The organism is Nocardioides iriomotensis, assembly GCF_004168035.1.
GTDB classification, from domain to species: domain Bacteria; phylum Actinomycetota; class Actinomycetes; order Propionibacteriales; family Nocardioidaceae; genus Nocardioides_B; species Nocardioides_B iriomotensis.
Map to the genome: position 1 here is coordinate 1 of NZ_SDPU01000035.1, position 57,671 is coordinate 57,671.

A 57,671-nucleotide genomic window follows, 5' to 3' on the forward strand; every position below is an offset into this window, starting at 1 on the left:
TCGGCCGCGCGGCGTCGGGCGTCGGCGAGGTCGGGCTCGAACCGGACCAGCGCCTCCTCGACCAGCCGGTCCAGCTGCGCCGGCCCGACCCGGTGGGCGAACGGCGCGACGTGGCGGTCGACGTACCGGGCGCCCTCAGGGGTCAGCACGAGCGTGGAGCAGGCGACCCGCCGGGCCCGCCACGCGGGCAGATCACCGGCACGGACCCGGCGCCAGGTCTGGGGGAGCCGGTGGGCCAGCTCGACCGCCTCGGCCAGCAGCGACCGGCCGGCGTCCGTGGAAATCCGGAGCGCGGCGGCCAGCTCGGCGACACAGAACTCACCGACCTCCGGCGTCCCAGAACCGCCCACTGCCACCAAGCTTTCCGGGCCCAGCGGATCCGACCACTCGTGCATCGCCGCCCAGTCGACGGCCAGCTCCAGGACCCGGCACTCCGCGCGATCCGCGGCCGCACGCTCGGCGCGGATCGCAGCCAGCACTCCAGCGAGGGAGTCCGCCTGCTCGGGTGCCGGGATCGCTGCCATGACTCATTCGATCACCGAGCACCGACAGTTTCGGAACGGTCAGAACCCTTGCTGCGCAGGCGACGGCAACAGCGGGAGCGGAGGGGTCAGTGCCCCTGCCCCGGCTCCACCAGCTCCACCAGCACGCCGCCGGCGTCCTTCGGGTGGACGAAGTTCACCCGGCTGCCGGCGGTGCCGCGCTTCGGGGCGTCGTACAGCAGTCGCAGCCCACGCGAGCGCAACACGTCCGCGACCTGCTCGACGTCGGTGACCCGGTAGGCGAGCTGCTGGAGGCCGGGGCCGCTGCGGTCGAGGAACTTGGCGATCGTCGACTCCGGGGAGAGCGGGGCGAGCAGCTGGATGCAGGAGCCGGAGTCGCCGACGGCGACCATCGCCTCGCGGACGCCCTGCTCCTCGTTGGTCTCCTCGTGCACGACGGTCATCCCGAACGCGTCGCGGTAAAAGGCCATCGCCTCGTCGAGATCGGCGACGGCGACGCCGACGTGGTCGATGGCGACGAACAGGTGCTCGGGGATCTCCACGCTCATGCCGTCATGGTGGTACGGCGGGCGGCGGGCCGCGAGGGACTGTGACTTGTTCCTCACCGCGAAGGGCGCCCGCCCCCTCCCGTGTCCCTCGTCACCGTGGGTATCGTCGGCAGCGAGTGGCCCGGCCCGTTCCCGGCGCCCCGTCTCGTCGACTCCCGCAGGAGGCTTCCATGTCCGGATCCGTCATCGTCGCCGGCGCTCGTACGCCGATCGGCCGCCTGCTCGGCGGGCTCAAGGACAAGTCCGCCGCGGAGCTCGGCGGCGTCGCGATCAAGGGCGCGCTCGACAAGGCCGGGGTGTCCGGCGACCAGGTCGACTACTTGATCATGGGCCAGGTCATCCTGGCCGGCGCCGGCCAGAACCCCGCCCGCACGGCGGGCATCGCGGCCGGCCTGCCGATGTCGATGCCCTCGATCACCATCAACAAGGTCTGCCTGTCGGGCGTCAACGCGATCGCGCTGGCCGACCAGCTGATCCGCGCCGGCGAGCACGAGATCGTCGTGGCCGGCGGCATGGAGTCGATGACCCAGGCGCCGCACTTCCTGCCGAAGTCCCGCGAGGGCTACAAGTACGGCGACGTGGCGCTCGTGGACGCGATGGCCTACGACGCCCTGTACGACCAGGCCACGCAGCAGGCGATGGGCGCGCTGACCGAGAGCTGCAACGCCGCGGGCAAGAACCTCACCCGCGAGGAGCAGGACGCGTTCGCCGCCCGCTCCCACCAGCGCGCCGCCGAGGCCTGGAAGAACGGCCTCTTCGACGACGAGGTCGTCCCGGTCGAGATCCCGCAGCGCAAGGGCGACCCGGTCGTGGTCTCGCAGGACGAGGGCGTTCGCGGCGACACCACCGTCGAGAGCCTGGGCAAGCTTCGTCCGGCGTTCTCCAGGGACGGCACCATCACCGCCGGCTCCGCGTCGCAGATCTCCGACGGCGCCTGCGCCGTCGTCGTGATGAGCAAGGCCAAGGCCGAGGAGCTCGGCCTCACCTGGATCGCCGAGATCGGCGCGCACGGCCAGGTCGCCGGCCCCGATTCGACGCTGCAGATGCAGCCCGCCAACGCGATCGCCAAGGCCTGCGCCAAGGAGGGCATCGAGCCCGCCGCCCTCGACCTGGTCGAGATCAACGAGGCGTTCGCCGCGGTCGGCATCGAGTCGGCGCGCGAGCTCGGCCTCGACGAGGACAAGGTCAACGTCAACGGCGGCGCCATCGCCCTCGGTCACCCGGTCGGCATGTCCGGGGCGCGCATCGCCCTGCACCTCGCGCTGGAGCTCAAGCGCCGCGGTGGCGGCGTCGGTGCGGCCGCCCTGTGCGGTGGCGGCGGCCAGGGCGACGCCCTGATCATCCGCGTTCCGTGACGGGAGGCCGTCGCGGCGCCGTCTCCGTCCCCGACCTCGTCGAGCGTGCGCGCAACGGCGAGGCCCGGGCGGTCGCGCGGCTGATCTCGCTGGTCGAGGACGCGTCGCCGCTGCTGCGCGAGGTGATGGCGGGGCTGGCGCCGTACACCGGCCACGCGCAGATCGTCGGCATCACCGGCTCGCCCGGCGTGGGGAAGTCGACCTCGACGAACGCGCTCGTCGCCGCGCTGCGCAAGGCCGGCAAGCGCGTCGGCGTGCTCGCGGTCGACCCGTCGTCGCCGTTCTCCGGCGGCGCGCTGCTCGGCGACCGGGTGCGGATGCAGGATCACGCGCTCGACAAGGAGGTCTACATCCGCTCGATGGCCTCGCGCGGCCACCTGGGCGGGCTCTCGTGGACGACCCCGCAGGCGCTGCGCGTGCTCGACGCGGCCGGCTGCGACGTGGTGCTGATCGAAACGGTGGGTGTCGGGCAGAGCGAGGTCGAGATCGCGGGCCTGGCCGACACGACGCTGGTGCTGCTCGCCCCCGGCATGGGCGACGGCATCCAGGCGGCCAAGGCGGGCATCCTCGAGATCGGCGACGTGTACGTCGTCAACAAGGCCGACCGCGACGGGGCCGAGCAGGTGCGGCGCGAGCTGCGCAACATGCTCGCGCTGGCCGAGCGCGACGCGGAGGCGTGGAAGCCGCCGATCGTGCTCACCGTCGCGCAGACCGGGCAGGGCGTCGACGAGGTGGTCGAGAAGATCGACGAGCACCGCGCCTGGATGGAGTCCTCCGGCGAGCTCGACCGGCGCCGGGTGCGCCGCGCCCGCGACGAGATCGAGGCGATCGCGGTGACCGCGCTGCGGTCGCGCTGGGGCGACGTCCACGAGCGCACCGAGCTCGACGCCCTCGCCGAGAAGGTCGCTTCGGGCGACAGCGACCCCTACACCGCCGCCGACTCGCTCCTCGAGACCTACACGGACTGAACCGCGGCCCCCAGCCGCAGCACGTCGTCGGGACCCGCGAGGTCGGGCAACGCGGCGAACACCGTGCCCACGCCTCGCTCCGCGAGCCGCGCGTAGCGCTCGCGGTGCTCGGCGGCCGTCCCCGCGTGGTGCGCCCTGGCGTACGTCGCCGCCGCGGTCCGGCCGCGCAGCCGCTCGACCCGTTCCCACGTGTCGTCGCGGTCGGTGCCGACGACGGGCAGGTCGAGCACGGTCACCTCAACCTCGGCGGGATCACGCCCCACGGCGGCGCAGTGCCGCCGCAGGACGGCGACCTTGTGGTCGAGGTCGGCGTCGTCGGCGGTGAGCCGGACGTTGCAGGCGTCGCCCAACCGCGCCGCGATGCGGAGCGTGCGCCGCTCGCCGCCACCGCCCACCACGACCGGGATGTCGTGGACCGGCCGCGGGTAGGAGGTCGTCTCCGGCAGCGCGACGTGCTCACCGTCGTACGCCTTGGTGCCGGCCGCCCACAGCGCCCGCATGGTCTCGATGCCGGCCTCCAGCGCGTCGAGCCGCTGCTTCGCGGGCGGGAACGCGAGGCCGAACCCGGCGTGCTCCCGCTCCCACCAGCCCGCGCCGACGCCGACGAACGCGCGGCCACCGGACAGCACGTCCAGCGTCGCCGCGGCCTTGGCGGTGATGCCGGGCGGCCGGAACGTCACCGGCGTCACCAGGGTGCCGAGCCGCAGCCGCGTGTCGAGCCCGGCCAGCATCCCGAGCGTCACCCACGGCTCGGGGATCGGCTCCCACGCGGTGCCGACCTGCGGGATCTGGATCAGGTGGTCCATCAGCGCGATCCCGGCGAAGCCGCACGCGTCCGCGGCGAGCGCGACCTCGCGCAGCCAGCCGGCCGGGTCCTCACCCCACGGGAACCGCGACACCTGCAGCACCACGCCGAACCCGGTCGGCGGCTCCGGCGTCGCGGCCGGTTCGGGAGCGGCAGGTGCCGGCGCGTCGTCGGTCAGGACGACGACGTGGTCCCAGCCCTCGCCGGCCAGCGCGTCGACCACCGACCGAGCCGTGCGCAGCTGCTGCGCCAGCACCGGCGCGGGCACCGGTCGGTCGCGGACGGCGTTGCGCTGCCGGCACAGCGCGGGCGGTACGTCGAACGCGACCACGACCGTCGGCAGGCCGTGCCGACGGCCCAGGTCGAGGTAGCCGCGGCGGCGGTCCGCGTCGAGCCCGAGCGTGTCGACCACGGTGGTCAGCCCGCGGCGCACCCGCCCGGCCACGATCTGGTCGAGCAGCGCGAACGCCTCGGTCGACGCGTCGAGGTCGTGCCGGCCGGAGCCGACCACGCCGCGCAGCGCGTCGGACGAGACCACCTCGGCGGCGCGGTAGCGCTGCTCGGCCCAGGTGGACTTGCCGGACCCGCTCGCGCCGACCAGCACCACCAGGGCGGGGTCGGGGAGGCGTTGCTCGGTCATGCCGGGGAGTGTCGCACCCGGCTCACACCTTGTCGTGGCCCTTCTCGTGGTGGTGCCGCCCGTGCGTGCGGCGGTCCTCCTTCATCCGCGCCTCGTGCACGTGCCGCGTCCCGCCGGTCAGCGCCTCCCGGACGCGCTGCTCGGTGGCCCGGAAGGCCGACCAGTACGTGTCGTCGTACTCCTCCATGATCTGGAAGGTCCACCGGTCCGTGATCACGTTGCGACCGACCAGGTCCCGCTCGATCTCGTCGGCGAGGTCGTCGTGCCCCGCGGCGCGGAGCTGCGCGACGCCTTTGCCGAGCTGGAGGTCGGCGCTGCCGGTGAGCTGGTGGAAGGAGTACAGGTGGCCGCGGGCGCGCTCGGTGGTCTCCAGCGCCTCGGTGATCTTGCCGACCGCGTCGACGGTGGCCGGGTCGCACTCGTCCGGATCGGTCATGCCGGGGGACTACCCGCCGCGTGCCTGCGGCATGCCGGGACCGGTTTCTGCTAGGAATGACTCGCAGGTCTGCCCGCGCCCGGGGATCGCGCCGTACCTGCCTGCCGCACACCACCCACTCGGGACGGAGCCGACGGATGAAGAAGATCCTGACGATCATCGCGATCCTGTTCGTGCTGTTCGTGATCGCCACGGCCCCGGGGACCGCGGCCGACAGCGTGCGCTGGGTGGCCGGCGCGATCACCTCGGTCTTCCAGGGCCTGCTGCAGATCTTCCAGAGCCTGTAGGCGAGGCGCGGATGGCCGGCCTGGGGAGCACGTTCGACCCCAAGATCCGCAAGCACCTGCTGCGTGACGAGGGCGAGGTCATCGTCGACGAGGTCCTGCACCACTGGGTCGTCTACATCGTGCCCGTGCTCGAGGCGCTGGCCGGCGTGCTCGTCTTCTACCTCTTCCTCATCGCGCCGGTGGACCTCGCCTGGTTCCCGTTCGTGGCGGCGTTCGTGATCTGGACGCACGCCGCCTACAAGGCGCTCGACGAGCACATGGACCGCTTCGTGATCACCAACATGCGGGTGTTCCGCGTGCGCGGGGTGTTCGCTCAGAAGCTCGCCACCATGCCGCTCGGCCGCATCCTCGACATCACGGTCGAGAAGTCCCTGACCGGGCGGCTGTTCGACTACGGCCACTTCGTGTTCGAGTCGGCCGCCCAGGAGCAGGGACTGCGGGACATCCGGTTCGTCGGTCGCCCCTACGACCGCGACCTGACCATCCAGCGGGTCGTCCAGCGCGCCGGTCTGCGCGGTCCCCGCGTCATCAACTGAGGTCACGACTCAGCCACATTTGCGTTCTGCCGCGGCCAGGAGTGTTGCCAACCGACACCCCTGGCAGGGAGGCTGCCCGGCGGACGTGAGGGGGAGTGCGTGGCGGAGCTGAGAGCGGACGGCGTGAAGGTCGTCGGTGCCGGTCGGACCTTGATCGACGACGTGTCGGTCACCGCGGAGTCGGGACGCATGCTCGCGCTCACCGGGTCCAGCGGCTCCGGCAAGACCACCCTGATGAGCGTCCTCGGCGGCCTGGTCCGCCCGGACGCCGGGGAGGCGTCGTACGACGGCGGCGCGGTGGGCACCCGGCACGGCGAGCCGCGCGCCGGGACGGCGCTGGTGCTGCAGACCTACGGCCTCGTGCCCACGCTGACCGCGGAGGAGAACATCGCGATCGCCCTGCGCGCCCGGGGCGCCGACCCGCGGCAGGCCGCCGAGCGCGCGGTCGCCGCCCTGGTTCGCGTCGGTGTCGGCGACCTCGCCGACCGGCTGATCTCCGAGCTGTCCGGCGGCCAGACCCAGCGGGTCGCCGTCGCCCGCGCGCTCGCGGCGGAGGCCGACGTGCTGCTCGCCGACGAGCCGACCAGCGAGCTCGACGAGACCAACCGCGACCACGTCGTCGCCGAGCTGCGCGCCGAGGCCGACCGTGGTGCCGTCGTCGTGGTCGCCACGCACGACCCCGAGGTGGCCGCGATGTGCGACGACGAGGTGCACCTCGTCGACGGCGTGCTCGCAGAGACGGTGACCTCGGGATCTCGACAGGCTCGACCGGCCGAGGGCCACGAGCACGACCTCTACCGGAGGCCCACCCCGTGAGCGCGACCCAGTCGATGCCGGCGGTGCCGCAGCGCACGGGTGTGGCCGTGCGCTGCGTGAACGTCGTGCAGATCTACACCACCGCCGGCGGGCACGACGTCGTCGCGCTGCGTGGCGTCAACCTCGACATCCGGCCCGGCGAGCAGGTCGCCCTGCTCGGCCCGTCGGGCTCCGGCAAGTCCACGCTGCTCAGCCTGTTCGGCGGCGTGCTCCGGCCGTCGGCGGGCAAGGTGATCGTCGACGGCCAGGACATCTCGCGGATCAGCGAGGCCGAGCTCGGCCGGCTGCGCTCCGGCACCGTCGCGTCGCTGCTGCAGGGCGCCGCCCGCAACCTGCTGCCGTACGCCGGGGCGGTGGAGAACATCGAGTTCGCCCGCCGGGCAGTGCCGACCGCCGTACGACGCCGGCTGCTGCCGGCCACCGAGCTGCTCGAGCGCCTCGGTCTGCGCGACCTCGCCGACCGGCCGCTCGTCGGGATGTCCGGCGGCGAGAAGCAGCGGATCGCGTTCGCGGCCGCGATCTCGTCGGGCGCCGGCCTGCTGCTCGCCGACGAGCCCACCTCGCAGCTCGCCCACGACGACCGCGACGCGATGCTCGAGCTGATCCACCTCGTCAACCGCGAGTTCGGCACCACGGTGGTGCTGGTGACCCACGACCCCGAGGTCGCCCAGCAGATGCCGCGCAGCATCACGATCCGCAACGGCCGGATCGGGTCCGAGGGCCGGCACGGGTTCGACTTCGGCGTTGTCGACGAGGACGGCACCGTGCACATCCCCGACGACCTGGCCGGCCGGTTCCCCGCGGGCATGCTCGTGCGGTTCGAGCCCACCGACGACGGCGTCCTGCTCGTGCCCGTCGACGAGCCCGGCTCCGACGACGGAGGACACGCGTGAGGATCCTGCTCGCGGGGCTGTGGTCCCGCCGTGCCATCAGCCTGGCCGCGGGCCTGGTCATCTGGATCGCGGTGACCGCCGCGGTGCTCGGCCCGATGTACGGGCGGGTCTCCGGCGAGCACCTCGTCGACACCCGGCTCGCCGCGCGGGCGCCGTACACCACCGGCCTGGCCTACTCCGTCCCCGCCACCGACGAGGTCCCGCAGGGGTCACCCGACCGGTTCACGCCGCCCGACCCGCAGACGCTCGTCGACGAGGCCGCCGCCGAGGTCGCCGCCCCGGAACGCGACCGCTTCTGGCCGACGCAGACCGGCTGGCTCCTCGACCGCGGCGGCACGATGCCGTGGGGCGACAAGACGTTCCAGGTGCCGCTCTACTGGCGCGACGGCATGTGCGACCTCGCGGACGTCGAGGGCCGGTGCCCGTCGGCGCCCCACGAGGTGCTGATGCAGGACGTGATGGCCGAGACGATGGGACTCGGGCCGGGCGACACCGTCAGCCTGACCTTCAACGACGCCTACCTGCAGAAGGTCGAGCGCGGCGGCGACGAGTTCTCCCTCGTCGAGGACGAGCGGAAGCGCACGGAGACCTACGACGTCGTCGGCACCTACTCCGTCGCCGACCCGGACTCGCCGGCGTGGTTCGACCTCTCGCGGTTCACCGGTATCGACAACCTCGTGCCGCCGCCGGCCAAGGGCGAGGCGGCGCCACCCGCGACGCCGGCCCTGCTCACCGACCCCGGTTCGATGGTGTCGCAGACCTTCCGTGGCGGCGTCGACCGGCCGGTCGACCCGGGCGCGGTCGACCTCGACACGATGGACGCGGCGCAGCGGGCCGCGGCCGGCTTCCAGGACCAGCTGCTCGAGACCAGCACCGGGGGCGAGGTCGAGCAGCTCGACCTGCAGACGCTCTTCGACGGCGTCCGTGCGGAGCGCACCCTGCTGGGACGGGTGATGCTGGCCGCGCTGGCACCGCTGGTCGTGCTGGCGCTGCTGCTGCTCTTCGCCCTGGTGTCGGCGGGTGCCGCGCTCCGCCGCCCGTACGTCGCGCTCGCCAAGCTGCGCGGGCACTCGCGCCGGCAGGTGTTCGGGTTCGCCGTGGGGGAGCCGTTCCTCGTCGTGCTGGTCGCGACCCCGCTGGCGCTCGGCACGGCAGTGCTGCTCGCGCATGCCGTCGCGCGGCTGTGGTTCACGCCGGGCATCCCGGTCGCGCTGGACGCCGCGGCCTGGCTCGCGCTCGTCCTGGTCGCGCTGTCGGCGCTGGTCGCGTCGGCCCTCGCCGCGCTCGACGTGATCCGCGAGCCGCTCTCGCGCGCGCTCGCCTCGGCCCTCACCCGCCGCTCCTCGTCGCGCGGCGCGCTCGTCCTGCGCACCGCCGTCGTCGCCGTGGCGGTCGCCGCCGTCGCTCAGCTGCTGACGTCCGACGACCAGTCCAGCCAGCTGCTCGCGCTGCTCGCCCCGATGCTGATCGCGCTCGCGGTCGCCGTCGGCGGCGCCTGGCTGCTCCGGCTGCTCAGCAACCACTGGCTTGCCCGCACGACCTACCGCAGCGGCACGCCGGCCTACCTCGCGTCCCGCCGCCTCGCGCGCCGTACCGACCTCGCGAACCTGATGATCCCGCTTCTCCTCGCCGTCTCGGTCATCGCGTTCGCGGTGTCGGCGACGGCGGTCTCCGACGACTGGCGGGTGAGCCGGGCCCGGGCCGAGGTCGGCGCCGCGCGGACGTTCCAGACCGAGGTGTCGGTCGGACGGCTGCTGCAGGTCACGCGCGACCTCGACCCCGAGGGCCGCTACCTCGCCGCCGCGGCCGTCGAGAACTCCGGCGACGACATGTCGCGCCGGATGCTCGTCGACACCACCCGGTTCGCGAACGTCGTCGCCTGGGACCCGTCCTGGTCGGACCTGAGCGCCAGCCAGGTGCAGCAGGCGCTCCGGCCGCCCCAGGACCGGATCACGTTCGAGGGCAGGCAGATCGCTGTCGACGTCACCGACGTCGAGCTGTCGTCGTCGACGCACACGCCGTCGGTGCTGTGGGTGCAGTACGTCGACGGTACCGGCGAGCAGCGCAACACCGAGCTCGGTGTGCTCGCCGACGGCCGCGGCGCCCAGCGACTCACCGCCACCCTGCGCGGGTGCGAGGAGGGCTGCACGCTCGAGGAGCTGTTCCTCAGCGGCGACAGCCTCTCCGTCCTCGACGCCGACGGCCACCTCGTGATCAGCGCCGTGTCCGTCGACGGTCGCAACGTGGACTGGGGGCTGACCCAGGAGGACGCCTGGCGGCCCGCGCGCCCGTTCCCGGTGTCGCTGGTCGACCCGCCGGTCGAGCTCACGCCCGGCCCCGACGGGCTGCGGGTCGACGTGTACCTCGGCCAGCTCCCGACCGGTGAGGACACCGCGCCGACCATGGTCGCCGGCTTCGCGCGGATCACACCGTCGACGACCCCGGACGTGCTCCCGGTCGTGGTGGCCGACGGCACCGACACGGCGTCGGCCGACCGCATCGGCGCCGGCACCGCGATCGGCTACGACGACGCGACCGTCGTCGGTGCCGGCCTCAACGGCGAGGCCGTGCCGATGCGGGTCGTGACCCGCACGCACGCGATCCCCGGTCTGGGCGCGGAGGGGTCGATGGCCGACCTGGAGACGTCGCTCGTCGAGTTCGACCCGCCGTACGGCGCCTCGATCCTGCCGCAGCTGTGGGTCGCCCCCGGCACCCCGCAGGCGCTGCTCGACGAGGTCGCGCGCGCCGGGGTGCCGCTGACGCCGCTCGGTGACTACGCCGAGGCGCTCGACGCGCTGCGCACCGACGCGTTCAGCCTCGGCCTGCGGCTGTTCCTCGTCGTCGGCGTGGCCACGCTGCTGCTCGCGATCTTCGGTGTCTTCGCCTCGGCCGTGCTGCAGTCCCGCTGGCGGTCCTACGAGGTCGCGTCGCTGCGCGTCGTCGGCGTCTCCCAGGGCACCCTGCTGCGCGCCTCGGTGCTGGAGTATGTCGCGATGCTCGGCCTCGCCGTCGTGCTCGGCGTCGCGTCCGCCTACGCCGCGGTCCGGCTGGTGCTGCCGTCGCTCAGCCTCGGCAACGCGGGGGAGTACGAGCCCACGCCGCTCTACGCCACGCACTCCCTCGTGCTGCTCGGCGTGGGCGCGGCGCTGTTCGCGGTGGCCGCGCTGATCGCGCTGCTGGTCTCGCGCCGGATCACCCGGATGGGGCGGCCGGCCACGCTGCGGTGGGCCGAGCAGGGCTGACCTCGGGTTAGGTTAGGCTGACCTAACTCAGCCCACCCGCCGTCCGAGGTCCCGTCGTGTCCGCACCCGCCGTCGCCGTGCCCGCGGTGCGCCGCGTCCCGACCCGGCTGGCGGGCCTGCTGGTCCTCGCCGGCGTGCTGGTCGCGGTCTGTGCCGCCAGCCTGGCCTGGGGCGCGCGCGACCTGGCGCCGGGCACGGTGTGGGACGCCCTGGTCGCACCGGTCGCCGGCAACAACGACCACGCCGTCGTCCGCGAGCTGCGGGTGCCGCGCACGGTCGTCGGCCTGCTCGCCGGCGTGGCGCTGGGCGTCGCCGGCGCGCTGATGCAGGGGCTCACCCGCAACCCGATCGCCGACCCGGGCCTGCTCGGGGTGAACGCCGGTTCCTCGCTGGCCGTGGTCGGCGCGATCTCCCTGCTGGGGGTCGGGTCCGCGGCCGGGTTCGTGTGGTTCGCGTTCCTCGGCGCCGCGGTCGCCGCGCTCACCGTGTACGGCGTGGCCTCGGTGGGCTGGGGCAGCGTCACGCCGGTCAAGCTCGCGCTGGTCGGAGCCGCCTTCGCGGCCGTCGCCACCTCGGCGGTCACGCTCGTGCTGCTGACCGACGAGAAGGCGCTGGCGCAGTACCGCTTCTGGCAGGTCGGCTCGCTGGTCAACCGACCGTGGTCGACGATCGCCGTGCTCGCGCCGTTCGTGCTGGCCGGGCTGCTGCTGGCCGCCGGGACCGGCCGGTTCCTGAACGCCGTCGCGCTCGGCGACGACCTGGCCCACGGCCTCGGCCAGAACGTCGTCCTCGGCCGGCTGGTCGTGCTGGCCGCCGTCGTGCTGCTGTGCGGCGCAGCCACCTCGCTCGCCGGCCCGATCGCGTTCGTCGGGCTGATGGTGCCGCACGTCGCCCGCGCCGTCGTCGGTCCCGACCACCGCTGGGTGCTGCCCTACGCCGCCCTGCTCGGCCCCGTCGTCCTGCTCGTCGCCGACGTCGTCGGCCGGCTCGTCGCGCAGCCGTCGGAGATCGAGGCCGGCCTCGTCGTCGCCGTCCTGGGCGCCCCCGTGCTCATCGCGCTGGTCCGCGGCACCAAGGCGGTCGGCTCGTGACGGTGCTGGCGCCGGAGCGCGAGGCGACCGAGCGGCTGCAGCGCGTCGCCGCGCGGCGCCGTACCCGAGGCGTGGTCGTCGGCACCGGCCTCGCGCTGGTCACCCTCGCCGTCGTCGTGGTGAACCTGTCGGTGGGCGACATGCCGATCCCGTTCCGCGACGTGCTCGCGACCTTGGTCGGCCGCGGCGACGAGACGTCCACCCTCGTGCTCGTGGAGTTCCGGCTGCCGCGGCTCGTGCTCGGCGCCCTGGTCGGCGTCGCGTTCGGTCTCGCCGGCGGGCTGTTCCAGAGCGTGCTGCACAACCCGCTCGCGAGCCCCGACATCATCGGCGTCACCCAGGGGGCGAGCGTCGGCGCGGTCGGCGCGCTGCTCTGGCTCGGCGTCGGCGGTGTCGCGGTCGCCGGCGGCGCGCTGCTGGGTGCCGCGGTCGCCGCGGTCCTCAACGTCGTGCTCGCGTGGCGCGGCGGGGTCTCCGGGCACCGCTTCGTGCTCTGCGGGATCGGGCTGGCGTTCGTCGCGAGCAGCGTGCTCGGCTACCTGCTCACCCGCAGCGACGTCCGCAACGCCCAGGACGCGCTGGTGTGGCTGAGCGGCTCCGTCGCCGGCGCGACGTGGGAGGGCAACGCCCGGCTCGCGGTGGCGCTCGCCGTCCTCGTCCCGGTCGCGCTCCTGCTCTCGTCCCGGCTGCGGATGCTCGGGCTCGGCGACGACACCGCCCGCGCCCTGGGCGTCCCCGTCACCCGCACCCGGCTCACCGCCCTCGCCCTCGGTACGGCGCTCGCGGCGGTGGCCACGGCGGCGGCCGGTCCGGTGGCGTTCGTCGCGCTGGCCTCCGCGCCCATCGCGCGGCGTCTCGTCGGCGACGGCCGGATCGCGCTGGTGCCCACCGCCCTCGTCGGCGTCGCCGTCGTCACCGCGTCCGACGTCGCCGCCCAGCACGCCCTGCCCGGCCTCGACGTACCCGTCGGCCTGGTCACCGGCCTCGTCGGCGGCGGCTACCTGATCTGGCTCCTCACCTCGTCCAGGCCCCTCACCGGAGGCAACCGATGACCCTGACCGCCGAACGCCTGCACCTCGCCTACGACAAGCGGGAGGTCGTGCACGGCATCGACCTGACCGTGCCGACCGGTGCGGTGACCGTCGTCGTCGGCGCCAACGGCTGCGGCAAGTCCACGCTCCTGCGCGGCCTCGGCCGGCTGCTGAAGCCGGCCGCGGGCCGGGTGACACTCGACGGCCGCGACGTCGCCACGGTCGGCACCCGGCGGCTCGCTGCCGAGGTCGGGCTGCTGCCGCAGCAACCGGTCGCGCCCGAGGGCATCACGGTCGCCGACCTGGTCGGGCGCGGGCGCTACCCGCACCAGGGCGCGTTCCGTCGCTGGACCGCCGACGACCGCGCTGTCGTCGCGCACGCGCTCGCCGCCACCGGCACGCACGACCTCGCCGAGCGGCGGATGGACGAGCTGTCCGGCGGCCAGCGCCAGCGCGTCTGGATCGCGATGGCGCTCGCGCAGCAGACCGGCGTGCTGCTGCTCGACGAGCCGACGACGTACCTCGACGTCGCCCACCAGGTCGAGGTCCTCGACCTGCTCGCCACCGTCAACCGGGAGCGCGGCACCACGGTCGTCATGGTGCTGCACGACCTGAACCTCGCCGCGCGTTACGCCGACCACCTCGTGGTCATGGCCGACGGTCGCGTGCTCACCGAGGGCGCGCCGGCCGACGTGCTGACCGAGGAGACCGTGCGGGCGGCGTTCGGGCTCTCCTGCGTGGTCGTGCCTGACCCGGTCACCGGCGGACCGCTCGTGGTCCCGGTGTCCGCCGCGCGCCCCGCCACTCCCAGCACTGTTTAGTTAGGTTAGGCTTGCCTAACTCGCGGCGAACCTGGGCCGCGTCCGAGTCAAGGCAGGCAGCATGACCACCCGACCCCGGTTCGTCCGCACCCTCGCCGCGGCCGGCACCGCCGCGGCGACGCTCGTGCTCGCCGCGTGCGGCAGCGGTTCGAGCGACGAGACCGACACCGCCACCGACGCCGGCTCCGGCTCTTTCGAGCCCGTCACCCTCGAGCACGCCCTCGGCGAGACCACGATCGAGGAGCGCCCCGACCGCGTCGCGACGTGGGGCTGGGGCTCCGCCGACGCCGCGATCGCCCTCGGCGTCGTCCCCGTCGCGATCCCGCGGACGGCGTACGCCGGCGACCAGGACGGCATGCTGCCCTGGAACAAGGAGGCCATCGAGGCCGCCGGCGCCGAGCCGCCGACCATGCTGACGGAGGCCGAGGAGCCGCCGTACGAGGAGTTCATCAAGGCCGACCCCGACGTCATCCTTGCCACCTACAGCGGGCTGACCCAGGAGCAGTACGACAAGCTCTCCAAGATCGCGCCGGTCGTCGCCTACCCCGACCAGCCGTGGGCGACCCCCTGGCGCGACGTGATCACCACCGCCGGCGAGGCGCTCGGGAAGACCGACGAGGCCGACCAGGTGCTCGCCGACATCGACCGGGCCGTCAGCAAGGCCGCCGACGCGCACCCGGAGTTCCAGGGCAAGACGATCGCCGCGGTCGCCGACTACGGCTCGTTCTATGTCTACCGGTCCGCCGACCCGCGCGTGCAGTTCCTCGAGGACCTCGGCTTCGAGACCGCTCCGAGCGTGGAGAAGCTCGACACCGAGGAGTCGTCGTTCTACTTCACGCTGTCGTACGAGAAGGTCGACCAGCTCGACTCCGACGTCCTGCTGTCGTACGCCGACAGCCCCCAGACGCAGAAGGCGTTCATGAACGCCGCCTCGACCACGACGCTCCCGCAGTACGACGCCGGCACGATCGCCGAGGCCACCGGCGAGGAGCTCGTCGCCTCGGTGTCCCCGCCGACCGCGCTGTCGCTCACGTGGGGCCTCGACGCCTACGTCGACCTCCTCTCCGAGGCCGCCGCCGAGGTCTCCTGACCCACCCGGCGAGAGGCCACCTCCCCACCGCGCCCGGCGGCGTGTCGTGCGGGAAGTGGCCTCTCGGCGTTCCCGCGGCCGCGACGAAATAGGGTGCCGCCATGGCGCGGAAGCTCCCCTTCGACCCCATCGACGAGGCTGCCCGGCAGTGGGGCCGGCGGTGGGAGGCGGTGCCGCAGATGCACGCGGTCACCTCGCTCATGCGCGTCCAGCAGCTGGTGCTCGCGCAGCTGGACGAGATCCTCAAGCCGCACGGCCTGACCTTCGCCCGCTACGAGGCGCTGGTGCTGCTGGTCTTCTCCCGTCAGGGCGCGCTGCCGCTCGGCAAGATGGGGGAGCGGCTGCAGGTGCACGCGACCTCGGTGACGTCGATCGTCGACCGGCTCGAGGCGGCCGGGCTCGTCGTGCGCCGCCGGCACCCGGACGACGGCCGGGCCGTGCTCGCCGCGATCACCGACGCCGGCCGCGAGGCGGTCGAGAAGGCCACCGCCGACCTGGTGGCCGCCCGCTTCGCGCTCACCTCGCTCACCGAGGACGACCTGGCCGAGCTGTCCGACCTGCTGCGGCCGGTGCGTCGCGACGCCGGCGACTTCTGAGCCTGTCCGGACGTCTCGCCGAGAGGCCACTTCGCGCACGACACGCCGCTGGGGGCGGTGGGAAACTGGCCTCTCGCGGCTTTGCCTGGCCAGAATTACTAGGACGTCCTACTATTTCTTCATGACCCCCGAGACGCCGTCCGCCGAGTCCGCCCGCGCCCGCTGGGAGGCCCGCTACGCGAAGTCGCGGGACCGCGGCCAGGTGCGCGACGTCGACTTCACCACGCTGTCCGGGATGGAGGTCGAGCCGGCCTACGGCACCGACGACTCCGAGTGGCCGGGCGAGTTCCCGTTCACCCGCGGGCTCTACCCGACCGGCTACCGCGGCCGGGCGTGGACGATCCGGCAGTTCGCCGGCTTCGGCAACGCCCAGCAGACCAACGAGCGCTACAAGATGATCCTCGGCCGGGGTGGCGGCGGGCTCAGTGTCGCGTTCGACATGCCGACGCTGATGGGCCGCGACAGCGACGACCCCAAGAGCCTCGGCGAGGTCGGCCACTGCGGCGTCGCGGTCGACTCCACCGTCGACATGGACATGCTGTTCTCCGACATCCCGCTCGGCGACGTGACCACCTCGATGACGATCAGCGGCCCCGCCGTACCCGTGTTCTGCATGTACCTCGTCGCCGCCGAGCGTCAGGGCGTCGACCTCGGCGTGCTCAACGGCACCCTGCAGACCGACATCTTCAAGGAGTACATCGCGCAGAAGGAGTGGCTCTTCGGGCCCGAGCCGCACCTGCGCCTGATCGGCGACCTGATGGAGTACTGCGCGGAGAAGATCCCGGCCTACAAGCCGCTCTCGGTGTCCGGCTACCACATCCGTGAGGCCGGCTCGACGGCCGCGCAGGAGCTGGCGTTCACGCTCGCCGACGGCTTCGGGTACGTCGAGCTGGGCCTGTCGCGCGGGCTCGACGTCGACGTGTTCGCGCCGGGCCTGTCGTTCTTCTTCGACAGCCACGTCGACTTCTTCGAGGAGATCGCCAAGTTCCGCGCCGCGCGACGCATCTGGGCGACCTGGGTGCGCGACGTCTACGGCGCGAGGACCGAGAAGGCGCAGTGGCTGCGGTTCCACACCCAGACCGCGGGCGTCTCGCTCACCGCGCAGCAGCCCTACAACAACGTCGTCCGCACCGGCATCGAGGCGCTCGCCGCGGTGCTCGGCGGCACCAACTCCCTGCACACCAACGCACTCGACGAGACGCTGGCGCTGCCGAGCGAGCAGGCCGCTGAGATCGCGCTGCGCACCCAGCAGGTGATCATGGAGGAGACCGGCGTCGTCAACGTCGCCGACCCGCTCGGCGGCTCGTGGTACGTCGAGGCGCTCACCGACAGGATCGAGGCCGAGGCCTACGCGATCTTCGACCAGATCCTCGCGCAGGGCGGCTGGAACACCACCTCCGCCACCGAGGAGGGCCGCCGCGCCCTGGCCGAGCAGGTGGCGACCAGCACCGGCGACTCCCACGGCGCGGTCTGGCCGATGACCCGCGGCATCCTGCGCGGCATCGAGGACGGCTGGTTCATGTCGGAGATCGCCGAGGCGGCCTTCCAGTACCAGGTCGCGCTCGAGAAGGGCGACAAGAGGATCGTCGGCGTCAACTGCCACGAGGAGTCGATCACCCACGAGCTCGAGATCCTGCGCGTCTCCCACGAGGTGGAGATCGATCAGGTCCGCGAGCTCACCTCGCGCCGGGGCGACCGCGACCAGGCCGCCGTCGACGCCGCCCTCGCCCGCATGCTCGAGGCGTCCCGCGGCGACGAGAACATGATCCCCGCGATGCTCGACGCCTGCCGCGCCGAGGCGACGCTCGGCGAGATCTGCGACGCCCTGCGCGCGGAGTGGGGCGAGTACCGCGAACCGGCCCGGTTCTGACCCCTCACCGCACGCTGGGCAGAATGGGCGCATGACGCAGCAGCCGTTCTCGCGCCCCGGAGCCGTCGACCTCTCCGCCCTGAAGCGCCCCGCCGCTCCCACCGGCGGGCCCGGCGGCCCTGCCGGGCCGGGCGCGCCCGCCGGCGGCAACGGCGGTACGGCGGGTGCCTACGCGATCGAGGTCGACGAGGCGTCGTTCCAGACCGTGCTCGAGGCGTCGATGAACGCCCTGGTGCTGCTGGCGTTCTACTCGCCGAGCCGGATGCCGGCGAGCGAGCAGCTCGCCGACGACCTGACCACGCTGGCCGACGAGTTCGAGGGCAAGTTCCTCCTCGGCCGCGTGGACGTCGACGCCGCGCCGCAGATCGCCCAGGCCGTGCAGATCCCGTCGGTGCCCTTCGTGGTCGCCGTCGTGCAGGGCCGCCCGGCGCCGCTCCTGCAGGACCCGGCGCCCATCGAGGACCTCCGCGCCGCGCTCACCCAGGTGATGCAGCAGCTCGCCACGCAGGGCGTCACCGGCCGGCACCAGCCGCTCGCGCAGACCGCCGCAAACGGCGAGGACGACGAGGAGGTCGTCGACCCGCGCTACGCGCCCGCGCAGGACGCCCTGGCGGCGGGCGACATCGACAGCGCCGTCGCGGAATACCAGAAGCTCGTCGACGCCAACCCCGCCGACGCCGAGGCCGCGGGCGGGCTCGCCATGGCCAAGGTGCTCCAGCGCACCGCGGGCGTCGACCTGCAGCAGGCCCGGCAGGCCGCGGCCGACCGGCCCGACGACGTCGACGCGCAGACGCTCGTGGCCGACCTCGACATGGCCGGAGGCCACGTGGAGGACGCGTTCCTGCGGCTCGTCGACCTCGTCCGCCGTACCTCCGGCGACGAGCGCGACCGGGCCCGCCAGCACCTGCTCGGCCTGTTCGCCGCGGTCGGCAACGACGACCCGCGCGTGCTCAAGGGCCGGCAGTCGCTGGCCTCCGCGCTGTTCTGACTCTTCTCACACCGGCGTGCATGCCGATGTGCGCCGAGTTTCACGTCCTGTAACGGCACGATGACCGGATCCGAAACATCGGGTTGAGAGGTTCCTTCGCGAGCGACCCCCGTCCTGGGGGTCACGTCGCGAGGAGAGCCGCATGTCGTCAGGTGTCACCCAACGGGCACAGCTCCAGACGCAACCACGGGGTGACCGGAAGGGCTGGATCGACGTCTGGGACCCGGAGAACCCGGAGTTCTGGCAGACCACCGGCCGCCGCGTCGCGCGCCGCAACCTGACCTTCTCGATCCTCGCCGAGCACCTCGGCTTCTCGGTCTGGGTGCTGTGGAGCATCGTCGCGGTCAATCTCAACACCGTCGGGTTCGCGTTCACGGAGGGCCAGCTGTTCTGGCTGGTCGCGCTGCCCAACCTGGTCGGCGCGACGCTGCGGCTGCCCTACACGTTCGCGGTGCCTCGGTTCGGCGGCCGCAACTGGACGATCGTGTCCGCGCTGCTCCTGCTGATCCCGACGACGTCGCTCGCCTGGGCCGTCAGCAACCCGGACACGTCCTTCGGCACGATGTTGTTCGTCGCCGCGCTGGCCGGCTTCGGGGGCGGCAACTTCGCCTCGTCGATGACGAACATCTCGTGGTTCTACCCAGAGAAGGAGAAGGGCTGGGCCCTCGGCCTCAACGCCGCCGGCGGCAACATCGGCGTCGCCGTCGTGCAGGCACCGTTCGTGGTCTCCGCGGTCATCACGATCGGCGCCGGCATCCACCTCGAGCGCGCCGGCCTGATGTGGATCCCGCTGATCCTGCTCGCGGCGTTCTGCGCGTGGCGGTGGATGGACAACCTCACGGTCGCGAAGACCGACTTCGCGTCCAGCGCCGCCGCGGCGCGGAAGCGGCACACCTGGGTGATGTCGTTCCTGTACATCGGCACGTTCGGCTCGTTCATCGGGTACGCCGCCGCCTTCCCGCTGCTGATCAAGGGCCAGTTCCCCGACGTCAACGTCACCGCCTACGCGTTCCTCGGTGCGCTGGTCGGCTCGCTGATCCGCCCGCTCGGCGGCCGGCTGTCCGACAAGGTCGGCGGCGCCCGCGTCACGGCGGCCGCCTTCGTGCTGATGGGCACCGGCGTGCTCGGAGTCGTGTGGAGCCTGAGCCTGCAGAGCTTCGGGCTGTTCTTCGCCAGCTTCATGGCGCTCTTCGTCGCCACCGGCGTCGGCAACGGCTCGACGTACCGGATGATCCCCGCGATCTTCCGCCACGGCGTCGACCCGGCCGACCACGTCGCCACCGCCGCCGCGAAGCGGCAGGCCGCCGCGGCCATCGGCATCATCTCCGCGATCGGCGCGTACGGCGGCTTCCTGGTCCCGCGCACCTACGGCTGGTCGACGACGGCGTTCGGTTCGATCGTCCCGGCGCTCTACGTCTACGTCGGCCTGTACGTCGTGATGCTGGCCGTGACCTGGTTCTTCTACCTGCGCCGCTCGGCGCCGCTGGCGAGCGCCGGTGTCTGACACCCACTGCCCCTACTGCGCCCTCCAGTGCGCCATGTCGTTGGCGGCCCCAGGAGGAACAGCGGGGCCGGTCGCGGTCGCGCCCCGGGAGTTCCCGACCAACCGCGGCGGGCTGTGCCAGAAGGGCTGGACCAGCCCCGAGGTGCTCACCGCGCCGGACCGTCTCACGCACCCGTGGGTGCGCGGCGACGACGGGCTGCTGCACCCGGCCACCTGGGACGAGGCGCTCGACGTCGTCGCCCGCGGGGTACGGCGGGTGCAGGACGCGCACGGCCGGGACGCCGTCGGTGTCTTCGGCGGAGGTGGCCTCACCAACGAGAAGGCCTACCAGCTCGGCAAGTTCGCCCGGGTCGCCCTGCGCACCAAGCACATCGACTACAACGGCCGGTTCTGCATGTCGTCGGCCGCGGCGGCCGGCAACCGGGCGTTCGGCGTCGACCGCGGCCTGCCGTTCCCGCTGCCCGACCTCGGCGGCGCCGGCGCCGTCCTGCTCCTCGGCAGCAACGTCGCCGACACGATGCCGCCGTTGGTGCAGCACCTCGCCGGCGTGCGCGGGCGCGGCGGCCTCGTCGTCGTCGACCCGCGACGCTCCGCCACCGCCGCACTCACCGCCGAGGGCGCGGGGCTGCACCTCCAGCCGCTGCCCGGCACCGACCAGGTGCTGCTGCTCGGGCTGCTGCACGTGCTGGTCGCCGACGACCTCGTCGACCACGCCTACCTCGCCGCCCGCACCGACGGCTGGGAGGACGTGCAGCGCAGCGTCGCCGAGTGGTGGCCCGGCCGGGTCGCCGACCGCACCGGCGTGCCCGAGGCCACGCTGCGGGCCGCGGCCCGGCTGCTCGCCGACGCGTCGCCGTCGCGCGGCGGTCGCGGTGGCTACGTCCTCACCGGCCGCGGCGTCGAGCAGCACACCGACGGCACCGACACCGTCACCGCCGCGATCAACGTCGCGCTCGCCCTCGGGCTGCCGGGGCGCACGGGCTCCGGCTACGGCTGCCTCACCGGCCAGGGCAACGGCCAGGGCGGCCGCGAGCACGGCCAGAAGTCCGACCAGCTCCCTGGCTACCGGCTGATCAGCGACCCCGCCGCGCGGGCCCACGTCGCCGGAGTCTGGGGCGTCGACCCCGACGACCTGCCCGGTCCCGGCGTCCCCGCCGTCGAGCTGCTGCACCGCCTCGGCGACGAGGTGAGGGCGCTCCTCGTGCACGGCAGCAACGTGGTCGTCAGCGCGCCCGACGCCACCGCCGTCCGGGAGCGGCTCGAGCGCCTCGACCTGCTCGTCGTCTGCGACGTCGTACCCAGCGAGACCGCACAGCTCGCCGACGTCGTCCTGCCCGTCACCCAGTGGGCCGAGGAGGACGGCACCATGACCAACCTCGAGGGCCGCGTGCTGCGCCGCCGCCGCGCCGTCGCGCCGCCGCCCGAGGTGCGCAGCGAGCTCGACGTCCTCGCCGACCTCGCCGCACTGCTCGGCAGCCCCGCCAAGCTCGACCGCGACCCCGAGACCGTGTACGACGAGCTCCGCCGGGCCAGCGCCGGCGGCCGGGCCGACTACGCCGGGATCTCCTGGGCGCGGCTCGACGCGGGGGAGGAGCTGTTCTGGCCCTGCCCGGACGAGGCGCACGCCGGGACGCCGCGGATGTTCCTCGACGGCTTCCTCACGGCCACCGGCCGCGCCACGATGACGCCGGTCCGCCCCGGCGGCCCCGACGACGACCTTCGCCCCGACGCCCCGGTCTACCTCGTCACCGGCCGGGTGCTCGCGCAGTACCAGTCCGGCGCCCAGACCCGCCGCGTGCCCGCCCTCAACCGGGTCGCGGCCGAGCCGTTCGTCGAGCTGCACCCGCACCTGGCCGGCGGCATCGGCGTCGACGACGGCGAGCTCGTCACGATCACGTCCGCGCGCGGGCGGGCCACCGCCCGCGCCCGGGTCAGCACCGCGATCCGGCCGGACACGGTGTTCATGCCCTTCCACTGGCCGGGCGAGGGCTCGGCCAACACACTCACCACCGACGCCACCGACCCGGTGTCGGGGATGCCCGAGTTCAAGGTCTGCGCGGTCTCCGTCGCGCGGGCCGAGGAGGAGGACCGATGACTGGCGGTACCGAGACGATCGTGGTGGTGGGGGCCGGCATGGTCGGGCACCGCTTCGCCGACGAGCTGGTACGGCGGGACAAGGAGGGGCGCTACGACGTGCACCTCGTCGGCGCGGAGGACTACGCGCCGTACAACCGGATCCTGCTCTCCGACGTCCTCGCCGGCCGCTGCGACCTGGCCGCGCTGGCCCTGCCCGAGCCCGATCCCGCGCGGGTGCGGCTGCACCTCGGCACGTCCGTCGTCGCGGTCGACCGGGACAGCCGCCACGTGCTCCTCACCGACGGGGTCCGGCTGCGCTACGACCACCTGGTGCTGGCCACCGGCGCCGACGCGTTCGTGCCCCCCGTGCCGGGCCTGCGCGAGAACGCCACCGTGCTGCGCACGCTCGACGACTGTCGCGACCTCGCCGCCCGCTCGCTCAACAGCCACCACGCCGTCGTCCTCGGCGGTGGCCTGCTCGGACTCGAGGCCGCCTGCGGGCTGGTCCGGCGGGGGGTGAAGGTGACCGTGCTGCACGTCGCCCGGCACCTGATGGAGACCCAGCTCGACCCGGCGCCCGCCGGTGTGCTCGCGGGCGCGCTCGACGACCTCGGCATCACCGTCCGCACGGACGCCCACGTCGTCGAGGCCCGTCGCGACGGCCTCCGGCTGGCGACCGGCGAGGTGGTCGAGGCCGACCTCGTGCTGGTCTCCTGCGGCGTCCGCGCCCGCACCGACCTCGCCGCCGACGCGGGCCTGACCGTCGACCGCGGCGTCGTGGTCGGCGACGACCTGCGCAGCCCGGACGACCCGGCCGTCACCGCGCTCGGCGACTGCGCCCAGGCTCCCGGTGGCGGCGCCGGGCTAGTGGCGCCCGGCTGGGACCAGGCCGCCCGGCTGGCGGCCGACCTGACCGGCACCGCGCCGCCCACCACCCCCGTGGGCGCCGCACCGGTACGGCTCAAGGCCGCCGGCGTCGACCTGGTCACGATGGGCACCTCCGGCGCGCAGGCCGACCCGGCCCGCGAGCGCGTCGTCACCGTCAGCGACCCGGGCGGCCGCCGCTTCGTCGAGCTCACCGTGCGCGACGCCCGCGTCACCGGCGTCACCTGCGTGGGGGCGCCGGACCTCGCGCCGTCGCTCACCGTCGCCTACGACCGCGGCACGCCGGTGCCCTCCGACCCGCTGCTGATGCTGCTGCCCGACCGCGAGTCCGACGACGGCTCGCCCGCGCTGATGCCGGGCGCCGCGAACGTCTGCCGGTGCAACGGCGTCACCAAGGGCGACATCGTGCACGCCTGGGAGGACGGCGCGTGCTCGGTCCCCGAGATCGCCGCCGCCACCCGCGCGACCACCGGCTGCGGTGGCTGCCGCAACGCCGTGTGCGGCCTCGTCGACTGGCTGCGGGAGGTCGCCGGCCCGGCGCCCGAGATCTCACACGACGCCACCGGCACCGGTGAGACACATGTTGCGGCGGCGCAACACGACGACGTCCGTGCCGAAATCTCGGCTTCCTAGCGTCCTCGCCATGACCGAGACCAGCACCCGCAAGCGCCTCGTCGTCGTCGGCGGTGGCATGGTGGCGCACCGCCTCGTCGAGGCCGTCGCCGACCGTGACACCGCCGGCGAGTGGCACGTCGACGTCTTCGCCGAGGAGTCGCGCGCACCGTACGACCGGGTCGCGCTGACCTCCTTCTTCTCCGGCCGCGACCCCGAGGACCTGCTGCTCGGCGACGGCTCGCTCTGGCGGCGCGAGGGCGTCCGGCTGCACACCAACGCGCCGGTGAAGGCGGTCGACACCGCCGCCCGGCAGGTGCACGCCCGCGGCCGCGTCTACGACTACGACGCGCTGGTCCTGGCCACCGGCTCGTCGGCGTTCGTGCCGCCGGTCGAGGGGTCGGACCTGCCCGGCTCGTTCGTCTACCGCACCGTCGACGACGTCACCGAGCTGCGCGCCTGGGTCACCGACCGCGGCGCCGAGCTCGACCGGCCGGTGCGCGGCGCGGTCGTCGGCGGTGGCCTGCTCGGCCTCGAGGCCGCCGGCGCGCTGCAGGCGATGGGCGTCGAGTCCACCGTCGTCGAGTTCGCCCCGCGGCTGATGGCGCTCCAGGTCGACGAGGGCGGCGGCGAGGCGCTGCGCCGGCTCATCGAGAAGCTCGGCATCACCGTCCGCACCTCCACCGCGACCAAGCGGATCAAGGCCGGCCGCAACGGCCGCGTCGCCCGGATGGACTTCGACGGCGGTGACCGGCTGCCCGTCGACGTGGTCGTCTTCGCCACCGGCGTGCGCCCGCGCGACGAGCTGGCCCGGGCGGCCGGGCTGCCCGTCGGCGAGCGGGGCGGCGTACGGGTCGACGAGGCCTGCGCCGTACCGGGGCACGACGACGTGTACGCCGTCGGGGAGGTGGCCTGCATCGACGGCCGGTGCTGGGGGCTCGTCGGCCCCGGCAACACCATGGCCGAGGTCGTCGTCGACCGGCTGCTCGGCGGCGGCGCGACGTTCCCCGGCGCCGACACCTCCACCAAGCTCAAGCTGCTCGGCGTCGACGTGGCGAGCTTCGGCGACGTGTTCGCGGCCCAGGCCGGCAGCCTCGAGGTCGTGCACTCCGACCCGGTCAACGGGGTCTACAAGAAGCTCGTCGTCAGCGACGACGCCCAGACCCTGCTGGGTGGCGTGCTCGTCGGCGACGCGTCGGCGTACGCCTCGCTCCGCCCGCTCGTGGGCAGCCCGCTCGGCGCCGACCCGACCGCGTGGCTGCTCCCCGAGGGCGTCGAGGGACCGCCCAGCACCGAGCTGCCCGACGCCGCCAACGTCTGCTCGTGCAACAACGTCTCGGCCGGCGCCATCCGTTGCGCCGTCACCGAGCAGGGCTGCACCGACCTCCCCGCGGTCAAGGCCTGCAGCAGGGCGGGCACGTCCTGCGGCTCCTGCCTGCCGCTGGTCAAGACGCTGATGACCAGCGAGCTGGAGAAGGCCGGCGTCGAGGTCTCCGACGCGCTGTGCGAGCACTTCGCGGTCAGCCGCGCCCAGCTGTTCGACATCGTGCGGGTCACCGGGCTGCGCACCTTCAGCGAGATCATCGCCGCGCACGGCACCGGCCGCGGCTGCGACATCTGCCGCCCGGTCGTCGCGTCGATCCTGTCCAGCCTCGGCACCGGGCACGTGCTCGACGCCGACCAGGCCCGGCTGCAGGACACCAACGACCACGTGATGGCCAACCTGCAGAAGGACGGCACCTACTCCGTCGTACCCCGCATCCCCGGCGGCGAGATCACCCCCGAGGGCCTGCTGGTGATCGGGCAGGTGGCCCAGGACTTCGGGCTCTACACCAAGATCACCGGCGGCCAGCGGATCGACCTGTTCGGCGCCCGGATGGAGCAGCTGCCCGCGATCTGGAAGCGGCTCGTCGACGCCGGCTTCGAGTCCGGCCAGGCCTACGGCAAGGCGGTCCGCACGGTGAAGTCCTGCGTCGGCTCGACCTGGTGCCGGTACGGCGTGCAGGACTCCGTCGGCCTCGCGATCGCGCTCGAGCTGCGCTACCGCGGCCTGCGCGCCCCGCACAAGATCAAGCTCGGCGTCTCCGGCTGCGCCCGCGAGTGCGCCGAGGCGCGCAGCAAGGACGTCGGCGTGATCGCCACCGAGAACGGCTGGAACCTCTACGTCGGCGGCAACGGCGGCTTCACCCCGCGGCACGCCCAGCTGTTCGCCGAGGACCTCGACACCGAGACGCTGGTCCGCACAATCGACCGCTTCCTCATGTACTACGTCCGCACCGCCGACCGCCTGCAGCGCACCGCGCCGTGGGTCGAGCAGGTCGGCATGGACGAGGTACGGCGGGTCGTCCTCGACGACAGCCTCGGGATCGCCGCGGACCTGGACGCCGCGATGGCGGCCCACGTCGACTCCTACGAGGACGAGTGGGCCGCGACGCTCGACGACCCGGAGAAGCTCGCCCACTTCGTCTCGTTCGTCAACGAGCCCGACACCGCCGACCCGTCCCTGGCCTACGTCACCGAGCGAGGCCAGCGCCGACCCGCCACCGCCGACGAGCGCCGCGAGGGCGTGCTGGTCGCCGGCCCGACCCTGGAGGTGCGCTCGTGACCCCCGTCTGCCCCCTCGACCGTCTGGTGCCCGAGCGCGGCGTCGCCGTCCTCGTGGGCGGTCACCAGGTCGCGCTGTTCCGGGTGACCGACCCGGCGACGGGGGAGGACCGCGTCCACGCGGTGTCTCACCTCGACCCGTTCAGCGGGGCGCACGTGATGGCCCGCGGTATCGTCGGCTCCTCCGGAGAGCGGGTCACCGTCGCCTCGCCCATGTACAAGCAGGTCTTCGACCTCGCCACGGGTGCGTGCCTGACCGAGCCGGACGTCCGGCTCCCGGTCTGGCCGACCCGGATCCTGGAGGGACTCGTGCACGTCGCCGACCGCCCGGCCGAGCAGCCGGTCGACCCGTCGCTCGACCCGTCCGCCGCGCTCGCGGCCGCCACGCCGTGACCGCCGTCCCGCCGGTGCTGGCCGGCTGCCGCGTGCTGGTGACGGCGCAGCGGCGGTCGGACGAGCTGGCGGGCGCCCTGATCCGGCGCGGCGCCGAGGTCGTCGTCGCGCCCACGCTCGGCGTGGTCCCGCACATCGACGAGGAGACGCTGCTCGTCCGGACCCGCGAGATCCTCGCCGACCCCGTCGACACGCTCGTGGTGACGACGGCGATCGGCTTCCGTGGCTGGCTCGACACCGCCGAGACGCACGGTCTCGCCGAGGAGCTGCTCGCGGTGCTCGACGGCGTCCGCCTGGTCGCCCGCGGCCCCAAGGCCCGCGGCGCCCTGCAGGCCGCCGGGCTGCGCGCCGACTGGGTCGCGGAGTCGGAGACCAGCGCCGAGATCGCCGACTTCCTGCTCACCGAGGGCGTCGAGGGCACCAGGATCGCCGTGCAGCACCACGGCGCCGGCGACGACGGCCTCGACGACCGGCTCACCGGCGGCGGCGCCGCGGTGGTCAACCTCGAGGTCTACCGCTGGGGACCGCCGCCCGACCCGGCCGCCGTCGAGGACGCCGTCAGGCAGCTCGCCGCCGGGCTCTTCGACGCCGTCGTCTTCACCTCCGCACCGGGCGCCTCGGCCTGGCTGCGCGAGCTGGTGCGCCTCGACGTCTCCGACACCGTCCGCGCCCTGGTCGCCGACGGCCGGCTGCGCGTCGCCGCCGTCGGCCCGGTCACGGCCGAGCCGCTCCAGGTAGCCGGGATGCGGCCCGTGGTCCCCGACCGCGGCCGGATGGGCGCGCTGGTCCGCCGCGTGATCATGGACCTCGGCGACGAGGCCCACGGCCTGCGCACCTGCGAGGGCGTGCTGCACCTGCGCGCCACGACGGCCACGCTCGACCACGTCGTGCTCCCGGTCTCGCGCGGCGGCCTGGCGGTGCTGCGCCGGCTGGCCCAGACGCCCGGCCACGTCGTCACCCGCGACACACTGCTCCAGGTGCTGCCCGGCGACTCCGACGACCCGCACACCGCAGAGGTCGCCGTCGCCCGGCTGCGCGACGCGATCGGCTCCCGCACCCTCGTCCGCACCGTCATCAAGCGCGGCTACGTCCTGGACGTGCTGCCGAGCGTGACCACGCCATGACGACGCTGGTCGCCTGCTCCCACGGCACCGCCGACCCCGCCGGCGCGGCCGCCGTGACCCGGCTCGTCGAGGCGGTACGCCGCCGCGCCGGCCTCCCCGTCGTCGAGGCGCACGTGGACGTGCACCCGCCCTACCTCGCCGACGTCGCGCCGCGGCACCGCGACGTCGTGGTCGTCCCGCTGCTGCTCGCGGCCGGGTACCACGCCCACGTCGACATCGCCCGCGTCGTCGACGACCACCCGAGTGCCGCGCAGGCCGACGCGCTCGGACCCGACCCGCGGATCACCGCGCTCCTGCTCGACCGGCTGCACGCCGCCCGGCTCCGGCCGGACGACGCGGTGGTGCTCGCCGCGGCCGGCTCGTCGGACGACGCGGCGGACGTCTCGGTCCGCCGTACCGCGGAGGCGCTGGGCGCCCACCTCGCCAGGCCCGTCACCGTCGCCTACGGCGCCGCCCGCGCGCCGCGCGTCGCCGACGAGGTCGCCCGCCTGCGCGCCGAGCAGCCGCGTCGCCGGGTCGTGCTGGCGTCGTACCTCCTCGCGACCGGTCACTTCCACCGCCGCCTGCTCGCCGCGGGCGCGGACGTGGTCACCGCGCCCCTGCTCGACGGTCCCGTGGTCGACGAGCGGCTGGTCGACGTGGTGCTCGACCGCTACGCCGTCACCGCCCGCTCTCGGTGTACGGCGGGCCGTCGCCACGCAGCGACGCGAGAGCGGCCTCGATCCGGCGGGCGGTGAAGTCGGCGGCGCGCTCGTGGACCTGCTCGAGCGTGCAGAACTCGACCGAGCGGATCTCGCGGACCTCCTTCACCACCCCGTCGAGGAGCGAGGGGTCGTGGACGCCGCCGTCGAACACCAGGCAGACCGCGTCGTCCCAGCCGCCCCACGGCGGGAGCCAGTCGGCGAGCAGCAGGGCGCCCGCCTCGATCGACAGGGAGAGCTCCTCGTCGACCTCGCGGGAGACGCCCACGCGCGGCGACTCGCCGACCTCGACGACGCCACCGGGGAGGTCCCAGTCCTGCTTGTAGGTCAGCCGGCACAGCAGCACCCGGTCGTCGGGGTCGCGCACCAGCAGCTGGCTGATCGCGCGCTTGCGCGGAAGGAACGAGTTGAGCAGCGACCGGAAGCCGTCGGGCGCGGTGACCGGCGGGTCGCTGCGCAGCCGGGCGTAGAGCACGGTGTCGTGCCGCTCGCCCTGGAGGATCTCGCGGCCGCGCATGATCCCCTCGCGGTGCAGGCCGCTGCGCGTGGCGACCCGCTTGGACGCGTCGTTGGCGTTGTTGACGTAGGCCTCGATCCGCACCAGTCCGAGCTCTTCGAAGGCCCAGTCGACCAGCACACGCACGGCGCGGACGGCGTAGCCGCGGCCGCGGTGGCCGGCGTACAGGATCCAGGAGAGCTCGCCGATCTGGTCGGACTTGGTGCGGATCTCGACGTTGCCGACGATCGCGCCCTCGGCCTCGACCAGGAAGTTCACCGTGGTCCGGCCCTCGGTCCAGCCCTTCCGCCAGCGCGTGATCGCCTCGGTCTGCTCCTCGCGTGTCGGCGTCACCGCCGGGAAGTCGAACCAGCGCTGGATCGTCTCGTCGTGCCCGGCGATCGCGGTGTCGACGTCCTCGTCACGCCACGGGCGCAGCGTGACGACCCCGTCGGTCAGTGTGGGTTGCTCCGTCACGAAGGCCCGGGGGTGAGGAAGACGGCGCCGAGCGGCGGGAGCGTGACGGTCGCGGAGGCGGGCTGCCCGTGCCAGGGGTCGTCGGTTGCCTCGACCTTGCCGAGGTTGCCGACCCCGGAGCCGGAGTAGGCCTCGCCGTCGGTGTTCAGCGCCTCGGTCCAGGCGCCGGCCGTGGGCAGGCCCAGCCGGTAGCCGTGGTGCGGGATCGCCGAGAAGTTCGCGACGCACGCGAGCTGCTCGCCGCCGGAGCCGATCCGCAGGAAGCTGAACACGTTGCTGCTCGAGTCGTTGGCGTCGATCCACTGGAAGCCCGAGCCGTCGGTGTCGAGCGACCACAGCGCGGGGGAGTCGGCGTAGAGCGCGTTGAGGTCGCGCACCAGCGAGGCGACGCCGCGGTGGTCGCTGTTGTCGAGCAGCCACCAGTCGAGCTCGCGGCTCTCGGCCCACTCGGACTCCTGGCCGAACTCCGAGCCCATGAACAGCAGCTGCTTGCCGGGGTGCGCCCACATGTAGGCCAGGAAGCAGCGCAGGTTGGCGAGCTGGCGCCACCGGTCACCGGGCATCTTGCGCAGCAGCGAGCCCTTGCCGTGCACGACCTCGTCGTGGCTGATCGGCAGCACGTAGTTCTCGGAGTAGGCGTAGACCATCGAGAACGTCATCTGGCCGTGGTGGTACTGGCGGTGCACCGGGTCGTTCTGGACGTAGCCGAGGCTGTCGTGCATCCAGCCCATGTTCCACTTGAACCCGAAGCCCAGGCCGCCCAGGTGCGTCGGCCGGGTGACGCCCGGCCAGGACGTCGACTCCTCGGCGATCGTGGTGGCGCCGGGCACGCGCTTGTAGACGGTGGCGTTCATCTCCTGCAGGAACGCGACGGCCTCGAGGTTCTCGCGGCCGCCGTAGACGTTCGGCGACCACTGGCCGGGCTCGCGGCTGTAGTCGAGGTAGAGCATCGACGCGACGCCGTCGACGCGCAGGCCGTCGGCGTGGAACTCCTCCAGCCAGAACAGCGCGTTGGCGACCAGGAAGTTGCGGACCTCCTTGCGACCGAAGTTGAAGATGTAGGAGCCCCACTCCTTGTGCCAGCCGCGCTGCGGGTTGGGGTCCTCGTAGAGCGGTGTGCCGTCGAACTCCGCGAGCGCCCACTTGTCGGTGGCGAAGTGGCCGGGCACCCAGTCGAGGATCACACCGATGTCGGCCTGGTGCAGCCGGTCGATCAGCCGGCGCAGACCGTCGGGGTCGCCCATCCGGGCGTCGACCGCGAAGTACGACGTCACGTGGTAGCCCCACGAGCCGCCGAACGGGTGCTGCATGACCGGCATCAGCTCGACGTGGGTGAAACCCATGTCCTTGACGTAGTCGACGAGGCTGTCGGCGATCTCGTCGTAGCTGTAGCCGCCGCCTCCGTGGTGCTTGCGCCACGAGTGCAGGTGCACCTCGTAGACCGACATCGGCCGCGCGTGGAAGTCGGTGCGCTCAGCGCGCGCGGTCATCCACGCGTCGTCGCCCCAGGTGTGCGACGACTCGTGCACCACCGACGACGTGGCCGGCGCGATCTCGGCCTGGAAGGCCATCGGGTCGGCCTTCTCGCGCCACTGGCCGTCGGCGCCGAGGATGACGAACTTGTACTTGGTTCCGGCTCCGACGTCCGGCACGAACAGCTCCCACACGCCGGAGACGCCGAGCTGGCGCATCGGGTGCTCGCGGCTGTCCCAGCTGTTGAAGTCGCCCTTCACCTGCACGCCCCGAGCGCTCGGCGCCCAGACCGCGAACGACGTCCCGGTGACGTCGCCGGTCGGCGACTCGTAGCGGCGCACGTGGGCGCCGAGCACGTCCCAGAGCTGCTCGTGGCGGCCCTCGTTGATCAGGTGCATGTCGACCTCGCCGAGGGTCGGCAGGTAGCGATAGGCGTCGTCGACCAGGGTCGGGTCGCCGCCTTCGTACTTCACCTCGAGGCGGTAGTCGGGCACGTCGGGGGCGTCCAGCACGCCGACCCAGACGCCACCGCGCTCGTGCTCCAGCGGCGTCCGCTCGCCCTCGCTCACGACGACGACCGACTCGGCGAGCGGCCGCAGCACGCGCACCGTCGTGGCGCCGGCGTGCGGGTGCGCGCCGAGGATGTCGTGGGGGTTGCCGTGCTCGCCCGCGACGATCTGGTCGAGGACGGACGGTTCGACGGGGTGGGTCGCGGTCTGGCTCATGGTGCCTCCTCCGCACGGGGAGCGGTGAGCCGCTCGATGGCGCCGAGCGGGATGCCGATCCAGGTCGGTCGGTTGCGGGCTTCGTAGACGGTCTCGTACACGGCCTTGTCGGCCTCGTACGCCGTCAGCAGCGCGTGCTCGTCGGCTGTCGGCGTCGGCGGGTGCTCCTCGTCGACCTCCTGGTCGGGCCGGAGCGCGGTCAGGTATCCGGCGAGGAACGCCTCCTGGTTGCGCTGTGCCCACTCGGCCGCGCGGTAGGCGATCTGGTCGCCGTCGTCGAGCTCGGCCTGCACGTCGGCCTCGACCGCGTGGGCGGCGTAGTCGAACGAGCGCAGCATGCCCGCGACGTCTCGCCAGGGGCTGTCGGGCAGCACCCGCTCGGCCAGAGGCTTGGCCGGCTCGCCCTCGAAGTCGACGATCTTCCAGCCCTTGACGGTGCGCAACGTCTGGCCCAGGTGCAGGTCGCCGTGCACCCGCTGCACCCGGACCGGGGCCGACACGGTCTCCACCGCGTCGAACGCAGCGCGCAGCGCGTCGGCGTGCGGGGCGAGCTCGGGCACGACCTCGACGGCCGCGTCGAGGCGGTCGCGCATGGCGGCCGCGAGCGACTTCTTGTCGTCGGCGTCCCACGTGCTGGTCGGGAACGCCGCGGCCAGGTCGCGGTGCACGTCGCCGACGGCGACGCCCAGTCGGTGGGACTCACCGGCGAAGTCGCCGCCGACCTCGTCGGCGTGCAGGTCGGCCTCGGCGAACAGGTCGCGGACGCTCGCCAGCGCGAGGTCCCAGCCGTCGCTCGCGGTGCGGAGGAACTGCTGGAGCATCGCGAGGTGCAGCGGCTGTCCCTCGGGACCCTCGTCGCTGCGCCCCTCGACCCAGCCGTAGAGCGCGGCGACGTGGTCGCTGCCGGCCTCGGTGAGCCTGGCGTGGATCTCGATGTCCGGGTTGTGCCCGGGCGTGATCTTGCGGAACACCTTCATCAGGCTGTCCTCGCCGAACGCCAGCGACGAGTTGCTCTGCTCGCCGGAGAACAGCGTGGAGTGGGTGGTCATGTCGAGCTCGTAGCCGGGCAGCCGGTGGAAGGTGAGCCGGTCCTGCTGGAGCCCGCTGTCGAACGCCTGCAGCCACAGGATGGTGACCTCGCGGTCGTGCATGGCGTCGTAGGCGTGCACGGGTCCGAGCTCCGGGTCCTCCCAGAGGCCGATCTGCGCGTGCTCGAGCCGTCCCTGCGGCTCGGCGTAGTAGGCGACCGGGACCTGGTAGGTCTCGCTCTGGCCGTCGGTGTACGCCAGGGTGACCAGCTCGATGCCCACGAAGGGCGTGCCGTCCTTCTCGGCAGAGCCGAGCGAGCCGATGCGGCGCACGTCGGCGACGGACGCGGAGCGCCCCTTGCCGCCGAACCAGCGGGCGGACTCGATGAACTGCTCGAGCTCGGACTTCACGGGCTGGTCGCCTCCTGGGTGGTCGTCAGCGGTTCCGGCGCAGCGGGCTGCATGTTGTCCGACTCCGACGGGGGCAGCCGGAACCAGTAGAAGCCGTACGCGCCGAGGGTCAGCAGGTAGGGCAGCTCGCCGATCTCCGGGAAGCGCACGCCGCCCAGCAGCTCGATCGGCGCGACCCCTTCGTAGCGGCGCAGGTCGAGCTCGACCGGCTGCGGGAAGCGCGAGAGGTTGTTGACGCAGAGCACGCGGTCGACGCTCCCGTCGGACGACGTGTGCTCGCGGACGTAGGACAGCACGCTGGGGTTGGAGCCGCCCAGGTCGTGGAACGCGCCGAGACCGAACGCCTCGTGCTTCTTGCGGGCGTGGATCATCCGGCGGGTCCAGTGCAGCAGGGACGACGCGTTCTCGAGCTCGGTCTCGACGTTGACACGCTGGTAGCCGAACACCGGGTCCTGGATCACCGGAAGGTGCAGCCGGCCGGGTGTCGCCACCGAGAAGCCGGCGTTGCGGTCGGCGGTCCACTGCATCGGCGTGCGCACGCCGTCGCGGTCACCGAGCCAGATGTTGTCGCCCATGCCGATCTCGTCGCCGTAGTAGAGGACCGGCGACCCCGGCAGCGACAGCAGCAGGGCGGTGAACAGCTCCATCTGGTTGATGTCGTTGTCGAGGAGGGGCGCCAGCCGGCGACGGATGCCGATGTTGGCCTTCATGCGGGGGTCCTTGGCGTACTCGCCCCACATGTAGTCGCGGTCCTCGTCGGTGACCATCTCGAGGGTCAGCTCGTCGTGGTTGCGCAGGAAGATGCCCCACTGGCACCCGTCGGGGATCGCGGGCGTCTGCTCCATGATCTCGGAGATCGGGAACCGCGACTCGCGCCGCACCCCCATGAAGATGCGCGGCATGACGGGGAAGTGGAACGCCATGTGGCACTCGTCGCCGCCCTTGTCGAAGTCGCCGAAGTACTCCACGACGTCGTCGGGCCACTGGTTGGCCTCGCACAGCAGGACCCGACCGGGGTAGTGCTCGTCGACGTAGGTCCGGACGTCCCGGAGGAAGGCGTGGGTCTCCTTGAGGTTCTCGCCGTTGGTGCCGGGCCGCTCGTAGAGGTACGGCACCGCGTCGAGGCGGAACCCGTCGATGCCCATGTCGAGCCAGAAGCTCAGCGCCTCGAACATGGCCTCGTGGACCTTGGGGTTGTCGAAGTTGAGGTCCGGCTGGTGGCTGAAGAAGCGGTGCCAGAAGTACTGCTGGCGCACCGGGTCCCAGGTCCAGTTGGACGGCTCGGTGTCGACGAAGATGATCCGCGCGTCCTGGTAGAGCTCGTCGGTGTCGGACCACACGTAGAAGTCGCCGTAGGGGCCGTCGGGGTCGGAGCGGCTGGCCTGGAACCACGGGTGCTGGTCCGAGGTGTGGTTCATGACGAAGTCGATGATCACGCGGATCCCGCGGTCGTGGGCGGCGTCGAGGAACGCGTGGAACTCGTCGACGGAGCCGCACTCGGGGAGGATGTCGGTGTAGTCGGCGACGTCGTAGCCGCCGTCACGCAGCGGCGAGGTGAAGAACGGCGGCACCCACAGGCAGTCGACGCCGAGCCAGGCCAGGTAGTCGAGCTTCTCGGTCAGGCCGACGAAGTCGCCGACCCCGTCGCCGTTGCTGTCACGGAACGACCGGACCAGGACCTCGTAGAAGACGGCGGTCTTGAACCACTCGGGCTGCGCCGCCTGGTCGAGACCGGGCTGGTCGGCCGTCGTCGGACCACTCTCGTGCTGGGTGGACATCAGGCCGGCGACCTCCGGACGGTGAGGATGTGGGCGGGCTCGTGGTACGGGTCGAGCCGGACGTAGCTGCGTTCCCACCACGTCCAGGTCTCGCCGGTGATCTCGTCGTGCGCCTGGAAGCTGTCGTGCCAGTCGAGGCCGAGAGCCGGCATGTTCAGGTGCAGCATCGTCTCGCGCGTGCCGTGCGGGTCGAGGTTGATCACGACGATGACGTGCTCGTCGGTGCCGTCCGGCCCGGGTGCGGACTTGCTGAACACGAGGATCGAGTCGTCCTCGCTGCTGTGGATCGTGACGTTGCGGAGCAGCTGTAGCGGCCGGCTCTCGCGGCGGATCTCGTTGAGCCGCGTGATGTACGGCGCCAGGGTGCGGCCGGTCGCGTCGGCCTCGTCCCAGTCGCGGATCCGGATCTGGTACTTCTCCGAGTCGAGGTACTCCTCGCTGCCGGGCTTCACCGCGACGTGCTCGAAGAGCTCGTAGCCGGCGTAGACGCCCCACGACGGCGAGCCCGTCGCCGCGAGGGCCGCGCGGATCTTGAACGCCGCCGGCCCGCCGTACTGCAGGAACGCGTGCAGGATGTCGGGCGTGTTCACGAAGAAGTTCGGGCGCATCACCGTGCTCGTCTGGTGGGCCAGCTCGGTGAGGTACTGCTCGATCTCCCACTTGGCGGTGCGCCAGGTGAAGTAGGTGTAGCTCTGGTGGAACCCGACCGTCGCCAGCGCCCGCATCATCGGCGGCTTGGTGAACGCCTCGGACAGGAACAGCACGTCGGGGTCGGTCTTGCGGACCTCGCTGATCAGCCAGCCCCAGAACTCCACCGGCTTGGTGTGCGGGTTGTCGACGCGGAAGATCCGGACGCCGTGCTTCATCCAGTGCTTCACCACGCGCAGCACCTCGCGGTAGATGCCGTCGCGGTCGTTGTCGAAGTTGACCGGGTAGATGTCCTGGTACTTCTTCGGCGGGTTCTCCGCGTAGGCGATCGTGCCGTCGGCGCGGGTGGTGAACCACTGCGGGTTGGTCGTCACCCACGGGTGGTCGGGCGCCGCCTGCAGCGCGAGGTCGAGCGCGACCTCGACGCCGAGGTCGTTGGCGCGCCGGACGAACGCGTCGAAGTCTGCGAACGTGCCGAGGTCGGGGTGGATGGCGTCGTGCCCGCCGTCCTTGGAGCCGATCGCCCACGGGGAGCCGACGTCGTCGGGGTCGGGGGTGAGCGTGTTGTTGCGGCCCTTGCGGTTCACCTCGCCGATCGGGTGGATCGGAGGGAGGTACAGGACGTCGAAGCCCATCGCGGCGACGGCGTCGAGCCGCTTGGCCGCGGTCGTGAAGTTGCCGGACACGACCTTGCCGGTCGTGTCGTCGACGTAGGCGCCCTCGCTGCGCGGGAAGAACTCGTACCAGGCCCCGTACAGCGCGCGCTCGCGGTCGACGTACACGGGGAACGGGCCGTTGGCGGTGACCAGGTCACGGAGTGGGTACGCCGCCAGCACCTCGTCGACCTGGGGGCTGGTCGCGGCCGCGAACCGCACCGGCTCGGGGCGCTTGGTGTCGCGCACCGCCTTGACGGCGTCGGCGAGCACCTTGCGCTGCGCCGCCCCGCCGCGCCTGGGCAGCGCCTCGGACGCGCGCTCGAGCAGGAGCGCACCCTCGGTGAACATCAGCTCGACGTCGATGCCGGCCGGGATCTTGATCTCGGCGTTGTGCCGCCAGGTGGCGACCGGGTCGCTCCAGGACTCGATCTCGAAGGACCACGGACCCATCGCGTCCGGCACGACCTCGGCGGTCCAGAGGTCGACCTTCTCGGGGACCTTGTGCATGCGCACGGGCGCTCTCCGCCTGCCCTTGGGGTCGATCAGCACGACGTCCGCGTTGAGGGCGTCGTGGCCCTCCCGGAAGACGTGGGCGGTGACGGGGAGGGGCTCTCCTACGGTGCCCTTGGCGGGGTAACGACCACCTTCGACGACAGGTGTGACGTCCATGACGGGGATACGTCCGACCATGGGCCGAACGTACCGCAATCGGCTGGTGGGGAAACGTTCCGGATTTCAGCCTTCCGCCACGCGGACCGGGCCTGTCGAGACCACCCCAGGCAGCCCCGACAGGCCCGGCGCCTGTCACCCGCGCGTCACTCGAACAGCTGCAGCTCCGCCGCGCGCACCGCGAGGTCGGCGTCGGAGGCCGCCGCGCAGTCGGTGTCGTTGAGCGGGTCGTTGTCCAGCTCGCCGGCGTAGCCGGCGTAACCGGTGCACTGGTTCTCCAGCGCCACGAACCGCACGTGCGTGGCCTTGGTGTCGGGGACGTCGAACTCGCGCAGGGCGAGGTTCGGCGCCACCGGCCGCGGCCGGACGCCCGGGAACGCGTTGTCCGGGCTGGTGTAGATCCGCGTCCACGCGACGTCGTCGCCGACGCAGCTGACCTCCGCGGACTGCAGGCAGACCTCGATCGCGAACTTCCGCAGCGCGGTGAAGCGCGAGCCCGAGCCCGGGTCGTCGTCGGTCGCGGCCGCCAGCGGCAGCTCGTCGCCCGATGCCTCGGCCGGACGCAGCATCGCGCTCACCCGGGCGGTGCGGACCGTGTGCGCGCCGCCGGCGAGGTCGACGACGACGTACGGGTTGGTGACGTCGACGCCGTCGGTCTCGTTGACGCCGGCCCAGTTGCTGGCCTCGGTGTCGTCGATCAGCGAGGCGGCGTTGAGGCTGCCCGGGCTGGACGCGATCACCTTGGCGCCGCTCGTGGCGGAGGCGACGTTCTGCTTGACGCTGATCGTCTTGGTCACGGTCTGCCCGGCCGACACGGTCAGCGTGCTGCGGGTGTGGCCGGTGCCGGCGCCGACGAACAGCACGTCGTAGGTGCCGGGCGCGACCTTCACGCTGCTGCCGAGCGGGGTGGCGGGCAGGGTGTCGGCGCTCGGGGTGGCGCGGGCCTCCCAGCGGCCGAGGTAGACCTTGCCGGGCGCCATGGCCGAGCCCTGCTTCGGCGCGAACGTCACGGTCGCGGACGGCGTGCCGGTCGCCTGCCAGCCCGGGGTGGGCTCGCTGTCGTCGGCGGTCGGGGTGCTCGCGTCGCTGCCCATGCCGTTGCGGGCGAAGGCCTGCCACAGCACCTTCTGGTTGGCGCCACCGAACCGCATCTGGTCGGCCGCGAGCATCGCGTCACGGGCGTCGAGCATGCTCGTCGAGCCCTGCTGGAGCAGGAAGGCGTCGAACATCAGCTGCACCCAGCGGCGGTTGCCGGGGCACTGGTCGGCCGGCAGCGGCGAGCTCGTGGCGGTGCCGCGCGCGCACCGCAGCTGGAGCGCCTTGTCGCCGTACGGGAAGGAGGAGTTCCACTTGTCCACCAGCGCCTGCCGGACGTCCCACATCGTGCCGTTCCAGATCTCGCCGTCGGCGTGGACCTCGGGACCGGTGCTGTCGAAGCCGTAGTCGGCGTAGGTCAGCGGGTTGTCGTTGATGGCGTAGTCGCGGATGCCCTCGTGCTTGTTGCCGGTGGCGTACGGCCCGACGGCCCACGGGTTGGCACCGTTGGAGTAGTCGTGGCTGAACAGGTACTCACCGGCGACCAGGTCGCCCCAGGACTCGCCCATCGCGCCGCCCTGCTCGGAGGTGATGCCCTCGTCGGGGCCGCCGATCATGCGGTTGCTGATCGCGTGGGTGTACTCGTGACCGACGATGCTCATGTCGAGACCGCCGTCGGTGCACGGGGCGTAGAACGCGCCGGCGATCGGCTGGAACAGGTACTGGTTGGTGATGCCGGGGATGCCGTCCTGCAGCGCGATCTGGTTGGCGTTGTCCCGGCCGAGGTACGACGGCGAGCCGCCGGTGAGCGCACCGGCCTGGGCGTTGCCGACCTCGGGGTCGTTCTCGCGGGTCGGGTCCGGGTTGGCGCCGAGGTTCTTCTGCTGCATGTTGTAGTTCGCCTCGGTGAAGCCCAGGAAGTACGAGTAGTCGTGCATCCGGTTGTGCGAGACGAACAGGTTCGTCACCGACGCGTCGATGTCGTTGCCGCCCGGTACGAGCTGGGACGGGTCGCACTGGCTGTTCTGCCAGGCGTCGGTGAACTCCGCGGTGTACTCGCGGGTCGGCGAGACCGGCGCCTGGAACAGGCCGCCCGGGGTCAGCGGGCTCAACCACGCCTCGTGGGTCGAGGCGGCGTTGCCGACGGTGGTGAAGGTCGGCAGGTTGGTGGTGAAGTCGTGGTCCCACGGCGAGCGCGCGGCGAGGTTCTCCAGCGAGCCGGGCGGGGTGTCGCAGCCCTCGGCGCCGGTGACGCGCCAGCAGCCCGTGACCCGGTTGGTCGGGACGTGGGTGGTGTCCTCGTTGAGCTCCGGGTTGGCCAGGAAGTACGTCCACCGCGGCAGCGGGACGCCGACCTCGGCGCCGCCCTGGTCGGAGGTGGTGACCACGCCGGCGTACGCGCCGGGGCCGACGAACGGCACGGTCGGGTCCTCGAACGGGCAGACCTGCACGTTGTAGATGCCGGCCGCCAGGGTGCCGCCGGGTGCGTAGCTGACGGTCTCGGGGCTGGCGAGCAGGTCACCGGAGGTGAGCACCTCGCCGCCGGGGCCGAGGATCTTCACGACGATGTCGTTGAGCGGGTTGGCCGCGCTCGCGACCACGTTGATCTGCTTCGTGGCGTCGTCGGTGAGCTCGAAGGGGTGCAGCGGCCCGCACTCGGTCGCGGTGATCTCGCCGTTGAACGGCACCGCGTCGGAGGACTGCTCGACCTGGTTCTCGCGGTGCAGGACGCGGCCGGTGACGGCGTCGACCATGAGCGTGTAGGCGAACGCGCTGCCGCCCTTGACGTCCACGACGTTGGTCTCGAAGACCGGCCGCACCGAGCCGTCGGCGAACGCCAGCGCCCGGAGCCGGGCGACCTGCTCCTGGGCGAAGCCCGCGACCTGGAGGCGGGTCCAGCCGGTCTTCGCGACGGTGTCGAGGACGTCGCCGGCGACCACGTCGCGCCCGACGTTCTGGGCGGCCCTGAGCCAGGCCTGGGTCGGCGTGAGCACCGCGGCGTCGGGGCTCGCGGTCGTGCGGGTCAGCGAGGAGGAGACGTAGGCGATCCTGCCGTCCGCGACGCCGACGGTGACCATGCTGCCGAGTGCGGGGGTGAGGTCCCCGAAGCGCTGGCGGAACAGCACGGCGCGGGCGGGGGAGTCGGCGAGCTTCTGGCTGTTGACCAGCTCGAGACCCGCCACCTGGGCGGCGCTGACACCCAGCAGGTCGGTGTGCGCGGCGAGCCAGGTCCGGGCCGCGGTGGCGGGGTCGCCGGCCGCCGCGCCGAGGTCGCCGGTGGGGGAGGACACCGAGGCCGGCGTCCCGAAGTCGTTCCAGCGGACCGTGACGTCCTGGGCCCGGAGCAGCGACGCGGCCGCCTTCTGGGCCGCGGTCGGCAGCACGGAGCCGCGCTCGTCGAGGTTCGACAACCCGGGGGCCGTGTCGCCCCAGGTCACGAGCTCGTCGAGCGAGGAGGGGGCGGGTGCGCCGGCACTGCTCGCGGGCAGCCCCGCCACGCCGAGGACGAGGAGCCCGGCGGTGGCGGCACCGGCGGCACGCCGCCAGCTCCGGGTCGGGGAACGGTCAGGCATGTGAGCCTCCGAGGTGAGGACGGGCGTGCGCGCCGGTAGGCGGCACGACCCCTCTAACGCCGGACTGTGAGACGGGTTACGCGACGGTAGGTAAAAGGACCCCCGGGTCCGCGCGCGGGCTGATGATCTCGGTCACGGGACAGGGTGGGTTGGACAGGACATTGGATCGTTCAAGTCGTTCTGGGCTACCGTGCTGCCCGTGAGAGCAATCCGTCGATTCACCGTTCAGCCCGTCCTGCCCGACGCGCTCGCCGCGCTGGGTGAGCTGGCCGGCAACCTGCGCTGGTCCTGGCACCCCGAGACCCAGGACGTCTTCGCCGCCGTCGACCCCGAGGCCTGGGAGGCCGCGGGGCACGACCCGGTCAAGCTGCTGGGGCACGTCGGCCAGACCCGGCTCGACGAGCTGGCCGCCGACGAGGGCTTCCTCGCCCGGCTCGGGGCCGCCCACGAGGACCTGCGCACCTACCTGACCCGCGACCGCTGGTACCAGCGGTCCGCCGCGGCGGACGCGCCCCGGTCGATCGCCTACTTCTCCCCGGAGTTCGGCATCACCGCGGTGCTGCCGCAGTACTCCGGCGGCCTCGGCATCCTGGCCGGCGACCACCTCAAGACCGCCAGCGACCTCGGCGTGCCGATCGTCGGCGTCGGCCTGCTGTACCGGCACGGCTACTTCCGCCAGTTCCTCTCCCGGGACGGCTGGCAGCAGGAGACCTACCCGGTCCTCGACCCCGACGGCCTGCCGATCGCGCCGCTGCGCGACGCCGACGGCAACGTCGCCAAGGTGACCATCGGTCTGCCCGACCACGGCACCCTCACCGCCCGCGTCTGGGTGGCCCAGGTCGGCCGGGTGCCGCTGCTGCTCCTCGACTCCGACACCGAGGAGAACAGCCCCGAGATCCGCGGCGTCACCGACCGCCTGTACGGCGGCAACAGCGAGCACCGCCTGCGCCAGGAGATGCTCCTCGGCATCGGCGGCGTCCGGGCGATCCGCGCCTACACCCAGATCACCGGCGCCCCGGCGCCCGAGGTCTTCCACACCAACGAGGGCCACGCCGGCTTCCTCGGCCTGGAGCGCATCCGCGAGCTGACCGAGACGGGGCCGCGCCTGGCCTTCGACGTGGCGCTCGAGGTGTCCCGCGCCGGCACGGTGTTCACCACGCACACCCCGGTCCCGGCCGGCATCGACCGCTTCCCGATCGACCTGGTCGCGCAATACTTCGGCGGCGACAACGCCTGCCCGGGCGTCCCGGTCGACCGGATCCTCGCGCTCGGCGCCGAGGACTACCCCGGCGGCGACTCGTCGGTGTTCAACATGGCCGTGATGGGCTTCCGCCTCGGCCAGCGCGCCAACGGCGTCTCGCAGCTGCACGGCCACGTCAGCCGCGGCATGTTCGGCGGCCTGTGGCCGGACTTCGACGAGTCCGAGCGTCCGATCAGCTCGATCACCAACGGCGTGCACGCCCCGACGTGGGTCGCGCGCGAGATCTTCGACCTGGTCAGGTCCTACGGCGGCCGTCCCGGCCCCGAGCCCGACGCCGACCACCCGTCGCAGGTGTTCGAGCTGGCCGACAAGATCTCCGGCCAGGACATCTGGCGGACCAAGCGGGCGCTGCGCGAGAAGCTCGTGCTCGACGCACGCAAGCGGCTGCGCAAGTCGTGGAAGCAGCGCGGTGCGGCCCCGGCCGAGCTGACCTGGATCGACTCCGCGCTCGACCCCGACGTGCTGACCATCGGGTTCGCCCGCCGGGTCCCGTCGTACAAGCGGCTGACGCTGATGCTGCGCGACCCGGAGCGCCTGAAGAGCCTGCTGCTCCACCCGGAGCGGCCGGTCCAGCTCGTCATCGCCGGCAAGGCGCACCCGGCCGACGAGGGCGGCAAGAAGCTGATCCAGGAGATCGTCCGGTTCGCCGACGACCACGAGGTGCGGCACCGCATCGTCTTCCTGCCCAACTACGACATCGGGATGGCGCAGCCGCTCTACCCGGGCTGCGACGTCTGGCTGAACAACCCGCTGCGCCCCTACGAGGCCTGCGGCACGTCCGGCATGAAGGCGGCGCTCAACGGCGGCCTCAACCTCTCGATCCTCGACGGCTGGTGGGACGAGTGGTACGACGGCAACAACGGCTGGGCGATCCCGTCGGCCGACGGCATCGACGACCCCGACCGTCGTGACGACATCGAGGCGAGCGCGCTTTACGACCTGATCGAGAACGAGGTCGCGCCGCGGTTCTACGACAACGACGCCGAGGGCGTGCCGTACCGCTGGATCGCGATGGTCCGCCACACCCTCAAGTCGCTCGGGCCCAAGGTGCTCGCCGACCGGATGGTGCGCGACTACGTCACCACGCTGTACGCCCCCGCGGCGGCCAGCTCGCGCACCCTCAACGGCGACTTCGCCGGCGCGGTCGAGCTCGCCGCCTGGAAGAAGCGCACCCGCGAGGCGTGGCGCGGCGTCGCGATCGACCACGTCGAGTCCAGCGGCGTCGCCGACACCCCGGCCCTCAACGAGACGCTCGAGGTGCGCGCGTTCGTGTCGCTCGGCGACCTGACGCCCGACGACGTGGACGTGCAGGTCGTGCACGGCCGGATCGGCAACGACGACAACCTCGTCGACACCCACGCCGAGTCGCTGGCGCACGCCGAGACATACGAGGGCGGCCGGCACCGCTTCGAGGGCAAGGTCCGGCTGTCGTCGACCGGCGCCTTCGGCTACACCGTCCGGGTGCTGCCGAAGAACGCCCACCTGGCCGGCCCCGCCGAGCTCGGCAAGGTGACCTACCCGCCGGCCTGACGCCGTGACGTGCGACGAGCCGGGTCCCCCACGACGGGGACCCGGCTCGTGCCGTCTGCGGGTCAGGCCTGGCGGACGACGATCAGGCTGCGCGGCTCGATCGCGATGACGCTGCCCGCCTCGACCAGCTCGCCGACCGGGTGGCCGGAGTCGGTCGACAGCACCACCTCGCCGCGGTCGACCCAGTCGTTGAGCGGCAGGGTCGCCTTGCCGGGCTCGGGGTGGGCGTTGAACCAGAGCAGGAACGACGCGTCGCGCAGCACCTCGCCGCGCGGGCCGCGGTCGCGCAGCGGGCTGCCGGAGACGAACATCCCGAACGTGTGCAGCCGGTCGTCGAACCAGTCGGCGTCGGTCATCTCGCGGCCCTCGGGGTGGATCCACGCGAGGTCCTTGGGCCCGCCGTCGACGGCGGGGGTGCCCTCGAGGAAGTGCCGCTGCCGCAGCGCCGGGTGCTCGCGCCGCAGCCGCAGGGCCGCCTTGGTGGTCTCGTAGAGGTCGAGCCACGCGTCGTCGGGCCGCCAGTCGACCCAGGACAGCTCGTTGTCCTGGCAGTAGGCGTTGTTGTTCCCGCGCTGGGTGCGGCCGCGCTCGTCGCCGGCGGTGATCATCGGGACGCCGGTCGACAGGCACAGCGTCGCCATGAGGTTCGCGGCCTGCTTGCGGCGCAGCGCGGCGACCACCTTGTCGTCGGTCTCGCCCTCGACGCCGCAGTTCCAGGACCGGTTGTTGTCGGTGCCGTCGCGGTTGTTCTCGCCGTTGGCCTCGTTGTGCTTGTGGTTGTAGGAGACGAGGTCGCGCAGCGTGAAGCCGTCGTGGGCGGTGATGAAGTTGACCGAGGCGTACGGCGACCGGCCGTCGTCGGCGTACAGGTCGCTGGAGCCGGCGAGCCGGGACGCGACGTCGCGGATGCCGCCGGACTGGGTGCGCCAGAAGTCGCGGATGGTGTCGCGGTAGCGGTCGTTCCACTCCACCCACGGCGGCGGGAACCGGCCGACCTGGTAGCCGTCCATGCTGGCGTCCCACGGCTCGGCGATCAGCTTCACGTGGCGCAGCACCGGGTCCTGGCCGATGGTCGTCAGGAACGCGCCGCGCAGGTCGATCGCGGTGCGGTCGCGGGCCAGCGCGGGGGTGAGGTCGAAGCGGAAGCCGTCGACGTGGAACTCGGTGACCCAGTAGCGCAGCGAGTCGAGGATGACCCGCAGCGCCGGGTGGTAGGTGGTGTCGACGGTGTTGCCGCACCCGGTCACGTCGAAGTAGGGGTCCCGTCCGTACTCGACGCGCTTGTAGTAGCCGTAGTCGTCGAGGCCGCGGAAGCTCAGACAGGGGCCGTCGGCGCCACCCTCGGCGGTGTGGTTGTAGACGACGTCGAGGATCACCTCGAGGCCGGCGGCGTGGAGGTTCTTCACCATCTGCTTGAACTCCGCGATCTGGTTGCCGCGGTCACCGCTGGAGGAGTAGCCGTGGTGCGGCGCGAAGTAGCCGATGGAGTTGTAGCCCCAGTAGTTGGTCAGGCCGAGGTCGGCGAGGTGGCGCTCGGGCACGATCTCGTGCACGGGCAACAGCTCGACGGTGGTGATGCCCAGGTCGCGCAGGTAGTCGACGACGGCGGGGGAGCCCAGCCCGGCGTAGGTGCCGCGCTGGTGCTCGGGCACCCGGTCGTGCAGCTCGGTGAAGCCCTTGACGTGCAGCTCGTAGACGACCGTGTCGGTCCAGCGGTGCCGCGGGCGCACCCGGTCGTCGTCGCCCCAGTCGAAGACGTCGTTGGTGACGACCGACAGCGGGACGTACTGCAGCGAGTCACGGTCGTCGCGGGTGCGCATGCGGGCCGCCCGGACCCGCTCGCCCTCGGACGGGGCGGCGTACACGTGGGCGTAGACGTCGTCGACCAGCCACGCCTCGCCGGAGATCGCGCGGGCGTAGGGGTCGATCAGCAGCTTGGCGGGGTTGAACCGGCGGCCGCGGTCGGGCTCCCAGGGGCCGTCGGCGCGGTAGCCGTAGCGCTGGCCGGGCATGACTCCGGGGAGCGCGCCGTGCCAGATGCCCAGCGTGCGCTCGGCCATCGGGTAGCGCCGTTCCACCGGTCCCTCGGGGCCGTCGTCGACCAGGCACACCTCGACCCGCGTGGCCTCCGGGGCGAACACCGCGAAGTTCGTCGACTCGGGGCCCCACGTCGCACCGAGGGGCTGGTGCTCGCCGGGCCACATGTCGGGAACGGGTTCATCCACCTGCACGCGGACAAGTGTGCCCAACGCGACGACGTCTCAGACCGTCCAGGTGGCTAGGGTTCGGTACGCCAGGACATCGGGACCAACGAAACAACGCGGAGGACGACGTGGGCGAGTTCGTGCAGCTGGAGGTCGAGGACGGCGTCGGGACGATCCGCGTCGACCGGCCGAAGATGAACGCGCTCGACGTGGCGACCCAGGAGGAGATCCGGGCGGCCGCGCACGAGGCGGCCGAGCGCGACGACGTGGCCGCCGTCGTGGTGTACGGCGGCGAGAAGCTGTTCGCCGCCGGCGCCGACGTCAAGGAGATGTCGACGATGTCGCACCGCGACATGGTCGAGCGCTCGGGCAAGCTCCAGTCCTCGATGACCGCGGTCGCCGAGATCCCCAAGCCGGTCGTCGCCGCGGTCACCGGCTACGCGCTCGGCGGCGGGTGCGAGCTGGCACTGTGCGCCGACATCCGGATCGCCGCCGACGACGCGACGCTCGGGCAGCCCGAGATCCTGCTCGGCATCATCCCCGGCGCCGGCGGGACGCAGCGGCTCTCGCGCCTGGTCGGTCCCTCGCGGGCCAAGGAGCTGATCTTCACCGGTCGGTTCGTGAAGGCCGAGGAGGCGCTGGCGATCGGCCTGGTGGACAAGGTCGTGCCCGCCGCCGACGTCTACAACGAGTCGGTCGCCTGGGCCAAGCGGTTCGTCGGCGGCGCGACCCTCGCGATGCGGGCGGCGAAGGAGGCCATCGACAAGGGCCTCGAGGTCGACCTCGCGACCGGTCTGGAGATCGAGCGGGCGCAGTTCGCGTCGCTGTTCGCGACCGAGGACCGCACCCGCGGCATGGCCTCGTTCCTCGAGAGCGGCCCGGGCAAGGCGGAGTTCGTCGGCCGCTAGGGCCAGACCCTAGGCCGTGCCCGGGGCCTCGCCCGGGCGGACGTGGCCGCTCTCGTACGCCGCCACGACCGCCTGCACGCGGTCCCGCACGCCGAGCTTGGCGAGCACGTTGGAGACATGCGTCTTCACCGTCGTCTCGCCGAGGTAGAGCTCGGCGGCGATCTCCGCGTTGGACAGCCCGCGGCCGATCAGCCGCAGCACGTCGCGCTCCCGCTCGGTCAGGCTGTCGAGCCGGGCGGAGCGCGGCACTCGCGCCGGCGCGGCGGTCGCGAACGACTCGATCACCCGCACCGTGACGGAGGGGTCGAGCAGCCCGCCGCCGGACGCGACCATGCGCACCGCGTCGACCAGGCGCTCGGGCGGGGCCACCTTCAGCAGGAACCCGCTGACACCGGCGCGCAGCGCGGCCTCGACGTACTCGTCCTCGTCGAACGTGGTCAGCACGACGACCTTCACCTCCGGCGCGGCGGCGAGCACGCGCCGGGCTCCCTCGATGCCGTCGACGCCGGGCATCCGGACGTCCATCAGGACGACGTCGGGGGAGGTCTCGGCGACCATCGCCACGGCCGCGCCGCCGTCGGCCGCCTCGCCGACGACCTCCAGGTCCGGCTCGGCGGACAGCACCATGCGCAGGCCGACGCGGACCATCGCCTCGTCGTCGACCAGGGCGACGCGGATCGTGCCGGTCATCGGTGGCTCCTGTTCGTGGGCAGGTGGGCGTGGACCTCGAAGCCGGAGCCCACCCGGCGGGTGGACAGCGTGCCACCGAACATCTGCGCGCGCTCGGTCATCCCGACGAGGCCGTGCCCGCCGGTCGTGGCGGACCCGCCGATCGTCGCCGGGACCGGTCCGCGGCCGCCGTCGTCGACGACCCGGATGTCGACCGCGTCGTGGCCGTAGTCGACGTGCACGGTGGCCGCGCCACCCGGCGCGTGCCGCAGGCAGTTGGTGAGCGCCTCCTGGACGATCCGGTACGCCGAGATGTCGAGCGCCTTGGGCAGCTCGCGCGGCTCGCCGGACACCTCCAGCCGCACGTCGAGGCCGGCGGCCCGCACGTCGTCGACGACGTCGCCGGCCCGGGCCAGCGAGGGCTGGGGCGCGGTGGGCGCCTCGTCGTACCCGGGCTCGCGGAGGATCCCGACCAGCGCGCGCAGCTCCTCGACCGTCTCGCGGCCGAGCCGCTCGAGCCCGAGCAGCACGTCGCGCTCGGTGTCGCGCCCGTCGAGCAGCGACCCGAGCTGGCGCCGGAGGCCGCCGATCTGCAGGGTCATCACGCTGACCGAGTGCGCGACCGCGTCGTGCACCTCGCGCGCGATCCGGGTGCGCTCCTCCCGCGCCGCCGCCTGGACCGAGGCCTCGCGCTGGGCGTCGAGCGCGGCAGCCATCTCGACCAGCTCCGCGCTGCGCTCCTGCTCGCGACGGACCAGCCGTCCGACCCAGCGGGCCGGGTAGAACACGGCGGGGAAGAAGACGGTGTCCCACGCGACGCCGTGCACGGCGATGTCGGTGCCGACGAACGTGAGCACCGCGACGGTCACCGCGACGAGCGACCGCCGCGCCTCGAGGGCGTACCCGGCGTACCCGGTCGCCAGCATCACCGCGATCAGGCCGGTGCCGCCCGGTCCGGGGGCGCCGAGCACCGCCGTCATCGGGTAGAAGAACGCGACACCGACCACGCCGACCGCCGGCCACCGGGCCATCGCCAGGAACCATCCCGCGAACCACCCCGCGACGAGGACGAGCAGCCCGAGGTCCTCCCGGAACTCCGGGTCGGCCACCGCCTCGACGACGCCGAGGACGCCGAGCACCGGTGCCGCGACGAGCGGGAACGCGCGGTGTCCCGTGGTGAGCCTCCTGAGCATGGGCATCACCGTAGGTGCGCGCCGCCCTCCGCGTGATCCTTCTCGAGGACCAGAGGGCAGGTGTCGCGGTTCCTCCTCGCGGAGGAGCCGGGTCGGTGCGTCGCGGCCGATGCCGGACGAGGAGCCCGAGCCGGAGAGTCGTCGACGTCAACCGAACGACTCACCAGGAGCTGCCATGAGCACGCACACCGCCCACCCCGCCCACCCCGCCGGTACGACAACGCAGGAAGGAGGTCGCGTCACGGACCCGTCCCGCCCGATGCGCTGGGCGGCCGGGATCGCGCTGCTCGCGGCGCCGCTGCTCTGGTCGGCCGGGATGGTGACGTCACCCGAGCAGGCCAGCATGGCCGACGCCGACTACGTCTCCTCGCTGGCGCGCAACCTCACCCAGACCGAGGTGTCCGCACTGTTCCTGCACTACGGCAACCTGTTCATCGGCCTCGGCATCCTCGCGGCGCCGACCCTGGTGCGCGGGCGCCGGGGGAGCCGGCTCGTGGTGGTCGGCTCGCTGCTCGCGGCGCTCGGCTTCACCAACGTGTCCGGGATGATCCTGTCGGACTGGTGGAACATGTCGATCGGCACGCTGCTGCCGATCGACCAGGCCGCCGAGGTGTTCGCGATGTTCAAGGCGTCCGACCTGCTGTGGATCTGGAACGGCACGGAGATGTTGTCCCTCGTCGGCCCGCTCCTGCTGCTGGCCGGTCTGGCCCGGTCCGGCGTCCTCGGCTGGTACACGCTCGCCCTGATGGTCGGCGGCGTCGCCGGGCTGATGTTCATCCCGGTCTCGCTGCCCTGGGCCACCGCGATCGCCGTGCTGGTGGGCTTCTCGCCGTTCGCGCTCGTCGGCCTGCGGATCGTGCAGCGGCTCCGGGTGGCCGGCTGACCGTTCGCCCGCTGGCTGCGCGTCCTCGCCGGCGCGGAGGTGTGACTGGCCACACACCTCCGCGCCGGTTCTCGTGTCATCGAGCGTCGGATATCGTGCGGGGAACTTCCGAGGAGGAGACAGACGTGGCCGACGACAAGCCGGAGCCGGAGAAGAAGGCCGAGGCGTCCAGCACGTCCACGACCACGACGTCCGACGCGGGGACGAAGACCGCTCCGACCCGGGCCGACCGGCGCCGCGGCACCGCGGCGGCCGTGAAGAAGGGGACGTCGACCGTCCGCTCCAAGCTCGCCTCGCTGCTCTGGCTGGTGGCCGTCGTGTGCGCGCTCTTCCTGGCCGTCGGCGCCCTGCTGGTCGCGCTCAAGGCCAACCAGGACAACGCCGTCGTCACGTTCATCCTCGACGGCGCGGACACCCTCGACCTCGGGGTCTTCAGCCGCGAGGACGGCATCTTCACGTTCGCCAAGGACCCCAACCAGGTGAAGTCCGCGCTCGTGAACTGGGGCCTGGCGGCCCTGGCGTTCCTGGTGGTGGGCAAGATCGTGGACCGCGTCATCCGCCCCTGACGGCCCTGCCCGTCCCTGTGACCCAACCCACCCGGGTGCCCGTTCCGGTCGTTGCTACCAGCGGGTAACCTCGGGGCCAACCCGACGTACGAGGAGGGGCCCGTTGCGGGCCGAAACGCCATGAACATTGTCGTGTGTGTGAAGTACGTGCCGGACGCGACGGCGGACCGGAAGTTCGAGGACGACAACACCGTCGACCGCGTGGGCGTCGACGGACTGCTGTCGGAGCTCGACGAATACGCCGTGGAGCAGGCACTCCAGATCAAGGACAAGCAGGCTGATGACACCGAGGTGACGGTGCTGTCGGTCGGCCCGGAGAACGCGACCGACGCGGTGCGCAAGGCGCTGCAGATGGGTGCCGACAAGGGTGTCCACGTGGTCGACGACGCGATCGCGGGCTCGGACGCGCTGGCCACCTCGCTGGTGCTCGCGGAGGCGATCAAGAAGATCCCGCACGACTTGGTCGTGTGCGGCATGGCCTCGACCGACGGCGGCATGGGTGTCGTCCCGGCGATGCTGTCCGAGCGGCTCGGGGTCCCGGGCGTGACGCTCGGCTCCGAGATCTCCGTCGAGGGCGAGACCGTGAAGATTCGTCGTGACGGTGACGCCAGCACGGACACGATCGAGGGCTCGCTGCCGCTGGTGCTGAGCGTGACCGACCAGTCCGGTGAGGCGCGCTACCCGTCGTTCAAGGGGATCATGGCCGCGAAGAAGAAGCCGGTCGAGACCTGGTCGCTGTCCGACCTGGGTGTCGACGCCGGGTCGGTGGGCGCGGGTGCGGCGTGGAGCGTGGTCGAGTCGACCGACGCCCGGCCGCCGCGCACCGCGGGCGAGATCGTGACCGACGAGGACGGCTCGGGCGCCAAGGCGCTGGTCGACTTCCTCGCGTCCAAGAAGTTCATCTGAGAAGGGTTGGAGGACAGACATGTCTGAAGTTCTGGTTCTCGTCGACGCCGTCGACGGCAAGGTGACCAAGCCGACCCTCGAGCTGCTGACGATCGCGCGCCGTCTCGGCGAGCCGTCCGCCGTCGTGATCGGCTCCGCCGACGCCGAGTCGCTGAAGAAGTACGGCGCGGCGAAGATCTACACGGTCGAGGACGCGGACACCAAGGACTACCTGGTGGCGCCGAAGGCCGAGGTGCTCGCGCAGCTGGTGGAGAAGACCTCCCCGGCCGCGGTGCTGGTCGTCTCGACCGGTGAGGGCAAGGAGGTCGCCGGCCGGCTCGCGGTCAAGACCGACTCCGGCCTGATCACCGACGCCGTGGACGTCGCCGACGACGGCACCACGACGCAGTCGGTGTTCGCGGGCAACTTCACCGTCAAGGCGAAGGTCACCAAGGGCACCCCGATCATCACGGTGAAGCCCAACTCCGCGACGCCGGAGGAGGCCGCGGGCGACGGTGCCGAGGAGGCGTTCGCCGCGACGGTCTCCGACGCCGCCAAGGGCGCGAAGATCACCGGCTCCGAGCCGCGCAAGGCCTCGGGTCGCCCGGAGCTGACCGAGGCCGCGATCGTGGTCTCCGGTGGTCGCGGCACCGGCGGCAACTTCGAGCCGGTCGAGGCGTTCGCCGACTCCCTCGGCGCGGCGGTGGGCGCGTCGCGTGCGGCGGTGGACTCGGGCTGGTACCCGCACTCGTTCCAGGTCGGCCAGACCGGCAAGACCGTCTCGCCGCAGCTCTACGTCGCCAACGGCATCTCCGGTGCGATCCAGCACCGCGCCGGCATGCAGACGTCGAAGACGATCGTCGCGGTCAACAAGGACGAGGAGGCGCCGATCTTCGAGCTCGTCGACTTCGGCGTCGTCGGCGACCTGCACGCCGTCCTCCCGGCCGCCACCGAGCAGGTCAACCAGCGCAAGGGCTGACCCCCGCACGCTGCATCGAGACCCCGGTCCCGCCCTGAGGGACCGGGGTCTCGCGCGTTCAGGCTCCGCGCACGACCGGCTGGTCGGTGTCGCCGTCGACCAGCCAGCCGGACCGGGTCGCGAGGGCCACGGCCTCCAGCTGCGAGGAGACGCCGAGCTTGGCGAGCACGCCCCGCACCTGGCTGCGCACGGTGGACGCGGACACGCCCCACTCCTCGGCGATGGTGGCGACGACCTTGCCGTTGGCGAGCTCGCGCAGCACCTGCTGCTCGCGGGTCGTCAGCCGCTCGAACGGCCGTCGGGTGGCGGCGTCCCGCTCCCGCGTGGTCCGGAGCTCGTCCAGCAGCGCCTGCCGTCCTGTGGGCGGCATGACCTCGTCGCCGCGGAGCGTCGCGGCCACCGCGGTCACCAGCTCCTGCAACGGCACGGAGCGGGTGATGTGCCCGACGGCGCCGTCCTCCAGCGCCGTGCCGATCCGGGTACCGCGGTGCTCCGTGCTGACCACCAGGACCCGGGTGCAGGTGCGTGCGAACGGCTGCACGAGGCTCGTGCCCTCACCGACCGCGCCGGCCAGGTCGAGGTCCAGCAGGACCAGGTCCGGGGGATCGGCCTCGACGGCGGCGACCAGCTCCTCGCGCGAGGTGAGGTCGGCGCGCCGCGCGTCGAGGCCGTCCGCCCGCAGCGCCGCGGCGACGGCCTCCGCCAGCAGGGCGTGACCGTCGACCAGGAGCACCCGTGGCTGACCCCGCATGTTCTCCGCCCCCGTACTTGTCAGAGGTGAAGTCTCGTCGAGCCGGCGCCGCGGGCGGCACCGCCGAGCGGTCCGGGTCGCTGGTCCGATCGGGCTACGACGGTGTGACGTGTGGCGGCTACGCAGGACTACAGGCCGAGGTGCGCCCCGTCCCAGCGGCGCCGCAGCCACCGGTCGTGGCTCGCCACCACGACGGCGGCCGGTGTGGTGCGCAGCGCCTCCTCCAGCTCCTCGGCGAGGGCGAGCGACACGTGGTTGGTCGGCTCGTCGAGCAGCAGCAGGTCCGGCGCCTGGGCGACGAGGACGGCCAGCGCGAGTCGCCGGTGCTGGCCCAGGCTCAGGTCACCCACCGGGCGGTGCAGGTCGCGGGGCGGCAACAGCCCGAGCTCGGTCAGCCGCGGTACGGCGCCGCCGGCCACGTCGTCCACACCGGTCAGCCCGTCGTACACCTGTCGCGCGCTGAGCTCCGGACGGCGGAACGTGACGTGCTGCGGGAGGTACCCGACCTGCCGCGCCGCGACGTCGACCGTGCCCGAGGTCGGCGCGAGGACGCCGGCGAGCACCTTGAGCAGGGTCGACTTGCCAGAGCCGTTGGTGCCGGTGACGAGCAGGTGCTCGCCGCCGTCGAGGTCGAGCCTCGGTACGGCGACCCGGCCCGTCACCACGAGGTCGCGGGCCTGGACGACACGGCCCCGGCGCGACGTCCGTCCGGCGAGGCCGGCGAACGTGAGCTCCCGCGGGGGCTTGGGGACGCGGTCCTTCTCGATCGCCTCGATCCGCTGCTCGACGTCGCGCACCCGGCGGCTCACCGTGCGCGCGACGTTCTCGCCCTTGAAGTGGTGGATGTACTTGTCGTTGTCGCGCGGCGCCCGGTTGGGGGCGACGCGCCGGGCGGTCGTCGCGGCCGCGCTGCGCAGCCGGGCGAGCTCGTCCTGCTGCTCCTCGAACGCGACGTCCCAGCGCTCGCGGGCCTTCCGCTTGTGCTCGAGGTACGACGCGTAGCCGCCGCTGAACCGGTTGCCACCCTCACCGTCGGTTCCGAAGTGACTCGGGTCGAGGTCCACGACCTGGCCGCACACGGCCTCGAGGAACGCGCGGTCGTGGCTGGCGATGACGACCACCCCGGGCAGGTCGGTCAGGAACTGCTCGAGCAGCTCGACGGCGTCGTCGTCGAGATGGTTGGTCGGCTCGTCCAGCAGCACGCACGGCGGACGGCCGGCGACGAGCGCGGCGAGCGCCAGGCGCGAGCGCTGACCGCCCGAGAGCCGCTGCACCGGGGTCGAACGGTCGACGCGACCGAGGCCCAGCCGGTCGGCTGCCTCCACCGCACGACGGTCGGCGTCCCAGACGTCGCGCAGCTCGCACCACTCGAGGAGGTCGGCGTACTCCTCGACCACCGCAGGGTCGTCGAGCCGGGCGGCGAGCTCCTCGAGCCTGGTGGCGGCGTCGTGCAGCGGCGCCAGCGCCCGGTCCAGCACGTCACCGACCGTGCGGGCGTCGCCGAACTCGGGCTCCTGCGCCAGGTAGGCGAGCCCGGGCGGCCGGGTGACCGTCCCGGCGTCGGCGGGCTCGGCGCCGGCAAGCAACCGCAGCAGGGTCGACTTGCCGACGCCGTTCTCGCCCACCATCCCCAGGGGCAGACCGGGGGAGGCGACTAGGTCGACGCCGTCGAGGACGACGCGGTCGCCGTAGGACTTGGAGAGGTCGCGCGCGACGAGAGGGAGTGCGCGCGCAGTCAGAGAAGCAGGCAAGAGCTACCACCGATCCGGGAGGGAGGGACCACTCGCCGGGCACGCAGGGGCCGCGGACGCGAGTGAGGGTGGTGTCAGCTCTTCATGGCCGGATCAGTGTCAGGGACGCGTGGTCGCCGACGCAAACCGATTTTCGGCGTGTCCTGCGGCGACACTCGCCCGGTCGCCTCCCCGGTCTGACACGAGCCCCCAACTAGCGTTGCCGCATGAGGCTGCGGTGGGTGCTGCTCGGGCTGCTCGTGACCGTCCTCCTCGTCCCTGCCCTGGCGCTCTCGGTCGCCCGGCTCGTGCAGCCGCCGGGCGGGACCTGGGTCCGGCTCGTCGCGTTCACGCCGTACGCCGTCCCGCTGTACGTCGCCTCGCTCCTGCTCCTCGCGGTCGCGTGGGCCGCGGGGGAGGGCGGCTGGCAGCGGGTGGCGGCGACGCTGGCGATCGTGTCGCTGGCCGGCGCGGTGCTGCACGGCGTGCTCGTGTCGCGGATGTTCCTCGGCGGCGACGTCGCGCCCGACCGGGGCGACCCGGTCCGCGTGATGTCGCTCAACCTCATGCTCGGCCAGGCGGACGCCGAGGACGTGGTCGAGGCCGCGACGACGCGCGACGTCGACGTGCTCGTGCTCCAGGAGGTCGACGAGTCCGCGCTGCGACGCCTGGACGACGCAGGCCTCGCCGACGCGTTCCCGCACCGTGCCGGGGAGGCCGGCACCGGCCCCACCGGCACGGTCGTCCTCGCCCGGCCGACGATCGAGGACGTCGAGCGGCTCGACACCGCGTTCGGCGGCTGGACGATGACCGTCGGGGGCCTGGCGCTCGTCGCGGTGCACCCCCGTCCGCCGGTCGGCGACGCCGCCGGCTGGGCGGAGGACCACCGCGTCGTCCGGCGCGAGGCCTACGACCGCGCCGACCCGGCCGTGATCGTCGGCGACCTCAACGCCACCACAGACCACCGCGTGCTGCGCGAGCTCGCGGGGCGTGGCTGGTCCGACGCGGCGACCGACGCCGGCTCCGGGTGGCAGCCGACGTGGCCGGCCTCCGGCGAGGTAGACGTCGCGGGCGTCGTCGTGCCGCCGCTCGTCGCCATCGACCACGTGCTCACCAACGAGGTGCTGCACGCGGTCGGCACCGAGACCGTCGCGATCGACGGCACCGACCACCGCGCGCTGGTCGCCATACTGTCCCGATGAGCACCGCCGAGCACGACGTGGCGTGGGAGCCCGATGCCGAGGACCGCGCGTTCTGCGACGTCTACGGCGACTGGGACCCGCTCACCCCGGCCGAGCTCGCGCCGCTGATGGACGGGTTCCCGGACCCGTGGTGGGTCGTCGGCGGCCACGCGATCGAGGCGTTCACCGGTATCCGCCGCTTCCACGAGGACATCGACCTGGTCGTGTTCGCCGACTCGGTCCCTGCCCTGCGCGCCCAGCTCGGGTCGACGTACCACCTCTGGAGCAACGACGGCGGCACCTTCCGCATCATCGACGACGAGCACCCCGAGCCGCTGGCTCCGCTCGCGCAGATCTGGATGCGCGTCGACGCCCGGTCCCCGTGGAAGGTCGACTGCATCGTCAACCCGCGCGCGGACGACGGCCGCTGGAGGTCGCGCCGCCACGACGACCTGGTCGCCGACCTCGACGACGTCACGTGGGTCGCGGGCGACGGCATCCGCTACCTCAACCCCGAGGTGTCGCTGCTGTTCAAGGCCAAGCAGCAGCGCCGCAAGGACGCCATCGACCTCGACAGCGCCTGGCCGCTGATGTCCGCGGCGCAGCGCACGTGGCTGCGCGACCAGGTCCGCACGCACCACCCCGACCACCCCTGGCAGGAGCGGCTCGACCGTGGGTGAGCCGTGTCCCTGCGGGTCGGGAGGCCCGTACGTCGCCTGCTGCGATCCGCTGCACGACGGCGGTGCCGCCGCGACGGCCGAGGCCCTGATGCGGTCGCGCTACGCCGCCTATGCACTGGACCGCACCGACTACGTCTTCCGCACCTGGCACCCGCGCACCCGCCCCGACGACCTCACGTCCGCGCCGATGACTTGGCTCGGCCTCGACGTGCTGCGCACCGAGGACGGCGGCCCGGACGACGACACCGGTGTCGTCGAGTTCGTCGCCCGCTACCAGGGCCCGCGCGGTGTCGAGCGGGTGCACGAGGTCAGCCGGTTCGAGCGGCGCGCCGGGCGCTGGGTCTATGTCGACGGGGTCGTGTCGTGAGTCACCCCTTCCGGGAGCGGTGGAACCACAACAGCCACCACTACCCGCGCCTGCGCGACGCCGTCCCGGCCACCGCGCGCAGCCACCTCGACGTGGGCTGCGGCGAGGGCACCCTCTGCCGGTACGTCGCCCGGCCCGGCGTCGCGGTCACGGGTGTCGACGTCGACGCCGAGGTGCTGCCACGCGACGACGACGGGATCACCTACACCGTCGCGTCGGCAGAGGACCTGCCGTTCGACGACGGGTCGTTCGACGCGGTGACGCTGGTGATGGTGCTGCACCACGTCGACGCCCGGCGCGGGCTCACCGAGGCCGCGCGCGTGCTGGCGCCGGGCGGGCTGCTCCAGGTGCTCGGCACCGGCCGGTTCCGCGGGCTGCGGGACGTGCCGTTCGAGGTGCGCGACGTGCTGACCCACCAGGTCATGTCGCGCCGGACCGTCCCGTGGGAGCCGCCGACCACCCGGCTCGCGCCGGAGTCGTCGTGGGACGACGCGCGGTCGGCGGCGCGCGACGTGCTCCCCGGTTCGACGTACCGGCGGCTGGCGCTGTGGCGCTACCTCGTCTCCTGGACCAAGCCGGCGCCGGCGTGAGCGTGCCGGTGCTGACCACCGACCGGCTCGTGCTGCGCGCCTGGCGCGAGGAGGACCGGCCGGCGTTCGCGGAGATGAACGCCGACCCGGACGTGATGGAGCACTTCCCGTCGACGATGACGCGAGCGGAGTCGGACGCGTTCGTCGACCGGGTCGAGCGGCAGTTCGCCGAGCGAGGCTTCGGGCCGTGGGTGGTCGAGGCGGCGGGGGAGTTCCAGGGCTTCACCGGGCTGCTGGTCCCGAGCTGGCACGCGGACTGGATGGACGCCCGCGAGCAGCCGGTGGTCGAGGTCGGCTGGCGGCTGCGACGCTCCGCCTGGGGTCACGGCTGGGCGACCGAGGCCGCGCTCGAGTGCCTGCGGTTCGCGTTCGAGGACCTCGGGCGACAGGAGGTCCTGTCGTTCACCGTCGTCGGCAACCGCCGCTCCCGCGCGGTGATGGAGCGCCTGGGCATGCGGCTGCTGACCCACTACGACCACCCGATCGCGGGCCGGCCGGCTCTGCCCTCGGTCTGCTACGTGGTCGACCGGGCGGGCGTCGTACCCTGGAAGACGCCATGAACCAGCCCCTGTCGGCACCCACGCCGCTGGTCTACCTCGACCACGCCGCCTCGACGCCCATGTATCCCGAGGCGGTCGACGCGATGACGGCGCAGCTCACCCGGATCGGCAACCCGTCCTCGCTGCACGCGGCCGGGCGCGCCGCCCGGCGGGTGGTCGAGGAGTCCCGCGAGGCGATCGCCGCCGCGCTCGACGCGCGCCCCGGCGAGGTGGTGTTCACCTCCGGCGGCACCGAGTCCGACAACCTCGCGCTCAAGGGGCTGTACTGGGCGCGCCGTGAGGCCGACCCCCGCCGCACCCGGATCCTGTCCACCACCGTCGAGCACCACGCCGTGCTCGACCCGCTGCAC

48 protein-coding genes (1 of these 48 running past the window's edge) are annotated in these 57,671 nt (G+C 72.9%); 33 read left to right on the forward strand and 15 right to left on the reverse strand.

Annotated elements, in window-relative coordinates; all coding sequences use genetic code 11:
• Both ETU37_RS19765 and mce read right to left on the reverse strand, forming a co-directional pair.
• On the reverse strand, window positions 1-524 hold a 524-nt coding region (locus ETU37_RS19765; protein ID WP_129989084.1), incomplete at its 3' end, for a DUF222 domain-containing protein.
• A gap of 86 nt (window positions 525-610) precedes the next feature.
• A complete protein-coding gene (mce, locus tag ETU37_RS19770) occupies window positions 611-1,051 on the reverse strand; it encodes a methylmalonyl-CoA epimerase (RefSeq protein WP_129989085.1) in 441 nt (146 codons plus the stop codon).
• A 170-nt stretch (window positions 1,052-1,221) separates the two neighbouring features.
• On the opposite strand from mce, the gene ETU37_RS19775 reads away from it, so the two are divergent.
• Entirely contained in the window at window positions 1,222-2,406 is a 1,185-nt protein-coding gene (locus ETU37_RS19775) for an acetyl-CoA C-acetyltransferase (protein WP_129989086.1), read from the forward strand.
• The gene (gene meaB, locus ETU37_RS19780) at window positions 2,403-3,374 is read left to right on the forward strand and encodes a methylmalonyl Co-A mutase-associated GTPase MeaB (protein WP_129989087.1); all 972 of its coding nucleotides are present in this window, start codon (window positions 2,403-2,405) and stop codon (window positions 3,372-3,374) included. The genes ETU37_RS19775 and meaB overlap by 4 nt, the downstream gene beginning before the upstream one ends.
• Here meaB and ETU37_RS19785 read toward each other — a convergent pair.
• Both ETU37_RS19785 and ETU37_RS19790 read right to left on the reverse strand, forming a co-directional pair.
• Window positions 3,362-4,819, reverse strand: coding sequence for an LLM class flavin-dependent oxidoreductase (locus tag ETU37_RS19785; RefSeq protein WP_129989088.1), 1,458 nt, complete (start codon window positions 4,817-4,819; stop codon window positions 3,362-3,364). The genes meaB and ETU37_RS19785 overlap by 13 nt on opposite strands.
• 22 nt (window positions 4,820-4,841) lie before the next feature.
• Window positions 4,842-5,255 carry a hypothetical protein gene (locus ETU37_RS19790; RefSeq protein WP_129989089.1) on the reverse strand — a complete coding sequence of 138 codons (414 nt, stop codon included), beginning with the start codon at window positions 5,253-5,255 and terminating at the stop codon, window positions 4,842-4,844.
• 137 nt (window positions 5,256-5,392) lie between these two features.
• Between ETU37_RS19790 and ETU37_RS23350 the strand changes: the two genes are divergently transcribed.
• The 19 genes from ETU37_RS23350 (at window position 5,393) to ETU37_RS19880 (ending at window position 28,451) form a co-directional block, all read left to right on the forward strand.
• Window positions 5,393-5,542, forward strand: a complete 150-nt coding sequence (locus ETU37_RS23350) for a hypothetical protein (protein ID WP_165372613.1) — start codon at window positions 5,393-5,395, stop codon at window positions 5,540-5,542.
• A gap of 11 nt (window positions 5,543-5,553) precedes the next feature.
• Complete coding sequence (locus ETU37_RS19795) at window positions 5,554-6,078, forward strand: PH domain-containing protein (RefSeq protein WP_129989090.1); 525 nt, start codon at window positions 5,554-5,556, stop codon at window positions 6,076-6,078.
• A 99-nt stretch (window positions 6,079-6,177) separates the two neighbouring features.
• Window positions 6,178-6,894: an ABC transporter ATP-binding protein gene (locus ETU37_RS19800; RefSeq protein WP_206054071.1), complete on the forward strand. Its 717-nt coding sequence runs from the start codon at window positions 6,178-6,180 to the stop codon at window positions 6,892-6,894.
• Complete coding sequence (locus ETU37_RS19805) at window positions 6,891-7,787, forward strand: ABC transporter ATP-binding protein (RefSeq protein ID WP_240755848.1); 897 nt, start codon at window positions 6,891-6,893, stop codon at window positions 7,785-7,787. The genes ETU37_RS19800 and ETU37_RS19805 overlap by 4 nt, the downstream gene beginning before the upstream one ends.
• Window positions 7,784-11,029: an ABC transporter permease gene (locus ETU37_RS19810; RefSeq protein ID WP_129989091.1), complete on the forward strand. Its 3,246-nt coding sequence runs from the start codon at window positions 7,784-7,786 to the stop codon at window positions 11,027-11,029. The genes ETU37_RS19805 and ETU37_RS19810 overlap by 4 nt, the downstream gene beginning before the upstream one ends.
• A gap of 56 nt (window positions 11,030-11,085) precedes the next feature.
• Window positions 11,086-12,120, forward strand: coding sequence for a FecCD family ABC transporter permease (locus ETU37_RS19815; protein WP_129989092.1), 1,035 nt, complete (start codon window positions 11,086-11,088; stop codon window positions 12,118-12,120).
• Entirely contained in the window at window positions 12,117-13,172 is a 1,056-nt protein-coding gene (locus tag ETU37_RS19820; protein WP_129989093.1) for a FecCD family ABC transporter permease, read from the forward strand. Before ETU37_RS19815 ends, ETU37_RS19820 begins: the two co-directional genes overlap by 4 nt.
• Window positions 13,169-13,972 carry an ABC transporter ATP-binding protein gene (locus ETU37_RS19825; RefSeq protein WP_129989094.1) on the forward strand — a complete coding sequence of 268 codons (804 nt, stop codon included), beginning with the start codon at window positions 13,169-13,171 and terminating at the stop codon, window positions 13,970-13,972. The genes ETU37_RS19820 and ETU37_RS19825 overlap by 4 nt, the downstream gene beginning before the upstream one ends.
• A gap of 61 nt (window positions 13,973-14,033) precedes the next feature.
• Window positions 14,034-15,062: an iron-siderophore ABC transporter substrate-binding protein gene (locus ETU37_RS19830; protein ID WP_129989095.1), complete on the forward strand. Its 1,029-nt coding sequence runs from the start codon at window positions 14,034-14,036 to the stop codon at window positions 15,060-15,062.
• A 101-nt stretch (window positions 15,063-15,163) separates the two neighbouring features.
• The gene (locus ETU37_RS19835) at window positions 15,164-15,658 is read left to right on the forward strand and encodes a MarR family winged helix-turn-helix transcriptional regulator (protein ID WP_129989096.1); all 495 of its coding nucleotides are present in this window, start codon (window positions 15,164-15,166) and stop codon (window positions 15,656-15,658) included.
• A gap of 121 nt (window positions 15,659-15,779) precedes the next feature.
• Window positions 15,780-17,528, forward strand: coding sequence for a coenzyme B12-dependent isobutyryl-CoA mutase large subunit (locus ETU37_RS19840; protein WP_129989097.1), 1,749 nt, complete (start codon window positions 15,780-15,782; stop codon window positions 17,526-17,528).
• Between the two features lie 31 nt (window positions 17,529-17,559).
• Window positions 17,560-18,516: a tetratricopeptide repeat protein gene (locus tag ETU37_RS19845; protein WP_129989098.1), complete on the forward strand. Its 957-nt coding sequence runs from the start codon at window positions 17,560-17,562 to the stop codon at window positions 18,514-18,516.
• A 142-nt stretch (window positions 18,517-18,658) separates the two neighbouring features.
• Window positions 18,659-20,020, forward strand: coding sequence for a NarK family nitrate/nitrite MFS transporter (locus tag ETU37_RS19850; protein ID WP_129989099.1), 1,362 nt, complete (start codon window positions 18,659-18,661; stop codon window positions 20,018-20,020).
• Window positions 20,013-22,115 (forward strand): molybdopterin oxidoreductase family protein, encoded by a 2,103-nt coding sequence (locus ETU37_RS19855; RefSeq protein WP_129989100.1) that lies wholly within the window; start codon window positions 20,013-20,015, stop codon window positions 22,113-22,115. The genes ETU37_RS19850 and ETU37_RS19855 overlap by 8 nt, the downstream gene beginning before the upstream one ends.
• Window positions 22,112-23,614 (forward strand): FAD-dependent oxidoreductase, encoded by a 1,503-nt coding sequence (locus tag ETU37_RS19860; protein ID WP_129989101.1) that lies wholly within the window; start codon window positions 22,112-22,114, stop codon window positions 23,612-23,614. Before ETU37_RS19855 ends, ETU37_RS19860 begins: the two co-directional genes overlap by 4 nt.
• Window positions 23,615-23,624: 10 nt before the next feature.
• The gene (gene nirB, locus ETU37_RS19865) at window positions 23,625-26,198 is read left to right on the forward strand and encodes a nitrite reductase large subunit NirB (RefSeq protein ID WP_129989102.1); all 2,574 of its coding nucleotides are present in this window, start codon (window positions 23,625-23,627) and stop codon (window positions 26,196-26,198) included.
• The gene (nirD, locus tag ETU37_RS19870; protein WP_129989103.1) at window positions 26,195-26,590 is read left to right on the forward strand and encodes a nitrite reductase small subunit NirD; all 396 of its coding nucleotides are present in this window, start codon (window positions 26,195-26,197) and stop codon (window positions 26,588-26,590) included. The genes nirB and nirD overlap by 4 nt, the downstream gene beginning before the upstream one ends.
• The gene (locus ETU37_RS19875) at window positions 26,587-27,714 is read left to right on the forward strand and encodes a uroporphyrinogen-III synthase (protein ID WP_240755849.1); all 1,128 of its coding nucleotides are present in this window, start codon (window positions 26,587-26,589) and stop codon (window positions 27,712-27,714) included. The genes nirD and ETU37_RS19875 overlap by 4 nt, the downstream gene beginning before the upstream one ends.
• A complete protein-coding gene (locus ETU37_RS19880; protein ID WP_129989104.1) occupies window positions 27,711-28,451 on the forward strand; it encodes a sirohydrochlorin chelatase in 741 nt (246 codons plus the stop codon). The genes ETU37_RS19875 and ETU37_RS19880 overlap by 4 nt, the downstream gene beginning before the upstream one ends.
• Here ETU37_RS19880 and ETU37_RS23500 read toward each other — a convergent pair.
• The 6 genes from ETU37_RS23500 to ETU37_RS19910 all read right to left on the reverse strand — a co-directional run bounded on the left by ETU37_RS23500 (window position 28,375) and on the right by ETU37_RS19910 (window position 40,384).
• Complete coding sequence (locus ETU37_RS23500) at window positions 28,375-29,388, reverse strand: NUDIX hydrolase (RefSeq protein WP_206054073.1); 1,014 nt, start codon at window positions 29,386-29,388, stop codon at window positions 28,375-28,377. The two genes, ETU37_RS19880 and ETU37_RS23500, sit on opposite strands and share 77 nt — an antisense overlap.
• Window positions 29,385-31,586: a 1,4-alpha-glucan branching protein GlgB gene (gene glgB / locus ETU37_RS19890; RefSeq protein ID WP_129989105.1), complete on the reverse strand. Its 2,202-nt coding sequence runs from the start codon at window positions 31,584-31,586 to the stop codon at window positions 29,385-29,387. Before glgB ends, ETU37_RS23500 begins: the two co-directional genes overlap by 4 nt.
• Window positions 31,583-33,025: a maltokinase N-terminal cap-like domain-containing protein gene (locus ETU37_RS19895; protein ID WP_129989106.1), complete on the reverse strand. Its 1,443-nt coding sequence runs from the start codon at window positions 33,023-33,025 to the stop codon at window positions 31,583-31,585. Before ETU37_RS19895 ends, glgB begins: the two co-directional genes overlap by 4 nt.
• Window positions 33,022-34,803 carry a maltose alpha-D-glucosyltransferase gene (gene treS, locus ETU37_RS19900; RefSeq protein WP_129989107.1) on the reverse strand — a complete coding sequence of 594 codons (1,782 nt, stop codon included), beginning with the start codon at window positions 34,801-34,803 and terminating at the stop codon, window positions 33,022-33,024. Before treS ends, ETU37_RS19895 begins: the two co-directional genes overlap by 4 nt.
• On the reverse strand, window positions 34,803-36,797 hold the full coding sequence (locus ETU37_RS19905; protein ID WP_129989108.1) for an alpha-1,4-glucan--maltose-1-phosphate maltosyltransferase: 1,995 nt from the start codon (window positions 36,795-36,797) through the stop codon (window positions 34,803-34,805). The genes treS and ETU37_RS19905 overlap by 1 nt, the downstream gene beginning before the upstream one ends.
• 125 nt (window positions 36,798-36,922) lie before the next feature.
• Window positions 36,923-40,384, reverse strand: coding sequence for a M36 family metallopeptidase (locus tag ETU37_RS19910; RefSeq protein ID WP_129989109.1), 3,462 nt, complete (start codon window positions 40,382-40,384; stop codon window positions 36,923-36,925).
• Between the two features lie 199 nt (window positions 40,385-40,583).
• On the opposite strand from ETU37_RS19910, the gene glgP reads away from it, so the two are divergent.
• Window positions 40,584-43,175, forward strand: coding sequence for an alpha-glucan family phosphorylase (gene glgP, locus ETU37_RS19915; RefSeq protein ID WP_129989110.1), 2,592 nt, complete (start codon window positions 40,584-40,586; stop codon window positions 43,173-43,175).
• A 62-nt stretch (window positions 43,176-43,237) separates the two neighbouring features.
• Here the strand turns inward: glgP and glgX are convergent, their stop codons facing one another.
• Complete coding sequence (glgX, locus tag ETU37_RS19920) at window positions 43,238-45,406, reverse strand: glycogen debranching protein GlgX (protein WP_240755850.1); 2,169 nt, start codon at window positions 45,404-45,406, stop codon at window positions 43,238-43,240.
• A gap of 101 nt (window positions 45,407-45,507) precedes the next feature.
• Between glgX and ETU37_RS19925 the strand changes: the two genes are divergently transcribed.
• Window positions 45,508-46,287, forward strand: coding sequence for an enoyl-CoA hydratase/isomerase family protein (locus tag ETU37_RS19925; protein WP_129989111.1), 780 nt, complete (start codon window positions 45,508-45,510; stop codon window positions 46,285-46,287).
• 9 nt (window positions 46,288-46,296) lie between these two features.
• Here ETU37_RS19925 and ETU37_RS19930 read toward each other — a convergent pair whose 3' ends face one another.
• Both ETU37_RS19930 and ETU37_RS19935 read right to left on the reverse strand, forming a co-directional pair.
• The gene (locus ETU37_RS19930; RefSeq protein ID WP_129989112.1) at window positions 46,297-46,977 is read right to left on the reverse strand and encodes a response regulator; all 681 of its coding nucleotides are present in this window, start codon (window positions 46,975-46,977) and stop codon (window positions 46,297-46,299) included.
• Window positions 46,974-48,149 (reverse strand): sensor histidine kinase, encoded by a 1,176-nt coding sequence (locus tag ETU37_RS19935; RefSeq protein ID WP_129989113.1) that lies wholly within the window; start codon window positions 48,147-48,149, stop codon window positions 46,974-46,976. Before ETU37_RS19935 ends, ETU37_RS19930 begins: the two co-directional genes overlap by 4 nt.
• Before the next feature lie 175 nt (window positions 48,150-48,324).
• On the opposite strand from ETU37_RS19935, the gene ETU37_RS19940 reads away from it, so the two are divergent.
• The 4 genes from ETU37_RS19940 to ETU37_RS19955 all read left to right on the forward strand — a co-directional run bounded on the left by ETU37_RS19940 (window position 48,325) and on the right by ETU37_RS19955 (window position 51,462).
• The gene (locus ETU37_RS19940; RefSeq protein ID WP_129989114.1) at window positions 48,325-49,032 is read left to right on the forward strand and encodes a hypothetical protein; all 708 of its coding nucleotides are present in this window, start codon (window positions 48,325-48,327) and stop codon (window positions 49,030-49,032) included.
• A gap of 125 nt (window positions 49,033-49,157) precedes the next feature.
• On the forward strand, window positions 49,158-49,598 hold the full coding sequence (locus ETU37_RS19945) for a hypothetical protein (RefSeq protein ID WP_240755851.1): 441 nt from the start codon (window positions 49,158-49,160) through the stop codon (window positions 49,596-49,598).
• 138 nt (window positions 49,599-49,736) lie between these two features.
• A complete protein-coding gene (locus ETU37_RS19950) occupies window positions 49,737-50,504 on the forward strand; it encodes an electron transfer flavoprotein subunit beta/FixA family protein (protein ID WP_240755852.1) in 768 nt (255 codons plus the stop codon).
• Window positions 50,505-50,523: 19 nt separating this feature from the next.
• Window positions 50,524-51,462 (forward strand): electron transfer flavoprotein subunit alpha/FixB family protein, encoded by a 939-nt coding sequence (locus ETU37_RS19955; protein ID WP_129989116.1) that lies wholly within the window; start codon window positions 50,524-50,526, stop codon window positions 51,460-51,462.
• Window positions 51,463-51,520: 58 nt separating this feature from the next.
• Here ETU37_RS19955 and ETU37_RS19960 read toward each other — a convergent pair whose 3' ends face one another.
• The gene (locus ETU37_RS19960; protein WP_129989117.1) at window positions 51,521-52,213 is read right to left on the reverse strand and encodes a response regulator transcription factor; all 693 of its coding nucleotides are present in this window, start codon (window positions 52,211-52,213) and stop codon (window positions 51,521-51,523) included.
• A 128-nt stretch (window positions 52,214-52,341) separates the two neighbouring features.
• Complete coding sequence (locus ETU37_RS19965) at window positions 52,342-53,964, reverse strand: ABC-F family ATP-binding cassette domain-containing protein (RefSeq protein WP_240755853.1); 1,623 nt, start codon at window positions 53,962-53,964, stop codon at window positions 52,342-52,344.
• Between the two features lie 206 nt (window positions 53,965-54,170).
• Between ETU37_RS19965 and ETU37_RS19970 the strand changes: the two genes are divergently transcribed.
• The 6 genes in view from ETU37_RS19970 to ETU37_RS19995 are tightly spaced (each overlapping or abutting the next) and all read left to right on the forward strand, a layout consistent with a single transcriptional unit that may run on beyond the window.
• Complete coding sequence (locus tag ETU37_RS19970; protein WP_129989118.1) at window positions 54,171-55,145, forward strand: endonuclease/exonuclease/phosphatase family protein; 975 nt, start codon at window positions 54,171-54,173, stop codon at window positions 55,143-55,145.
• A complete protein-coding gene (locus ETU37_RS19975) occupies window positions 55,142-55,804 on the forward strand; it encodes a hypothetical protein (protein WP_129989119.1) in 663 nt (220 codons plus the stop codon). Before ETU37_RS19970 ends, ETU37_RS19975 begins: the two co-directional genes overlap by 4 nt.
• On the forward strand, window positions 55,797-56,171 hold the full coding sequence (locus tag ETU37_RS19980) for a YchJ family protein (RefSeq protein ID WP_129989120.1): 375 nt from the start codon (window positions 55,797-55,799) through the stop codon (window positions 56,169-56,171). The genes ETU37_RS19975 and ETU37_RS19980 overlap by 8 nt, the downstream gene beginning before the upstream one ends.
• A complete protein-coding gene (locus ETU37_RS19985; protein WP_165372614.1) occupies window positions 56,168-56,761 on the forward strand; it encodes a class I SAM-dependent methyltransferase in 594 nt (197 codons plus the stop codon). The genes ETU37_RS19980 and ETU37_RS19985 overlap by 4 nt, the downstream gene beginning before the upstream one ends.
• Window positions 56,758-57,321, forward strand: a complete 564-nt coding sequence (locus ETU37_RS19990) for a GNAT family N-acetyltransferase (RefSeq protein WP_129989122.1) — start codon at window positions 56,758-56,760, stop codon at window positions 57,319-57,321. Before ETU37_RS19985 ends, ETU37_RS19990 begins: the two co-directional genes overlap by 4 nt.
• A protein-coding gene (locus ETU37_RS19995) for a cysteine desulfurase family protein (RefSeq protein WP_206054074.1) crosses the window boundary here: on the forward strand, window positions 57,318-57,671 show its 5' end (the start). It continues 885 nt past the right edge of the window; the window shows 354 of its 1,239 coding nt (coding positions 1-354); its start codon is at window positions 57,318-57,320; its stop codon lies off the right edge, out of view. The genes ETU37_RS19990 and ETU37_RS19995 overlap by 4 nt, the downstream gene beginning before the upstream one ends.

Coding starts and splice junctions, on each gene's coding strand:
- mce (WP_129989085.1), bottom strand. CDS start 1,051: ATGAGCGTGGAGATCCCCGAGCACCTGTTCGTCGCCATCGACCACGTC.
- ETU37_RS19775 (WP_129989086.1), top strand. CDS start 1,222: ATGTCCGGATCCGTCATCGTCGCCGGCGCTCGTACGCCGATCGGCCGC.
- ETU37_RS19785 (WP_129989088.1), bottom strand. CDS start 4,819: ATGACCGAGCAACGCCTCCCCGACCCCGCCCTGGTGGTGCTGGTCGGC.
- ETU37_RS19790 (WP_129989089.1), bottom strand. CDS start 5,255: ATGACCGATCCGGACGAGTGCGACCCGGCCACCGTCGACGCGGTCGGC.
- ETU37_RS23350 (WP_165372613.1), top strand. CDS start 5,393: ATGAAGAAGATCCTGACGATCATCGCGATCCTGTTCGTGCTGTTCGTG.
- ETU37_RS19795 (WP_129989090.1), top strand. CDS start 5,554: ATGGCCGGCCTGGGGAGCACGTTCGACCCCAAGATCCGCAAGCACCTG.
- ETU37_RS19825 (WP_129989094.1), top strand. CDS start 13,169: ATGACCCTGACCGCCGAACGCCTGCACCTCGCCTACGACAAGCGGGAG.
- ETU37_RS19830 (WP_129989095.1), top strand. CDS start 14,034: ATGACCACCCGACCCCGGTTCGTCCGCACCCTCGCCGCGGCCGGCACC.
- ETU37_RS19835 (WP_129989096.1), top strand. CDS start 15,164: ATGGCGCGGAAGCTCCCCTTCGACCCCATCGACGAGGCTGCCCGGCAG.
- ETU37_RS19840 (WP_129989097.1), top strand. CDS start 15,780: ATGACCCCCGAGACGCCGTCCGCCGAGTCCGCCCGCGCCCGCTGGGAG.
- ETU37_RS19845 (WP_129989098.1), top strand. CDS start 17,560: ATGACGCAGCAGCCGTTCTCGCGCCCCGGAGCCGTCGACCTCTCCGCC.
- ETU37_RS19850 (WP_129989099.1), top strand. CDS start 18,659: ATGTCGTCAGGTGTCACCCAACGGGCACAGCTCCAGACGCAACCACGG.
- ETU37_RS19860 (WP_129989101.1), top strand. CDS start 22,112: ATGACTGGCGGTACCGAGACGATCGTGGTGGTGGGGGCCGGCATGGTC.
- nirB (WP_129989102.1), top strand. CDS start 23,625: ATGACCGAGACCAGCACCCGCAAGCGCCTCGTCGTCGTCGGCGGTGGC.
- ETU37_RS19880 (WP_129989104.1), top strand. CDS start 27,711: ATGACGACGCTGGTCGCCTGCTCCCACGGCACCGCCGACCCCGCCGGC.
- glgB (WP_129989105.1), bottom strand. CDS start 31,586: ATGAGCCAGACCGCGACCCACCCCGTCGAACCGTCCGTCCTCGACCAG.
- treS (WP_129989107.1), bottom strand. CDS start 34,803: ATGTCCACCCAGCACGAGAGTGGTCCGACGACGGCCGACCAGCCCGGT.
- ETU37_RS19905 (WP_129989108.1), bottom strand. CDS start 36,797: ATGGTCGGACGTATCCCCGTCATGGACGTCACACCTGTCGTCGAAGGT.
- ETU37_RS19910 (WP_129989109.1), bottom strand. CDS start 40,384: ATGCCTGACCGTTCCCCGACCCGGAGCTGGCGGCGTGCCGCCGGTGCC.
- ETU37_RS19930 (WP_129989112.1), bottom strand. CDS start 46,977: ATGACCGGCACGATCCGCGTCGCCCTGGTCGACGACGAGGCGATGGTC.
- ETU37_RS19935 (WP_129989113.1), bottom strand. CDS start 48,149: ATGCTCAGGAGGCTCACCACGGGACACCGCGCGTTCCCGCTCGTCGCG.
- ETU37_RS19940 (WP_129989114.1), top strand. CDS start 48,325: ATGAGCACGCACACCGCCCACCCCGCCCACCCCGCCGGTACGACAACG.
- ETU37_RS19955 (WP_129989116.1), top strand. CDS start 50,524: ATGTCTGAAGTTCTGGTTCTCGTCGACGCCGTCGACGGCAAGGTGACC.
- ETU37_RS19960 (WP_129989117.1), bottom strand. CDS start 52,213: ATGCGGGGTCAGCCACGGGTGCTCCTGGTCGACGGTCACGCCCTGCTG.
- ETU37_RS19970 (WP_129989118.1), top strand. CDS start 54,171: ATGAGGCTGCGGTGGGTGCTGCTCGGGCTGCTCGTGACCGTCCTCCTC.
- ETU37_RS19975 (WP_129989119.1), top strand. CDS start 55,142: ATGAGCACCGCCGAGCACGACGTGGCGTGGGAGCCCGATGCCGAGGAC.